Source organism: Nocardia sp. IFM 10818 (assembly GCF_054655275.1).
On the sequence record NZ_BAAHJH010000001.1, the window covers coordinates 3,229,746 to 3,286,396 of the forward strand.

The following is a 56,651-nucleotide window of genomic DNA, read 5'->3' on the forward strand; positions in this document are numbered from 1 at the left end:
CCTGAACCGAGGAAGTAGGGAATGAGCGGCCACTCCAAATGGGCCACCACCAAGCACAAGAAGGCTGCGATCGATGCCAAGCGCGGCAAGCTGTTCGCCAAGCTGATCAAGAACATCGAGGTGGCGGCCCGGACCGGTGGTGGTGACCCGGACGGCAACCCGACCCTGTGGGACGCGATTCAGAAGGCGAAGAAGTCGTCGGTCCCGAACGACAACATCGAGCGCGCCCGCAAGCGCGGCTCCGGTGAAGAGGCCGGCGGCGCCGACTGGCAGACCATCATGTATGAGGGCTACGGCCCCAATGGTGTTGCGGTGCTGATCGAATGCCTTACCGACAACCGCAACCGCGCCGCCGGCGAGGTGCGCGTGGCCATGACCCGCAACGGCGGCAATATGGCCGATCCGGGTTCGGTCGCCTACCTGTTCAGCCGCAAGGGCGTCATCACCCTGGAGAAGAACGGTCTCTCCGAGGACGATGTGCTCATGGCCGTGCTGGACGCCGGCGCCGAAGAGGTCAACGATCTCGGCGAGGAGTGGGAGATCATCTCCGAGCCCGGTGATCTGATCGCCGTCCGCACCGCGCTGCAGGGCGCCGGCATCGACTACGAGTCCGCCGAGTCCGGCTTCCAGCCGTCCATGTCGGTGGCCGTGGACGCCGATACCGCGCGCAAGGTCTTCAAGCTGGTCGACGCCCTCGAAGACAGCGACGACGTGCAGAACGTCTACACCAATGTCGATATCTCCGACGAGGTGCTCGCCGAACTCGACGCCTGATCGAGTTCGCCGACGAGACGAAGGCCGCCTCCGTGCCCGGAGGCGGCCTTCGCCGTACCCGGGGGCGGGTCAGCGCATCGGATTGATGCTGGACCGCTGTTGCAGCCGCGGCAGCACCAGACCCAGCACGACCATGCCCGCGCCGAGCCCGAAATGCAGCCAGTCATCAGCGGTATTGACCGGAACGAAGTTGGCATCGCCGGTCTTGTCGATGACGAGGCCGTAGATCCACAGCAGCAGATACAGCACGCCGCCGCCGAGCAGGAAGTAGGTGGCGTAGCCGATCGTGCGCGCGGCCAGCAGCCCGGCCACGCCGAAAATCAGATGAACGATGTTGTGCAGCACCGAAACCTGGAAAATGCCGAGCAGTTCGGCATGGGATTCGTGCCCCGCCCAGCCCAGGCTGTCGTAGTCGGTGACGATGCCCGGAATGAATCCCAGCACTCCTGCCAGCAGGAAGACCGCGCCGACCACGGCCGCACCCAGTTGCACCGGCGTCCACCGGGTGGTTGTTCGTGAAGTCACCATTGTCCGTTCGCCTTTCTCCATCCGGCGTGGCGATCCCGTAGGACACTGCGGTGATCCACACCGGCTTGTTCCGCCGCATACCCGGCGGGGCAGGGCACAAACGGGTGCGAGAATCCGGATATGGCAGATCTGATCGCGGTCCGCGGGGACATCACCGAACAGCACGTCGACGCCGTGGTGAACGCGGCGAATTCGTCGCTGCTCGGTGGCGGCGGAGTCGACGGGGCCATCCACCGCAGGGGCGGCCCGGAGATACTCGCCGCCTGCCGTGCGCTGCGCGCCTCGCACTACGGGCGTGGGCTACCGACCGGTCGGGCGGTCGCCACGACCGCCGGGAACCTGCCCGCCCGCTGGGTGATCCACACCGTCGGACCGGTGTGGTCGGCGGGGGAGGACCGGTCCGCGCTGCTGGCGTCCTGCTATCGCGAATCCTTGCGGGTGGCAGTGGAATTGGGCGCGGAGACGATGGCGTTCCCGGCCATTTCGACCGGTATCTACGGCTGGCCCATCGAGGACGGCGCCCGCATTGCGGTGGAGACCGTGCGCGGTGCGGATATCTCGGTGCGTGAGGTGCGATTCGTCTTGTTCACCCCGGATGCCTACGCCGCCTTCGACGCGATTCTCGGCGAAAAGGCCTGAGGGTCTGCTCCGGGACCCGAACTTGTCGGCGGCATCTGCCATGGTGGTGCGGTGACGAATGCCCCGCCCCTGACCGCTCCGTGTCGGTGGCCGGGGAGTCCCGCTGCGTCCGTTAGACTCTCGAACAGTTGTTCGTTGGCTGGGAGAGGGGATTTCGTGCGGGTGATGGGTGTCGACCCCGGGCTCACCCGGTGCGGCCTCAGCATGGTGGAGGGCGGGGTGGGCCGGCAGGTCACCGCCCTGGCCGTGGATGTGGTTCGCACACCGCCGGATATGGATCTCGCCGAACGGCTGCTGCGGGTGGCCGATGCCGCCGAACAGTGGATGGACACCCACAAGCCCGAGGCCGTCGCCATCGAGCGGGTGTTCTCCCAGCACAATGTGCGCACCGCCATGGCCACCGCGCAGGCGGGCGGGGTGATCGCGCTGACGGCCGCGCGCCGCGGCATTCCGGTGCACTTCCACACCCCCAGTCAGGTCAAGGCCGCCGTCACCGGAAACGGTTCGGCGGACAAGGCGCAAGTGACCGCCATGGTGACCCGTATCCTCGGGCTGGCGGTCGCGCCCAAACCGGCCGACGCCGCCGATGCGCTGGCGCTGGCCATCTGCCACTGCTGGCGCGCGCCCATGCTCGAGCGCATGGCCAAGGCCGAGGCGCAGGCCGCGCAGCAACGGCGCATGTACGAGGAAAGGCTTGCCCAGCAACGGAAGGCGGTAACGCGGTGATCGCGTCGGTACGCGGCGAGGTGCTCGAGATCGGGCTCGACCATGTGGTCCTGGAGGCCGCCGGCGTCGGGTACCGCTTGAACGCCACCCCCGCCACCCTGGCCGGGCTGACCCGCGGCGAGGAGTCCCGCCTCTACACGACCATGATCGTGCGCGAGGACTCCATGACGCTGTTCGGTTTCGCCGACACCGAGGCGCGCGAACTGTTCGTGCTGCTGCAGACGGTGTCGGGCGTGGGCCCCAAACTCGCCATGGCGGTGCTCGCCGTCCTGGAGCCCGAAGCCCTGCGCAAGGCCCTCGCCGAATCGAATGTGGCCGCCCTGACCCGGGTGCCGGGCGTCGGCAAGCGCGGCGCCGAACGCATGTGCGTGGAACTGCGCGACAAGGTGAATCTCGTTCCCGTGCAATCCGGTCCGCCCGGCGCCGGCCCCGCGCCCATGGTCACCCCCATTCGCGATCAGGTGGTCGACGCGCTCATCGGTCTGGGCTTCCCCATCCGCCATGCCGAACCCGCCGTGGACGCCGTGCTGCTCGATCAACCCGACGCCGACACCTCCAAGGCATTGCGCGCCGCGCTGGGACTGCTGGGCAAGAACCGATAGGCGATCATGACCGACGATTCCGACTTCGCCCCCGCCGACCCGGACGAATCCGCCGTCAGCCCCGGCTATCTGGCCTCCGACGGCGAGATCGAAGCCAGCCTGCGCCCGAAATCCCTGGACGATTTCATCGGCCAGCCGCGCGTGCGCGAACAGCTCGCCCTGGTCCTGCGCGGCGCCAAGCTGCGCGGCGGCACCCCCGACCACGTGCTGCTGTCCGGCCCGCCGGGCCTGGGCAAGACCAGTATGGCCATGATCATCGCCGCCGAACTCGGCACCGCCCTGCGCCTCACCTCCGGTCCGGCCCTCGAGCGCGCCGGCGACCTGGCCGCCATGCTCAGCAATCTGGTCGAGGGCGATGTGCTGTTCATCGACGAAATCCACCGCATGGCAAGGCCCGCCGAGGAAATGCTCTACCTCGCCATGGAGGACTTCCGCGTCGACGTGGTCGTGGGCAAAGGCCCGGGCGCGACGTCGATCCCGCTCGATATCGCCCCCTTCACCCTGGTCGGCGCCACCACCCGCTCCGGCGCACTGACCGGTCCCTTGCGCGACCGTTTCGGCTTCACCGGCCACATGGACTTCTACGAACCCGATGAGCTGCAACTGATCCTGCAGCGCTCGGCCCGAATCCTGGGCGTGCGCTTGGAGGTCGAGGCCGCCGTCGAGATCGCCGGCCGCTCCCGCGGCACCCCCCGCATCGCCAACCGCCTGCTGCGCCGCGTCCGCGACTACGCGGAGGTCAAGGCCGACGGCCTCGTGACGCGTGCGGTCGCGCAGGCGGCCCTGGCCGTCTACGACGTCGACGCCCTCGGCCTGGACCGCCTCGACCGCGCCGTGCTCGGCGCCCTCATCCGCAGCTTCAACGGCGGCCCCGTCGGCGTCTCCACCCTCGCCGTCGCCGTCGGAGAAGAGGCGGCCACGGTCGAGGAGGTCTGCGAACCCTTCCTCGTCCGAGCGGGATTGGTGGCCCGCACCCCCCGCGGCCGTGTCGCCACCGCCGCCGCCTGGGAGCACCTCGGGCTCGTCCCCCCACCGGACCTGGTCTTCGGATCCATCGAAGTGCGTGCCCGCGAATCCCATCCGACACTGGACCTCTTCGAATAGCGGGCACGCGACCGGCTTCGAGGGTCAGGCGGCGGTTCGCACCGCGACGCGACCGAGATTGCGGCGGGTCTCGATCATGTCGATGGCCGCGTCCATGCGATCCCAGGGCAACACCGTGTGCCGGGGACGGAGTTCGCCCGCGGCGCGCAGCCGCCACAATTCGGCGCGGTAGGACTCGATCACATCCGGCCGGGTGCGACCGAGCAGCCCGACCGAGAATCCGCTGACAGTCTTCAGATCCGCCAGCAGTCCCGAAACCTCAACCGCCCCACCGCCCGCACTGAACGCCACCAACCGACCGTGCGGGGCAAGAACATCCACCCCGCGCTGCACGAACGGCCCACCGACACCGTCGAGCACGACATCGACGGATTCACCCCAGGGATCGTCGTAGGTGAACACGGTGTCGGCCCCACATTCCCGGAGAAACTCGGCCTTGTCGGCGGATCCGGCCGCGGCCACCACCCGCGAGGCGCCGAGCACCCGCGCCAGCTGCACCGCGAGATGCCCCACACCACTGGCGGCCCCGATGACCAGAACCGATTCCCCCGCCGTGAAGCTCGATGCCCGCAGGGCGCCCAGTCCGACCAGGCCCCCGCGCACCACGGCGAGCGCATCCGCGTCCGTGATGTCGGCGGGCAATTCAGTGATCAACTGTGGTGCGGCGAGCACATATTCGGCATAGACGCCTTCGAACACCAGCCCGCCCACTCGCTTGCCGACCCACTCGGACGACACCCCGGAACCTGCCGCGACCACGGTGCCGACCATCTCCCCGCCCGGATCGGTCACCGCCCCCTCCCGCAGCAACTGCACCAGCCGCACCCCAACCCCCACCAGTTCGGTGCGCACCAGCAACTGTCCGGGACCGGGCTCGGGCTCGGCCACCGCAATGGTTTCCGGACGACTGGAGAACTGAATCTTGCGCACTGACCACGGCCCTTTCACGGCGGAAACGTCTGACGAGCGCAAGTTATCCCCGTGAGAAATTTATGTCAATCCTAAATTGCGGACCCTATCGGTCAGAGCATCTCCCGTGCTCGCCCCAGCAGCCGCAGTTGCCGCTCGTAACCCCGCCCATCGAGCGCGAATCCAATGTGGTCGGCCCCGGCGTCGGCATACCCGGCGCACCGTTCCGCAGCCGCTTCCGACGTCGAGGTCAAGGAAACCGGCAACCGGCCCGGGCCGGGAAATCAGTCCTCCAGATCGGCTCGCAATTCGGCGACGACCTGCAGCGCATCCGCGAAGGACTCCGACTCCTCCCACAGATCCCGCCACTCCGACTCATCGGCCACGATCCGGTCCAGCGCGGCAATGGCCAGCGCCGCCAAATCGTCGTCGACGTCCACGGTTCCGCCTTCGAGCAGGAAGTCCGGCGCATACGACGAGGTGATCGGCGTCCGGGTGCGCTGTGCGGCAATGATCGCCGCGGCGGCGATCGCGTCATTGGCGAAATCGCTGTCGAGATAGTCGTTGTTGTTCGCGACGACCGTCAGCGCTTCCCGGATCATCAACTGCCGCTTGTCCGGCGCGGCGTCATTGAGGCCGCCGCACCAGTCGGCGGCGGAATCATTGTCGAACGGACCTACGTCCCACGTACCCATGGCGGAATTTCTACCGCCACGGGCCGCGGTCCGCACCTCGGATCAGTCCACGGTGAGCACCAATTTGCCCACGGTGCGGCCGGTGTCGCCGATGGCGTGTGCCTTGGCGGCTTCGGCGAGCGGGAAGACGCCCGCGAGGGCGGGGGAGAGGGCGCCGGATTCGGCCAGCTCGGCCAGGGCGGCCATGCCCGCGTGATCGGCCTCGACGAGCAGCGGCAGCGCGCGCCGGCCGAGGCGTTCGGCGGCGGCGAGCAGGTTGTCGACTCCCATGGGGCGCAAGGTGACCAGCACGCCGCCCGGGCGCAGCGTGGGCAGGGAGCGAATGGCATTCGCCTCGTCGATCGGATCGAGCACGACATCGACATCGCTGACCGCCTCGGCGAAATCGACTGCGCGGTAGTCGATTACCTCGTCGGCGCCGAGGTGGCGCAGGAAATCGTGATTGGCGGCGCTCGCGGTGCCGATGACATGCGCGCCCCGCGCCTTGGCGATCTGGACGGCGAAGTGACCGACGCCGCCGGCCGCGGCGTGGATCAGGACGCGTTGGCCCGCACCGACATCGGCGGCGTCGACCAGCGCCTGCCAGGCGGTGAGGGCCGCCAGCGGAATGGCCGCCGCGTGCGCGTGGTCGAGATCGGCGGGCTTGCGGGCGAAGGCGCGCGCCGGGCCGGTGACGTATTCGGCGGCCGCGCCGTGGCCGTACGGATAGGGCAGCATGCCGAACACCTCGTCGCCCGGCCGGAACAGGGTGACGCCGACACCGGTGGCGACCACCTCGCCGGAGACATCCCAGCCCAGCACGAACGGCGGTTCCGGCAGGAACAAGCCCGGAATCGACCGGTGCTTCCAGTCGGTCGGATTGAGCGCGGTGGCGCGCACCCGGACGAGGATTTCACTCGGGCCCGGCCGCGGAACGGGACGCCGGACCTCGTGCAGGACCTCGGGACCGCCGAGGGTGTCCTGGCTGATGGCGCGCATGGTGTCGGGAAGCTCGATCTCGGTCATGTCCTTCAGCCTGCTCGCGAGCCGCAGCCAAGAAAATGGCAGGATAGCCATTATTCGATAGAATCGTGCCATGCAGTCGAACGGAATTCGGCCACACCGCGTGGTGGTCCTGGCCCTCGACGGCGTATACGTCTTCGAGCTCGGCATCCCCAAGCGGGTCTTCGGCACCGCCGACGGCCGTTACGAGGTGATCACCTGCTCGCTCGACGGCCGGCCGGTGCGCAGCAACTGCGACTTCGACATCGCCGTCGCGCACGACGGCGATGTGCTGGACACCGCGGACACCGTGATCATTCCGCCGAGTGACGTCGAGTCGATCCTCAGTGACGGCCTCCCACAAGCCGTTTCGCACGCACTGGCCCGAATTCCCGCCCACGCCAGACTCGTATCCATCTGCACCGGCGCGATCGTGGTGGCCGCCGCCGGACTCCTGGACGACCGCGCCGCCACCACGCACTGGAAGTTCACCGAGACCTTCCGCCGCGCCTTCCCGCGCGTGCACCTGGATCCCGACGTCCTCTACGTCGACGACGGCGACATCCTCACCTCCGCCGGCGCCACCGCCGGAGTCGACCTGTGCCTGCACCTCATTCGCCGCGACCACGGCAGCGAGGTCGCCAATAGCGTCGCCCGCCGCTGCGTGGTGCCGCCCTGGCGCGACGGCGGACAGGCGCAGTTCATCGAGCAGCCCGTGCCCCCGGCGGCCGCCGTCGGCACCGCCGAAGCCCGCCACTGGGCCCTGGAGAACCTGCATCTCCCGCTCACCATGGCCGACCTGGCCGAACGAGCGCACATGAGCGGGCGCACCTTCGCCCGCCGCTTCCGTGACGAGGTCGGCATGAGCCCCGGTCGCTGGCTGATCCAGCAGCGCGTCTTCCGCGCCCGCGAACTCCTCGAATCGACCGAGTTGCCGGTGGATCGCATTGCGGCCGAGGTCGGCTTCGCCACGGGCACCTCGCTGCGCCAGCATCTGCACGAGTCCATCGGCGTCACCCCGCTGGCCTATCGCCGCACCTTCCGCTCGACCCCCGCGCTCGCCGAATCCTGAGTCGCGGTGGCGACTCCCGGCGCGGGTTCAGTGCTGCGGCAACTTCTCCAGCTGATGCGCGACCAGGTCCAGGAACGCGTCGACCTCGTCGCGGTGATACGCGGGCATGCCCGCGGCGGCAGTGTGAAAAGCGGTCTGCCGCACATCGTCCGCGGTCAGGCCATTGGGACTGTGGTGGGCCAGGGTCGCGGCTAATCGATCCAGGAAGGCCCCGACCTCCTCGGCCGCGTACCCGGACACGCCGTGCGGCGGCGCGGAGAACCGGATGTGCAGCACATCGTCGTGGGTGAGCACATCCGCGAAGCGCCCGGACGGGATCCGCCCCCGCCCGCGGCGCAGGAATTCCAGCTCGGTGCACACCTGGTCGAGGAAGTCGTCGACCTGCTCGATGTCGTAGCCGCGATGCCCGCGCGGGGGCGCGTCGAATTCCACCAGCCGGATATCGGCGGCGGTGAGGTGATCGCGCCCGGACATGGTCTCGGCAATGCGCGCGCAGAAGGCGTCCACCTGGGCCGGGTGATAGCCGTGGTGCCCGAACGGTGCATGGCCGAATCGTTTGCGGCGGACGTCCTCGGGGGTCACCCGCGCCATTGTGCCAATCCCCGCATGTCCGAATCTCCGCCGCCCCGAGCCGAATCCGGTTTGCCGGATCAGTCCTTGCGCACGCCGTCGATGAGCAGCCGGCGAATGGCCTGGCCCAGGCCCTCGACGGCGGTCATATCCGGATCACGCAGGCCGTGGATGATGGCCGCCAGGATCATGCCGGTGACCGCCTTCGCGGTATTGGCGGTATCCAGATCGGCGCGCAGATAGCCCTGCTCCACGCCGTGCTCCAGATAGCCCGCGGTGAGCGCGTCCGCGGAGTCCAGCAGGCCGTACAGGCGCATGGTGAGCTCGGCGTCGATGCCGGTGGCCTGGAACAACAGCAGCTGCGCCACCCGCTGATCCTCCAGGAAGATGCCGATCAGCGCGGTGCCGATGCGCTCGGTCTGGGCCCGGTAGGACTCCAGGGTGTCGGCCGCGTCGGGGGCGTTGTCGGTGCCCAGCGCCTCGATGATGCGGGCGGCCAGATCGTCGATGACGTGATCGATGATGTCGCGCTTATTGGCGAAGTAGCGGTAGAAGGTGCCGTGCCCGATGCCCAGCTCGGCGGCGATATCGGCAATGCCGGTGGCGTGGTAGCCCTTCTCGGCGAAGCACGCGAAGGCGGTGTCGATGATGTCCTGGCGGAGCTCGGCCTTGCGTCGTTCGATTCTCGAGGATGGCTTCGTCACGCTCCCGATGATACGGTGATCACAAACGGAATGAGATGTCATTCCGTGACATGGGCATCATTTCTTTGGAGGTTCGGCGTGGCACCTCAGTACGACGCCATCGTGGTCGGTGCGGGCTTCGGCGGTATGGGCGCGGGCATCGAGTTGGATCGGCTCGGCCTGAGCAATTTCGTGATCCTGGAGCGCGAGGACGATCTCGGCGGCACCTGGCACGTCAATCGCTATCCGGGGCTGGCCGTGGACATCGCCTCGGTGACCTACTCCTACTCCTTCGAGCCCAACCCGTACTGGTCGCGGCTGTTCGCGCCGGGCGCGGAGCTGAAGAAGTACGCCGAGCACGTCGCCGACAAGTACGACCTGCGCCGGCGCATGCGGTTCAACACCGTGGTCGGCGGGGCCCGCTGGGACGAGGAACAGCAGCAGTGGACAGTGGCGCTGGAGAACGGTGAATCCCTCACCGCGCGTTATGTTCTCGCCGCCACCGGATTCCTGTCGCAGCCGTACACGCCGCCGTTCCCGGGCATCGACACCTTCCAGGGCAAGATCATCCACACCACCGCGTGGGAGGACGATTACGACCTGACCGATCGCAGGGCCGCCATCATCGGCACCGGAGCCACCGCCGTGCAGCTGATTCCGGAGATCGCCAAGCAGGCGCGCGAGCTGACGGTCTTCCAGCGCACGCCGATCTGGGTGGTGCCCAAGGTCGACACCGCCATCCCGAAGCCGGTGCAACAGCTGTTCGCGCGAGTTCCGGTGACGCAGAAGGCCGCCCGCCTGGTCAACACCTCGCTGCTGGAAGCGCTCATGGTGGTCGGCGTGCTGCACTTCAAGGAGGCCAAGCCGCTGAACAAGGCGGCCGGCGTGCTGGCCAAGGCGCATCTGCGGGCTTCGGTGCGGGACAAGGAGACCCGCGAGAAGCTCACCCCCGATTACGATTTCGGCTGCAAGCGGCCCACTTTCTCGAACACCTACTTCAAGACGTTCAACGAACCGCACGTGCGGCTGGAGACCAACTCCATCGATCACCTCGAGCCCGACGGCATCGTGACCGCCGACGGCCACAAGACCGAGATCGACACCCTCGTGCTGGCCACCGGGTTCAACCTGTGGGACGTCAACTTCCCGGCCATCGAGATCATCGGCCGCGATGGGGTCAATCTCGGAAAATTCTGGCGCGACAACCGCTTCCAGGCCTACGAGGGCGTGACCATCCCGAAGTTCCCCAACTTCGTCTCGCTCAACAGCCCCTACTCCTACAGCGGCCTGTCCTACTTCACCACCATCGAGGCGCAGATGAAGCACATCGGCCGCCTCTTCGGTGAGATGTTCCGCCGCGGCGAGCAGGTCTTCGAGGTCACCGAATCCGCCAATGCCGAGTTCCTGGACCGCGTCACCGACAAGCTCGGCTCGTCGGTCTTCTACGGCGGCCAGTGCGCCACCGCCCGCAGCTACTACTTCAACCAGCACGGCGAGGCCGCCCTGCTCCGCCCCACCAGCACGCTCAATGCCCACCGCGAGGCGTCCAGCTTCCCGCTCGACGACTACACCTACGGGGTGCAGTCGGCCTGAGCAGGGAGCGCGCGGTCGGCAGAGTCGGCGGCCGACCGCGCGTCCCGGACCCCGCGGCCCGGTCAGGCCGGGAGCACTTGATAACGGGCGCAGGCGAATTCACCGTTCATCGCGACTTCGATGAGTTTCAACTCGCGACGCCGGGGTAGCAGGGGTGCCCCGGCGCCGAGGGTGACCGGTGCGAACCAGACGACGAGCTCGTCGAGCAGGCCGTGATCGGCGAATTGCCCGGCCAGATCGCCGCCGCCCATGACCCAGAGGTTCTTGTCCCCGGCGGCGGCCGCCATCCGCTCGTACACGGTGGGCGCCGGATCGGTGGTGAACCGGATATCGCGACCGGGAGCGGCGGTGAGTTCGCGATGGGTGAACACCCAGACCGGGACGTTGTACGCCCAGGTGTCCGGGTCGTGGTCGATGATCCACTGATAGGTGTTGGCGCCCATAGCGATCGCTCCGATGCCGTCGACGAACGGAGCCAGCCCCATCGGTCCCCGCTCGTCGTTCTCGCGGTGCAGCAGCCACTCCAGGGAGTTGTCGGAGTCGACGAGGAAGCCGTCCAGGCTGGCGGCGGTGTAATAGGTGGCGAAGGTCATCTCATCCTCTCTGGCGGAGCCACATGATCGGGTCTCCGTAACCGAGTTTTTCTGCGATATCCGGTGATTCGGCGCGCAACCAGTGCCGCACCAGCAGCCGCCGGTGCGCGGAGAACGTGAGCACATGCGCGATCACGCTGCCGAGGACGAAGCTCTCCGGCGGTTCGCACAGCGCGTCGATGAGGGTGTCGTTCCACCCGCCCCGCCGATCGATCTCCCGCACTGCCTCCAGCCAGCGTGGCGCGACCGCGTTGAAGCGCAGGATCAGGCTCTCCGGGTCGTCCTCGCCCTCGGGTGGCGTATCCGCCCCTTCGATCGAGGCCAGCCACAACTCCCGCGTCCGCACGTGCCGGTGCAGCACGGCCGCGATGGATTCCTCGGGACCGTCCCACGGCAACACCGTCAACCCCGCCGCCTGCACCCGGCGATACTGCTCCTCATCGAGCCCCGCTGCCGCGGTGAGCAATTCGCGCGTGTCCTCCAATTCGTTGTGCACCATGACCGCCGTGGGATCCATATCCGCCCGTCCTCTCGGCTCGCTCTCCACCCACAACGACATCGGCGGATGGAAATGCACTCCGTTCACAGCGGGCAGCCAGCGCTGCTTCCGCTCGTTCGTGGTCCCGCTGGGCGGATGCCCGTACGCCCGGCTGAACGCCCGGCTGAACCCCTCCACCGAGTCGTACCCGGCGGCGAACGCCACCTCGGTCACGCTCTTGCCGCCGCTCAATTCCCACGCGGCCCGCTCCAGCAGCACCCGCCGCCGTAGCGCCACCGGTGTCTCCCCGGTGCCCCGCGCGAACTGCCGCGAGAAGTGAAACGGCGAGGCGTAGGCATCCGCCGCCATATCGCCGAGCGTGGCGTTGTCCTCGTCGAGCACCGCGTCCAGCAACTCCCGAAGCCGATCCCGTCCTGTCTGCACCACTCGAGTCTTCCCGACCCGCGGCCGTCCCGACATGACCGAAATTGCTCAGTCGGCGACGCCGCCGTTACCGCCCGCGACACCGGGCGCGATATGGAAATGGCATCCGGAACCGGACGCCGCCCGGCCGGCCGCCGGGCTCACCATGGGGGGACCACTATGAAGTCACGCCTGTTTCCATTGCTCGCCGGCGCCGCCATGGCTGCTCTCACCGCCGCCGCGGCGCCCGCCCAGGCCGGCGACACCGGCCAATTCCGCACCCCCAGCGGCAATATCATCTGCGCCACCAGCGACCGAGGCGTGGTCTGCCAAATCCTCGAATACGCCTACGCCACCCCGGACCGCCCCGCGACCTGCTCCGGCGCCTACGGCGACGTCTTCTCCCAATGGGACGGCACCCACGCCGAAATCCGTTGCCACACCGACCGCCCCTTCGACCCCACCCAGGGCCGAATCATCGACTACGGCAAAACCGTCCAAGCCGGCAGCGTCGTCTGCACCGTCCAGCCCGCCTACCTCGAATGCGTGGACCCCTACGCCCGCCACGGCTTCCACCTGTCCCGCGAGTCCTACACGGTCTACTGATTCATATGAAGTGGATATGCCGCCTGGCTGTCGCAGCACTGCTCACGGTTGCGATTTCCGTTGTGGCGCAACCGCCTACCGCCTGTGCTTGCAGCCACTGTCCGAGGCCGTCCGACGCCGAGGCTTTCGCGCAGTCGGACACGGTCCTCATCGGAACCGTGCGGAGCGTCGAGGAGCTCGACGACTACGGCGGCGGGGTCTTCACCGTCGAGGTCGACACCGTGTACAAGGGCTCGGCGGCCCGCTTGCAGGGCGTTGTCACCGCCCAAGCGACCGCCTGCGGCTGGAGCGGCGAGGTCGGCCAGCGCTACGTCATCTTCGGTGAACGCGCCGGCGACCGCATCAGAACCGATTGCGGCGCCGGAAACCGACCGGCTGGATCTGCCCTGACCGTGCCGCCGGGCATGACCGCCATCGCCCCGGAGCCGGGCGAATCCGGCGTCCCGGCATCCAGTGTCTTCGGCATCCCGAGCACGTTCGTCGGCTACGCGGTGCTGATCGCGACCGCCTTCCTTCTAGCGGCGGCCGCCTTGTGCGTCGGTCTCGTCGTCCGGACAGGGCGCGGCAACCGGCAAGCCTGATCGCCGGCGGTCGGGGAACCCAGATTTCGAATCAGGTAGTGCTGCTTGAAGATTGGTATGGTCGAGCCGTGTGTATCGAACATGCGTTCGTGATCGGCGGGTACGTCGCATGGTGACCCGGGACGAGGCGCATCGAGCGGCGCTCGACCACCTGCTCGGTCTCATTGCGGGCTCGCACTGGGGTGGGGATCTGGTGCTGCGGGGCAGCATGGTGCTGCTGGCCTGGCTCGGGGAGCGGGCGCGCCCGCCCGCTGATCTGGACTGGATTCTGACCGACCCGCGCAAGCCGCTGTTCCGCAGTCTGGATCGGTGCGACGAGGTCTATCCTCCCTTCGACGCGTACGTCGATCCGCTCGATCCCTATCCGTACGTCGACGACATCTCCCAGGTGCAGCAGTGGCCGGAGGCGGCGGGCGGGGCCGCCCGGTATCGACTGTGGGCGGAGGAGGAATTCGGCACGTTCGGGACCCGGCCGATCCTGCCGCCCGAAGGGCTGCGGTGGGCGCACGAAGGCGACTTCTGGCCGGGCGAGGAGTTCATGGTCGACACCTCGCTGTACGACGATCTGGTCGCCGCCGTGCGCCGGGATCCGTTCGCCGGTCGCGGAGTGGTGTTGTGCCCCAACGATATCGGCCTGGATCGACAAGGCTGGTCCGGGTATCCGGGCGGTTACGGTGCGCCCGGGGCGCGCTATCTGGTGCCGTGGATCGCGGGTTCGGAAGCGGGTGTGGTCCGCGTCGAGATCGCCGCCGACGAATACCTTCCGAACGAACCCGTCCGGACGCCGATTCCGCGCGCCGACGGTGGCGCGCCCACGGTCGTCACGACCGCGGGCCGCGGCCTGTCCCTGGCGTGGAAACTGTTGTGGCTGCACACCGATGCCACCGAAGGCGAGGGCGCCCGCGGTAAGGACCTCTACGATGCGGTCCTGCTGGCCGAATACCCGAAGACCAGACTGCCGCCCCAGCTGATGACCACGGTATTCGGCGACCCCGCCCGTATCCGACCCGCCGACATCCCCGGCTGGAATGTCAACTGGGAGCAGTTCATTCGGCAGTATCCGGCAGTCGAGGGGGATCTGGCGAACTGGCTGCACCGCCTGGCCCGCGCCTACGCCCAACTTCCGGCGCGGCGCAGAAAGCAGGGCCGGGAAGTGACCACTGTGCGCCCAGCTCGGTGAAACAGCGCGCACTAGAGCCCGCAACAGTGGTCGAATTCCGCCTCAACGTCTGAACGATTTGAAACATCGCCGACCGGGAACTGGTGGCGGACCCTTCTCGCGTTTTGCCGCCACCAGTTCCCGGTCGATGTCATTTCACTTGGCGGTGATGTCGGCGATGGTCAGGCGGCGCAGGACGATTCCGCGCCGCGCCGACACTTCCGCGACCGATGTGCCTATCTCGGCCCACGCGGGCCAGGGGTGGGTCCACTGTGCCTGTCTGACCCTCTGACTGTGACCGGGGCGTAGCGTCGGGGTATGGATCGCGAGGGTGTTGCGCGGTGGGTCGGCGCGTATGAGCGGGCGTGGCGGACGGCCGGGACCGCGGCGGTGGGGGAGCTGTTCGCGGACAAGGCCCGGTATCTGGTTTCGCCCTGGGCGAAGCCGATCGTGGGGATCGAGGCGTTGCGGGGGTTTTGGGAAGCCGGGCGGAAGGGGGCCGACGAGCGGTTCCGGATGATGTCGGAAGTGGTCGCGGTGGACGGGAACACCGCGGTCGTGCGGGTGTTCGTGGAGTACGAGGACGAGGAACCGGGCAGGTGGCGGGACCTTTGGGTGCTGCGGTTCGACGGGGAGGGCAAGTGCGAGTGGTTCGAGGAGTGGCCGTTCGCGCCGGATCAGGAGGATGGCCAGGAAACGGTTGGCGGGGTCGGATAGAGAGTCGGCGCGTCCTGTTCGGGGGAATGCTGGCAGACTGTGGGGGACACGCCACCCATCCGACCATTGACTAGGGGCTGACTTCGACGATGGACCTTCTGCTGCCGCTGCTGCTGGTTGCTCTGCTCATCCCGATGTTCCTCGGTGTCCGCCGCCAGAAGCGCGAGATGGCCAAGGTTACGGAGATGCAGGAAAGCCTGAAGACCGGCGACCGGGTCGTCACCACGTCGGGGCTGTACGGCACCGTGGTGGACGTCGATGACACCACCGTGGACCTCGAGATCGCCGAGGAGGTCGTGACCACCTGGTCGCGCGCCGCGATCCGTGAGGTGCGCACCGACGACATCGAGACCACCACCGAGGACACGACGACCGCCCCCGCTTCCGCGGAGCCCGTCGCCAACGGCACCGCCGACGCCGTCTCGGACGCCGCCGACGACACCACGCGCCTGTCCAAGGACTGACACATCCAGCGCCGTCCGCCGCCGGGCACACCGGCGGCCGACGGCGCTGCGGTGTGCCCGCTCGCTCCCCTCGATTCCGCCTAGGAGATAAGTACTGTGCCACCTTCCCAGGGAAAGGCGCGCCAACTGCGCCTGCTCGGCGTCTACGCCGCACTGGTGGCCGTGATGTTCGGCCTGGTGTTCTTCACCGGTGACAAATCCGCGACCCCCAAGCTCGGCATCGACCTGCAGGGCGGTACCCGCGTCACGCTGACCGCCCGCACCGTCGACGGCGGCAAGCCGAGCCAGGACAGTCTGCGCCAGGCGCAGGACATCATCGAGCGCCGCGTCAACGGCCTCGGCGTCTCCGGGTCCGAGGTCGTCATCGAGGGCGAGAACCTGGTGATCACGGTCCCGGGTGAGGATGGCGGACAGGCCAAGTCGCTGGCCAGCACCGCCAAGCTCTACGTCCGCCCGGTGCTGCAGTCGATCCCGCCGCAGGTGGTCAACGGCCAGCCGGTCAACCAGCAACAGCAGCAGCCGGCCCCGCCGGCCAATGCCACCGTGCCGCCGACGGATGCCACCGCGCCCGGCGCGGAGACTCAGACCCCGCCTGCCACGGGCGAGGCCCCGGCCGTGCAGAACCGCGTGTTCCCGGCCCAGCAGCCGACCGAACCGTCCGAGCCGACCACGGAGCCGGCCCCGACGACCGAACCGGCCCCCGCCACCGAACCGGCCGCGCCGACCACCCCGGCCAACCAGCCGCAGAACCCGCAGCAGCAGCAAGCGCAGGACATCGCGGCCGCGAAGGCCTTGCGGCAGAGCACCGATCCGTCGATCCAGCAGATCGCCATGATGAGCATGGACTGCTCCAAGCCGGATCCGCTCGAGGGCAACGACGACCCGAATCTGCCGCTGGTCACCTGCAATACCGAGGGCACCGAGGTCTACCTGCTCGACGTCTCCAAGCTCGACGGCCAGGAGATCAAGAACGCCACCGGCGATTTCAACTCGCAGGAATCCAAGTGGATGGTCAGCGTCGAGTTCAAGTCCGCCGGCGCCGACACCTGGGGCAAGCTCACCACCGAGTACTACAACCAGCAGCTGGCCTTCGTGCTCGACTCCAAGGTCGTGAGCGCGCCGGTGGTGCAGCAGGCCGGCCAGTACGGCGGCAGCACCGCCATCTCCGGCACCGGCATCAACAAGACCACCGCCAAGGAACTGGCCAATACCCTCAAGTACGGTTCGCTGCCGCTGTCCTTCGCCACCTCCGAGGCCGAGACCGTCTCGGCCACCCTCGGCCTGTCCTCGCTGCGCGCGGGCCTGATCGCGGGTGCCATCGGCCTGGTCGCGGTGCTGCTGTACTGCCTGCTCTACTACCGCATGCTCGGCTTCCTGGCCGGTTTCTCGCTGCTCGCGGCGGGCGCTGCGGTGTACGCGATCATCGTGCTGCTGGGCAGGTGGATCGGATTCACCCTCGATCTGGCCGGTATCGCCGGTCTGATCATCGGTATCGGCATGACGGCCGACTCGTTCGTGGTGTTCTTCGAACGCATCAAGGACGAGATGCGCGAGGGCCGCAGCTTCCGCTCGGCCGTCCCGCGCGGCTGGTCGCGCGCCCAGCGCACCAACCTGTCGGGCAAGACGGTCAGCCTGATCGCCTCCGCGGTGCTGTACCTGCTGGCCGCGGGCCAGGTGAAGGGCTTCGCCTTCACCCTGGGCGTCACCACCGTGCTCGACGTCGTCGTGCTCTACCTGGTCACCGGACCGCTCATGCTGATGGCCTCGCGCTCGCCGTTCTGGGCGAAGCCATCGGTGAACGGCCTGGGCGCCGTTGCTCAGATTGCCCGTGAACGCAAGGCGGCGGCCGGCGTCCTGGTGAAGGAGGCGTGATCATGCGCAAGTCCAGTAGCCCCGCGCTGGATATCGATTCCGAGCTCGATTTCGAATCGGATCGCAGCACGCCGCAGCACAGTGTGTTCGAGCGGCTCTACACCGGCACCGGCGGTTTCGAGATCGTCGGACGCCGGAAGTTCTTCTACGCCTTGAGCGCCCTGTTCGTGGTGATCGCCATCGCGAGCATCGCGATCAAGGGTTTCACCCTGGGCATCGACTTCGCCGGCGGCTCCCGCATCCAGCTGCCCGCCGCGGACAATGTCACCACCTCCAAGGTGGAGGACGTGTACAAGTCCGCGCTCGGCCACGATCCGGTGACCGTGCAGAAGGTGGGTTCCGGTGCGGCGGCGGCCATTCAGATCCGCTCGGAGTCGCTGGACGACCAGCAGTCGACCACGCTGACCAACGCGCTGTACGAGGCGTTCCAGCCGAAGGACAAGAACGGCCAGCCGAATCCGAATGCCATCTCGGTGGCGGAGATCAGTGAGACCTGGGGTGGCCAGATCACCCAGAAGGCATTGATCGCGCTGGCGGTGTTCGTGGCATTGACCATGGTGTACATCGCGATTCGCTTCGAACGCGATATGTCGATCGCGGCCATCGGCTCGCTGTTCTTCAACCTGGTCGTCACCGCGGGCATCTACTCGCTGGTCGGCTTCGAGGTGACGCCGGCGGCGGTCATCGGCCTGCTGACGATTCTGGGCTTCGTGCTCTACGACAATGTGGTCGTCTTCGACAAGGTCGAGGAGAACACCCAGGGCGTGCTGCATCTGCGCAAGCACACCTATGCGGAGAAGGCCAACCTGGCGGCCAATCAGACGCTCATGCGCTCGATCAACACCACCATCATCGGCATTCTGCCGATCATCGGCATGCTGGTGGTCGCGGTGTGGCTGCTGGGTGTGGGCACCCTCAAGGACCTGGCCCTGGTGCAGCTGGTCGGCATGATCGTCGGCGCCTACTCCTCGATCTTCTTCGCGGTGCCGCTGCTGGTGTCGATCAAGGAGCGGTTCGGCCCGGTGGCCGAGCACACCCGCAAGGTGATGGCGCGCCGCTCCGGCGCGGCCAGCGCCCGCGCCGGTGAGGTCGGCGCCCAGCGCGCCGGCGCCGCCAGCCGCCCCTCTTTCGAGAAGAGCGCCTCCTTCGATGGTTTCGCGGCCGGACGGGAGAGCCACGGCCCGCGCACCCGGGACGGCGGCGGTCCCCGACCGGGCGCCCGGCCGAGCGGGAAACGACACAAGAGAAGGCACTGAGCATGCGCAGGGGGTCGACAACGGTGGGACGGCGAGACAGCGAATCGATCGGCCGGACCGCCGGCCCCCGCGCCCTGCTCCGCCGTGGCCTGATCGTGGCCGCGGCGGGGGTGCTGGGCGCCGGCGCGCTGGCCGGTTGCGCGGGCAAGAACCAGGTGCCCTCCATCGGCTACGGCGTGGACACGGCGGTCGCCAGCTACAACGGCGGCAGCACGCTGGGCGCCAATAGCGGTGCGGCGGCGGTGTTCTCGCGCGTGCTGACCGGGTTCTTCTACACCGGCCCGGACGGGCAGCCGGTGGCCGACACCGATACCGGCACCGCCAAGGAGGTGCCGGGGGAGTCGCAGACCATCCAGTACCGGCTGAATCCGGACGGCGTCTACTCCGACGGCACCCCCACCTCGTGCGACGATCTGGTGCTGGCCTGGGCGGCGCGCTCGGGCCGGTTCACCAAAGCCGGTCCGGGCGGCCCGATTCCGATGTTCGATGCCGCCTCCACGCTCGGCTATCGCGATATCGAGCGGGTGGAATGCCAGGCCGGGTCCAAGGACGCGACGGTGACCTTCCGTCCGGGCAAGCATTATTCGGCGTGGAAGACGCTGTTCAATGCCACCGAGATCATGCCCGCGCACGTGGTCGCCACGGCGGCCAAGGTGCCGAATCTGGTGCAGGCCATCACGACCGGTGATCAGGCCGTCATGGAGCGCATCGCCGACTTCTGGAACACCGGCTGGATTCTCACCCCGGGCAAGCTGGATCTGTCGGCGCTGCCGTCCTCGGGTCCGTACCGGGTCGAATCGTTCAGCAAGGACGACGGCCTGGTCCTGGTGAAGAACGACAAGTGGTGGGGCAATGCCGCCAAGACGCCGCGCATCGTGGTGTGGGACAAGAATTCCGACCTGAAGAAGAAGGTCGGCGACGGCGCGATCGGTGTGCTCGACATCGGCGCCGGATCCCTCGGCGAGGTGAGTCTGGACGGGTTCAGCGGGGGCAGTGTGCCCGGCCGCGGCGCCGAAACGCTGACCCTGAGCACCGGCGGCGTCTTCAGCTCCACCGAGGCCCGCCGCGCGCTCGCGCTGTGCACGCCCCGGCAGTCACTGTTCGACAAGCTCGGGCATCCGGGCTTCGACGCCGACTCCGCGCTCGGTGCGGGACCGCTGAATTCCCGCACCCTGCAACAGGACTCGCTGTACTACTCGGCGGTCACCGGTGCAGCCGACCGCTACGAGAACGCCGACGCCGCGGCCGCCGGCCAGGCGCTGAAAGCCTCCGGGGTGCAGAACCCCACCGTGCGCATCGGCTATGTGGCGCCGGACGAGCGGCGGGCGCAGACCGTGTCGATGATCGCGGAGTCGTGCAAGGCGGCCGGTATCAATGTGGTCGACGCGGGCGCGCCCGATTTCGCCGCCGCCCAGCTGGCCGAGGGCAAGGTGGACGCCGTGCTCGGCGGCGCCGCCGCCATGCCCGGCCCGTCGGGTTCGCTCACCGGCACCGACGCGATTGCGGCCTTGCACACAGCGCAAGGTTTGAATTACGGCCGCTTCGGCAATGGTCGCTACGATGCCATCGCGGATCAGCTTGCCGGTGAGCAGGATTCGGCCACCGTGCTGAACCTGCTGACCGAGCAGGAGAATCTGCTGTGGAGTGAGATGCCGTCCATCCCGCTGTTCGCCACCCCGCGCACCATCGCGTTCGGCGACGGCATGGAGAACGGCATCGCCAGCCCGACACGCGCGGGCGCGGGATGGAATATGGATCGCTGGGTACTGAAACGGTGAGGGCCGTGGCGGCGTTGGTGACGAGGAGTAGGTGCAGATGAGCAAGCACGAGATGGCAGAGACCGCCGAGGTCGCCGGGGAGCGCAGTGCGCGCGCCGCGGACGCGGTGCAGCGGCTGACCCGCTGGCACGACGACTTCCCGACCCCGGGCGTGCGATTCGCCGATCTGACGCCGGTCTTCGCGGACGCCGACGGCTTCCGCGCGGTGCTGGACTGCTTCGCCGCCTGCGCGCCGGACGCGGACCTGGTGGCCGGTGTGGACGCGCGCGGCTTCTTGCTGGGCGCGGGCGTGGCCGCGGTACTGGGCACCGGCGTCATCGCGGTGCGCAAGGCCGGCAAGCTGCCGCCGCCGGTCATCTCGCGCGAGTACACCCTCGAATACGGTTCGGCGGCACTGGAGATCCCGGGCGACGGCATCGACCTGGCGGGCCGGCGGGTGCTGCTGCTCGATGACGTGCTCGCCACCGGCGGCACCCTGGCCGCGGCGGCGGAGCTGTTCAAGGCGGCCGGCGCGGAGGTGGTGGCGGCCGCCGTGGTGCTGGAGCTGAGTTTCCTGGGCGGCCGGGACCGGCAGGGCGATTACCCGCTGACATCGATCGTCGAGCTGGACTAGCCGGCGGGTCGCCGGTCAGTCCAGCAATCGGGCGATGAATCCGGCGACCACCAGCCAGAACACCGCGGCCAGGCCGTAATTCACGACAATGTCGAGTTTGTCGTCACCGGTGTGGAACAGTCCGGGGAAGAACAGTGCGAGCGGTTCGGCCAAGGATCTGATGCCTTGGAAGAACCGGTTCGCCTGGTCCGCCTCGAAAACGAGCATGAGAATGTAGATCGCCTCGATGAGGGCGAATAGGGCACCGACGCCCGCAATAATGCGGGCCCCTGCGCCCTCACGGGTTCGGTACATGTAGGGCATATCCGGGTGATGCCCGCTGCGCACCGATCGAAACGGACCGGTCAGCGGCCGGTTCCGATGGCCTGCCCCAGCAATGCCGCCAGCGCGGTCGGCAGGACTTCCGCCGCCGTCTGCCAGAATCGCGGCTCCGCCATGACGAACGTGGGACTGCTGATCGCGCAGCCCGGTGCGGCGGGCACGCCATCGAGCCGGTCCCGCAGGAACTTGACGGCCCCTGGCAACTGCGCGGCGACGCCGGATATGTGCTCGCCCACCAGCTCCCGTTCGTAGGTGACGCTGGGCGCGCCCTCGGCGCAGTACTTGTCGACGAGCCGGTCCACACCCGCATTGGGCAGAATCTCGTCGAACTGCGCGTGATAGATGTACACCGGCATATTCGGCGTCGCCTGCCCGAGCGAGTTCTCCGCCAGGAACCGCTGCACGGCCGGATGCTGGAACGGATCGCCCTGGAACGCGCCGAGATAATCGTAGAACGGCACCAGCGCGGTCCCCATGGGATGGCACAGCAGGTGTTTCGACGCCAGCAGCACCTGGCTCACCGGGTCGACGATGCTGTTGCGCAACATCTCCCGCACCTCGGGGTACTCGTTGGAGATGCCCGCGAACACCCCCATGATCAGGCCGGTGTAGACCCCTCTGTTGTTGTGCCGCAAGGCCGTCGCGAAATCGGCCGCCGCGACCCCGCCCGCGGCGATGCCGACGATGTTCAGTTCCGGCGCGTAGGTCTGGGCGATCTCCGCGGCGAAGGAGGAGGGCACGGTGCCGCCGGAGTACCCCCACAGGGCGGTCGGGGTATCCGGTCCGGACAGTTGTGCGGGCGCGAAGTTCTCGACCGCCCGAATGCCGTCGAGGGTGGTCTGCGCATTCAATTTGGACGTGCCATAGGACGATTTCGGGCCCTCGTAGTCCGGCAGCGCCACCGTCCAGCCCTCACCGACCCCGGCCGCGATGGGAATCAGCACCTCGGCGGCATTGACGTAGTCGAAAGGGATTGCCCCGGACTGGATCACATACGACGGTGCGCAATACTGCGCGGCGCTGTCCTCGGCGATCTGATACGACAGCAGCTTGCGCCCGCCCTCGGGCGGCGGCGCCTTGGGCACCAGCACGGTGGTGACCGTGGCAATGGCCTCGCCGAAACTGTTGCTGGTCCGGTAGAGCAGCTGCCAGGCATCCACATTCAGGTGCACGAACCCGAAGTACGCCGGCATGATCCGCCGCGCCCGCAGGATCTCACCGGGCTGCGCCGCGGCCACCAGCCCGGCCTCGGGCGCGTAGAACTCGTCGAATTCCGGCGGCAGCGTGACCGCCGGCGGCGGCTCGATCGCGACCTCCCGAATCGGCTCGGCCCCGGCGCTCACCGGCGCCGCCGCCAACAGCAGGCCCAGGGCGACACCGGTCGCGAGCAGCCGTCCCCAACTGCGTGATGTCATCGAATCTCTTTCTCGTGCACGGCGATGTGGGCATCAACCGTCTCAGACGAGGGTGGTCGCGGTCTCTGTGCGCGGAATCAGGGTTGCGGCACGGCTTTTGTTCGAATGACAGGATTCCGGTTGGCGAACGGCGGAATCGTCCAGTTCCGTGGCATTGCGCTGCGGACTCGTTGGTTCGGGGCAACAATGTCGAAGGTGAACACCGCATCGGGGGATCCGGCCCTGCCCTTCGCCGACTTCGTCGTCGCCAACCTGCCCGCGGTCGCTCGCGCGGTGATGGCCGAGGTCGTGCGCAGCGTCCCGGACTACGAGCAGCTGCCGCACGAGATCGTCGAACAGGATCTGGTGCACCGCGCCGAGGACAATCTGCGGCTGTTCCTGCGCCTGCTGACCGAGGGCCGCGCACCGCGCGCCGGGGATCTCGACGATATGATCGATGTCGCGGTTCGCCGTGCGCGCGAAGGCATTCCGCTCGATGCCGTGCTGTCGGTGTATCACCGGGGCGCGCTGGCGGCCTGGAACTTCCTGTCCGCCGCCGCGCAGAGCGAGGGGCAGCGGGAGGAACTGCTCGCCGCGGTCCCGCGACTGCTGGAGTATCTGGGCGCGGTCATTCCCGGGGTCGCCGGATCGTATCTGCGCGAACGCCAGGACCTGCACTGGGAACAGCGCGAGGCCAAACGCACGCTCGCGCAGGCGCTGTTGCAGGGCAAACCGGTGGAATTGCTGGCCGAGCGTTTCGGCATCCCGCTCGGCGGCCAGCACGTGCTGGCGCTGCGCACCGCCGACGCCGCAGCCACCGCCGACGGCGTGCGCCCGGCCATGCGGGTCATCCACGGGGAGATCGACGCCCTGTCCCCGCAGGCGCTGACCCTGCTGGACCGCGCCGGCGGCTGGGTGCTGGTGCCGTCGAGTGAATCGCCCGCCCGCCTGGAGGCCGCGGTGGGCCGTATCGCCGCGGCGGCCGGTGTCCGGGTCATCGCCGGAATGGCCACCGCCGCAGCGGCTGCCGAGGTGCCCGTGCGCGCGGAGGAGGCCGGGGAGATCGCCCGCCTGGCGCTGGGCCTGGGCCGCCCGACCGGCGTGTACCGGATGTCCGATCTCGCCCTGCAATATCAGTTCGCCCGCCCCGGCCCGGCGAGCGCCTGGCTGCTGGGCCTGCTCGCCCCGCTGACCGAGCATCCGCATCTGATGGACGCGCTGCGCGCCTTCCTGGCCCACGACCAGAATCGCGTGGCCGCCGCGGAGTCGCTGGTGGTGCACCGGAATACGCTCAACTACCGCCTGAACCGCATCGCCGCCCTCACCGGATACGATCCCGGCCGCTCCGAGCACACGCCCTTGTTCGCCGCGGCTCTCACCGCGTTCGATCTGCGCGCCGCCGACCTGTAGCGGGCACGGTGCTCGCTATCTTGCTATGGCCCGGGCGATAAATCCGCTGACGATCAGCCAGAAGATCGCCGCCAGACCGTAATTGAGGATGATGTCGAGATCCGCGTTGCCGGTCTTGAACAATCCCGGGAAGAACAGCGCGAGCGGCTCGGCGAGCGACTTGATGAACTGGAAGAACCGATTGGTCTGATCGGCATCCAGCACCAGCATCAAGATGTACAGGCCCTCTATCAGGGCGAACACTGCACCGACCATCCCGATGATGCGGGCGGCGGTGGCCTCGTTGCGGGCGACATACGGCATATGCCCAGGATGCCCGTTGAATGTCACCGAATAAACGGTGCGACGGGCGCGTTCGAGCGACACGCGGGGGAGGTGAAAGCGCGTGTCGGGCAACCTCATCCTCGGCGCGAGACATGGCATGATGTCCGGGTGATAACCGCGGCGGCCGTGAGCGTCCGGGCGTGAGGCCCAAGGTCCTCGTCGGCGCGGTATTCGGTACCGCCCTGGCCCTGGTGACCCTGGTGCTGGTCATCATCCTGCCCGCCACCGAAGAGGGCTGCGCGCCCGGCACGCCGCTGATTCCCGCGGCCACCACCGCGCGTACCGAACCCACCTGCCCGGCCACCGGGTCACCGGCCGAGGATGGCCTGCAGGACGGCGCGTTGCGCACCCTGCGCTGTGTGGTCGCCCGCTTCGGAATGATGGATATGCGCGGGGTCATTCCCGATGACGACTACCCGGATCACCGGGCCGGACGCGCCGTGGAGTTCATTGTGGGCGACGATCAGGCCAAGGGCGATCAGATCGTGGCCTTCCTCCAGGAGAACGCCGCCGCCTTCCAGGTCGACTACGTGATCTGGAAGCAGCGCAGCTGGACTCCCGAGGCGGCCGCCGGCATCCAGTGGCGGCCCCTCGAGGATCGCGGCGATGCGGCGCGCAACCACCAGGACCGCGTGCAGGTGACCATCAAGGCGGCCGCCGCCACCTCCACCGTCGCCGCGCCGCCGAGCGTCTCGCTGGCCGCGCAGAATGCCGCGGTGAACGAGGCGGGCCTGCTCAATAGCCTGGGGCGTCGCCAATACCCCATGGCGGAGGGCACTTTCACGATTTCCGATGTGTTCGGCTCGCGCGGCGGCGGACACCTCGGCATCGATATGGCGGCCGCCTCGGGCACCCCGATCTACGCCGCCTCCGACGGTCTGGTGGTCGCCTCCGGCGCGGCGTCGGGCTTCGGCAACTGGGTGGTCATCGACTCGCTCGACGAGAGCGCGCGCCGCTACTCGACGGTCTACGGGCACATGTACGCCTCAGAGATCTTCGTGCGGGTCGGCGATGTGGTCACCATGGGCCAGCACATCGCCAATGTCGGCAATGACGGCGAATCCTCCGGCCCGCACCTGCATTTCGAGGTCGTCCCGGGCGGGCGCCTCACCGGCGGCTCCCAGGTGGATCCCATTGCCTGGCTGGGCGGCTCCAGCCTGCCCGTGCCGAGTACGCCATACTGCGACAACGGATTCGGCACCGCGGGCGGCAATCTCGCCTCCGGCAAGGTGCCGCCCGAACTCGAGGTCTGGTACCGCCGCGCCGGATCGCTGTGCCCGCAGATCTCCTCCTCGCTGCTGGCCGCCCAGGGCCAGGCCGAATCCGGCTTCCGCCGCGGCCTGACCTCTCCGGCGGGCGCCCAGGGCCTGGCCCAGTTCCTGCCCGGCACGGCGGCCTCGCTGGCCCCCGACGGCCAGCCCTATGTCATCGACGCCGACGGCAATGGCGTCGCCAGCGTCTGGGACGACGGGGATGCCATCATCGGGCAGGGCCGGTACATGTGCACCATTGCCGCCACCGTGCAGGGCTGGCTGGAGGAGGGCAAGGTCACCGGCGATCTCACCGAGCTCACCGTGGCCGCATACAACGCCGGCGAAGGCGCGGTGCTGGCCTCGGGCGGCATGCCCAACCAGTACGCCGCCCACTTCAGCGAAACCCGCCCCTATGTCGCGAGAATCCTTGCGGCGGAAGCGGGTTTCCGCAGTATGGGCAGCGGCGGCCGGTTCATTCCCGATGCCGACGAGGACCTCGGACCGCAGGTCGTCGAGGCCGCCAACGACTGGCGCGGCACCCCCTACGTCTTCGGCGGCGGCGGCCCGCAGGGGCCCAGCCATGGCGGCTTCGACGAGGCCGGATTCACCTCCGCCGCGGTCTTCGCCGCCAGCGGCGGCACCATCACCCTCCCCACCACCGCCGAACAGCAGTGGGAGCGCGGCGTGGAGGTTCCGCTGCTCAAAGCCCAGGCCGGTGACCTCGTATTCGGCAATTTCGGTGACCGAGGTCCGGCAACTGTCGGCGTCTACCTGGGCAACGGGCGCATGCTGCACGCCGAACCGAACGGCAAGGTCGCGGAGGTTCCCCTGCTCAATGGCATGAAGGCGCGCCGCATCGGGCAATAGGACCGCCGGTACGCGGGAATCCGCTGGTCACGACCCAGTGGCTGGATGATCAAGAAATCCCCGAAGCGACGCGGGCCCGGCGCCCCGTCTGGTACGCATGACTCAGCTGTCCGGCTGCTGAGGTCGGTATGCGGCAGCCGCTCCTACCAGCACGGAAGAAGGAGCGATGGAAATCAAACGATTTGCAGCAACCGCCGTGCTCGCGGTTGGTGTCACGGCGATCACGGCCGGCATTGCCGGCGCGGACCCGGTCGGAGTGCCCGTCACGGACCCATCCGGGATATCCGTCCAGGATGAGCCCGCTCGCGTCGAGGTCCTCACGCCCGAGGACGACGTGGCCATGCGCCAGTGCAATGCGCTGATCGGCGCGCTGGTCGGCGGCGTCATCGGCGGCACCGGAAGTGCGCTGCCCGGCGCTCTGATCGGTGCGGCGATCGGCGCGGGGATCGGATGGACGCTGAACTATCCGCCGGGCCCCCCGCTGTCGTGTTGGCAGCCATCGCAGGAGGGCAACCCGCCGAGCTGACGCTCGCCGCGCCTGCGCCGCTCGCGTGATCACGGCGACGGTGCGCCATCGGAGCAGGCATCCGATGGCGCATCGGCACGTGCCCGGAGCGGTGTGTGCCGTCACACGAAATATCCCCTTGCGCAGTCTCATTGGGATTGATTAACCTCGTTGTCGTTCTCATACCCTCCTGATCGGAGCCCATGCGTTGATTTCCTGAGGTAACCGCCGAGCGGCCCGCATCGCGCGCCGCATTCTTCGCGCTTACCCCTGGGAGGTCCGCATGTCATTTCCTGTTGTCTCTATTTCCGATCTCACCTTCGCGTGGCCGGATGGCACCCCTGTCTTCGACGGGCTCGACGCCGTTCTGAGGTCGGGTCATCTCGGTCTCGTCGGCAGCAATGGCGCCGGTAAGTCCACTCTTTTCCGGCTGATCATCGGCGAACTGCGCCCGGTGCGCGGATCGGTGACGGTGCCCGGGCGGCTGGGCTATCTGCGCCAGGATCTCGGGCTGTCGGGCGGGCAGCGGGTGGACGAGGTGCTCGGCATCGCCGAGATCCGGAAGGCGTTGCACCGCATCGAATCCGGGGACTGCGCCGAGAGCGACTTCGATATCGTGGGCGCCGCCTGGGATATCGAGGAGCGCGCGGTGGCCCTGCTCGGGCGGCTCGGGTTGCATTACGTCGCAGACGATGTCGGGCAGCTGGATCGCCGGCTGGAGACGCTCTCCGGCGGCGAGACGGTCCTGCTCGGCCTGGTGGCGGAACTGCTGCGCGAGCCGGATGTGCTGCTGCTGGACGAGCCCACCAACAACCTGGATCTGGTTGCGCGGGAACGGCTCTACGAGGTGGTGGGGCAGTTCTCCGGGACGGTGCTCACCATCAGCCACGACCGGGAGCTGCTGGAGCGGGTGGATGCCATCGCCGAATTGCGGCAGGGCGAGATCCGGTTGTTCGGCGGCAATTTCAGCAGATACGAGCAGATCATCGAGGCCGAGCAGGAGGCCGCGCGGGCGGCCGTCCGGGATGCGCGCAGCGACGTCAAGAAGCAGGCGCGCGAACTGGTCGAGGCGCGGATCAAGCTGGACCGGCGGCTGCGGTACGGACAGAAGATGTGGGATCAGAAGCGTGAACCCAAAATCGTGATGGCCGAACGCAAACGGCAGGCCCAGGTGTCGGCGGGCAAGCTGCGCAACAACCACATCGGAAAGCTCGACGATGCCAAGGACGTGCTGACCGAGGCGCAGGAGAAGCTGCGCGACGATCGGGAGATCCGGGTCGATCTGCCCGGCACCCGGCTGTATCCGGGACAGGACGTGATCGATCTGAAGCGGGTGGTGCTGGCCAACGGTCCGGTGGTGAGCCTGAAGGTCAGCGGACCGGAGCGGATCGCCCTCACCGGTCGCAACGGGGCCGGGAAAACCACGCTGCTGCATCGCATCTGCGCCGAATCGCCGAAGGTGCCCTTCCGCATGCTGCCGCAGCGGCTGGACGTCTTCGACGAGGACAAGTCGGTGTTCGAGAATGTGGCGGCCACCGCGCCGCACGCGCTGCCGGAACAGATCCGGGCCCGGCTGGCCCGCTTCCTGTTCCGCGGCGGCGACGCCGATGTGGCGGCCGGTGCGCTCTCGGGCGGGGAACGCCTGCGGGCGGCGCTGGCCATGCTGCTGCTGGCCGATCCCGCGCCGAAGCTGCTGCTGCTCGACGAGCCGACCAACAACCTGGATCTGCCGAGCCTGCGGCATCTCACCGAGGCGCTGGCGAGTTTCCAGGGCGCGCTCATCGTGGTCAGTCACGATCCGCGGTTCCTCGCCGAGATCGGGGTCACCCGCCGGGTCGAGTTGTCCGCCGACGGGCTCACCGACAGCCCGGTCGGGTGAGGTGCGCGGGGTGCGGGGACTCCTATTAATAGGGAGTCCCCGCACCGCTGTGCGAACCGGCCGGTAGGGGTGCGAAGACCGGTTCGGGGGTGCGAACGCGCACCCGGAGCAATCCGGACGCAATGCGGCCTCGAAGAGCCTGCGGTAGCGAGTATCGTTCAATCCCCGACCCGCGCCCGACCGGGGCGGATCCGCGTCCCGTTCTCGAAACGGATCTCGGACTAAAGTGGGTGGTCTGGGAGGTTGAACGGTCCGATAGGGTAACCCGATCGAGGCCGGAGAGGTGGTGGCATGACGCAGAACCTGGAAAAGGCGAATGCCGGGCAATCGGGCAATGGCGAGTCCGCCGCCCCGCAGCCCGGTGGTACGCCGCCGCGTAATGCCCCGACCGCCGTGCCCACGTCCGCCTCGCGCCGGGTGCGCGCGCGGCTGGCGCGGCGGATGACCGGCCAGCGTGGGATCGCGGCCGTGAAGCCGGTGCTGGAGCCCTTGGCCACCGTGCACCGGGAGTTGTATCCGAAGGCGAATCTGGCTCTGCTGCAACGGGCTTTCGATGTCGCCGACGAGAAGCACCAGCATCAGTTCCGGAAGTCCGGCGACCCGTACATCACCCATCCGCTGGCAGTGGCCAATATCCTCGCCGAGCTCGGCATGGACACCACCACGCTGGTGGCGGCGCTGCTGCACGACACCGTCGAGGACACCGGGTACGCGCTCGAGGATCTGACCAATGAGTTCGGGCAGGAGGTCGCGCACCTCGTCGACGGCGTGACCAAGCTGGACAAGGTCAATCTGGGCGCGGCCGCCGAGGCCGAGACCATCCGCAAGATGATCATCGCCATGGCCCGCGACCCGCGCGTGCTGGTGATCAAGGTCGCCGACCGGCTGCACAATATGCGGACCATGCGGTTCCTGCCGCCGGAGAAGCAGGCCAAGAAGGCGCGCGAAACCCTCGAGGTGATCGCGCCGCTGGCGCACCGGCTGGGTATGGCGACGGTCAAATGGGAGCTGGAGGATCTCGCGTTCGCGATCCTGCACCCCAAGAAGTACGACGAGATCGTGCGCCTGGTGGCCGATCGCGCGCCCTCGCGCGACACCTATCTGGCGCGGGTGCGCGCCGAGATCGTCAACACCCTGGAGGCGAGCCGCATCCGGGCGATCGTCGAGGGCCGGCCCAAGCACTACTGGTCGATCTACCAGAAGATGATCGTCAAGGGTAAGGACTTCGACGACATCCACGACCTGGTCGGCATCCGCATCCTCTGCGACGAGGTGCGCGACTGCTATGCCGCTGTCGGCGTGGTGCATTCGCTGTGGCAGCCCATGGCCGGGCGGTTCAAGGACTACATCGCCCAGCCGCGGTACGGCGTGTACCAGTCGCTGCACACCACGGTCGTCGGGCCCGACGGCAAGCCCCTGGAGGTGCAGATCCGCACCCAGGACATGCACCGCACCGCCGAGTTCGGCATCGCCGCGCACTGGCGGTACAAGGAGACCCGCGGCAAGCATTCCAACGACTCCACCGAAGTCGACGATATGGCGTGGATGCGTCAGCTCCTCGACTGGCAGCGCGAGGCGGCGGACCCGGCGGAGTTCCTGGAGTCGCTGCGCTTCGACCTGAAATCGCCCGAGATATTCGTGTTCACCCCCAAGGGCGATGTGATCACGCTGCCGCAGAAGTCCACCCCGGTGGACTTCGCCTATGCCGTGCACACCGAGGTCGGCCACCGCTGCATCGGCGCCCGCGTCAACGGGCGCCTGGTCGCGCTGGAACGGCAGCTGGAGAACGGTGAGGTCGTCGAGATCTTCACCTCCAAGGCCCAGAACGCCGGCCCCAGCCGCGACTGGCAGAACTTCGTGGTGTCGCCGCGCGCCAAGGCCAAGATCCGGCAGTGGTTCGCCAAGGAACGCCGCGAGGAAGCTCTGGAGGCCGGTAAGGAGCAGATCTCCAAGGAGGTCCGGCGCTCGGGTCTGCCGCTGCAGCGGTTGATGAGCGTGGACGCCATGACGGCGTTGGCCCACGAACTGCACTACACCGATATCTCGGCGCTGTACGCCGCCGTCGGTGAGAACCAGGTCTCGGCGCACCATGTGGTGCAGCGGCTCATGGCACAGCTCGGCGGTGTCAGCGATGTCGAGAACGAGCTCGCCGAACGCTCCACCCCGTCCACGGTGCCGTCGCGGCAGCGGCTCACCGGCGATGCGGGCGTGGAGATTCCGGGCGCGCCCGGCACAGTGTCCAAACTGGCCAAGTGCTGCACCCCGGTGCCCGGCGACGAGATCATGGGCTTCGTGACCCGCGGCGGCGCGGTCAGCGTGCACCGCACCGACTGCACCAACGCGGATTCGCTGCGGGCGGAACCGGAACGGATCATCGAGGTCAAATGGGCCCCGTCGCCGTCCTCGGTGTTCCTGGTCGCCATTCAGATCGAGGCGCTCGATCGGACCCGCCTGCTGTCGGATGTCACCAAGGTCCTCGCCGACGAGAAGGTCAATATCCTCTCCGCCGCGGTGACGACTTCCGGTGACCGCGTGGCCATTTCGAAGTTCACGTTCGAGATGGGCGATCCCAAGCACCTGGGTCACCTGCTGAACGTGGTGCGCAATGTGGAGGGCGTCTACGACGTGTACCGGGTGACCTCGGCGGCCTGACCGGCGGGAATCCTCACGGGTACAAGGGAATCGGGCGGCCCGCGACGCAGGGTTGCGGTGCGGGCTCGCCGTAGATTCCGCTCAGGAAGGTCTTGAGCGGCCCGAGCAGCAAGGTGAGCAGGGTCTGCTGGGTGGGAACGGTCACGCAGTAGCTCGGGCCGGACGGGCCCTGCGGGGAGACCTCGACCGCGACGGCTTTGGACATGGCCGGATCGGGGGTGACCACGCGCGCGCAGGCGTCGCCGTCCTTCTCGATATTGCAGTCGAACCAGTCGACGGAATAGTTGATCGAGGTGCGCCAGGATTCCAGGGTGCGGGGGAAGAGCATGCCGACGCCGACGGTGTCGTAGTGGCTGCCGCCCTCCAGGGTCAGGAACTGCAGCGGCGCGGTGCCGGTGCGGTTGCGGCGGATCCAGTCGTACCAGGACTTGCCGCCGAGAGCACCGTCGGTGGGATCGAAACCGATGTGCGCGCCGAAGACGTCGAAGTCGTTGACCGGGAAGATGCCGCCGCTGGTGAGGCCGGGGATGTCGTTGTCGGAGGTCTGGATCTGGGTCGGCACATCCGCGAGCGACGGCTCGAAGCCGGACAGCAGGACCGCCGCCGCAGGTTTGGGTACCGGGCGGCCGTCCATGCCCTGCCCCTGCCCGACCGACCAGAGGTAATGGCTGGTGGCGATGGATCCCATGGAATGGCCCCACACCCCGATCCTGGTGGTATCGACCAGGTCCCGGATGGGGTTGGGTGAATTGTCGCCCGCCGGAGCGTAAGCCGGGTCGTATCGCTGCCCCAGGCGCGGAATGTGCACGGTATTCCAGAAATTCACCAGGCTGGAGGTGTCGCCCAGCAGGGTCTGCGTATCGGGTGCGGGCAGAATGTCCGCGCCGGTCACCCAGCGCATGACATCCTCGATATCGCGGCACGGCCCGGATGCGAAGCAGTGCGGGGTGTTGTACGGAATGACGAGATCCAAGGCGGTGCCGTCGCTGGCGCCCTGTCCCGCTTCGTCATAGGTGAGCGCGATGTACCCGCGCCGCACCGCCTGCATCGACCAGGCGTAATAGGTGGACTGCAAGGCGATCGCCCCATCGCTGAACACCGTCATCGGGAAGGTGCGCCCCGGCTCCGGGTCGAGCGCCTCCTCCGGCAGCATGATGGTCGCCGCCAGCCGCAACCCCCGCGCATTCACGATCTGAACCTTGCGCGCCTCCCCGAACTTGAACTCCGCTCCCGCCGCATCCCCGGAAACGCAAGTGCCGTCCCGTGTTTCGTACAACACCACATCCCCCGGCTCCACACACGGATACCGGAACCGCGCCACCGCCCCCACATTCCCCGCCGAATCCACGTCCAGCGCATCACCATCCAAGGAATTGTCCGCGACCTCCCCGAACACCCCGTTCCCGTTCCAATCCGGCACATACCGCGGATCGCCCGGCGCCAACTGCGCCCCCGCCAGATTCGGCAGGAAATGCACCGTGCTGTCGATCAGCTTCTGCACGGTGTCCCGCAACCGCTGCTGCCCCTCTTCCCCCTGGTACTGCCCCGGATCCAGCATTGCCGCCAGACTCTGCCCGGCTCGCCCCGGCAGACTCCCGAAATGCTGCACCCAGAACTGCACCAGTGCCGGATCGTTCCAATCCCGCCCATACCCTTGCAACAACATGAGCAGGTTCTGCACCACATACACCGGATCCACCTGCGTGCCCACGGTCGGTGTATCCGCTACCAGCGGCTCCTCGGTCACCGGATCCGCCGGTGCCGGCAGTGCCGGGACGAGCGCCAGCGCCGCCGCGACGATCACACCGATTCGCTTGATACGCAATCGATTCGAAACCTTCATCGGCAATCCTCGCGTGCGGCGGCCACCGAACAGACTCCGACTGTACGCCCGGTTTCCACCCGCTGTTCGTGATAGTCGCCGCCAGGTTTATGACCGATCACGCCACTTGATGGCCGCCCGGCGGGACCGTGCCGGGCGGCGCCCCCGCAGCCGCCGAGTACGATCAGCGGGTTCGAGACCGCCCGCCTGGGTCGGTCCACCCCGACCCGAGAGGCTCCCCACCGGCATGAAGTTCGAGAACGTCACCGTCACCAAGAAGGCCAATGTCTACTTCGACGGCAAGTGCGTCAGCCACAATATCGAGCTGGCCGACGGCACCAGCAAGTCCGTGGGCGTCATCCTCCCCGCGACCCTGACGTTCAACACCGGCGCCCCGGAGATCATGGAACTCCTCGAAGGCGAGTGCAAGGTCACCCTCGCCGGTGCGGACGAGACGATCACCTACAAGGGTGGCGAGTCGTTCTCCGTGCCCGGCAACTCCTCGTTCCAGATCGAGGTCCTCGAGCCGGTGCACTACGTCTGCCACTTCGGCTGATCAGTATCGGCTGGTCGAACATGGTGCGTCGAGTCTCGGTGGTGGGGACTTCCGGGTCCGGGAAAAGCTCACTGGCGCGGGAGATTTCGCGGCGGTTGGGGATTCCGTACATCGAGCTCGATGCCATTCACCATCAGCCCGGGTGGACGCCCATGCCCGAGGGGGAATTCCGGGCTGCGGTGGCCGACCGGATCGCGCGGGACGCCTGGGTGGTGGACGGCAACTATCACGGGAAGCTCGGGGATCTGGTGTGGCAGCGTGCCGATACGGTGATCTGGTTGGACCTGCCGCGGCCTCTCGTCATGTGGCAGATCATTACGCGGACCGTCGGGCGTTGGGTCATGCGGCGGGAGTTGTGGAATGGCAATCGGGAGCGACTGCGGGACATGTTCTCGCTCGATCCTGAGCAGTCGGTGATCCTGTGGGCGTGGACTACCCATGCCAGGAATCGTGAGAGGTATCTCCGAGCGGAGCGGGAACCGGCATACCGACATATCGAATTCATCCGGGTGCGCAGTCGGCGTGAAGCTGCGGCCGTGCTGGCCAGGCTCACCCTGCGCCCGGCGGACGCAGGGGGCGAGGGGCAGGAGTCAGCTGGCCAGGGCGGTGCGGGCGGCGGAGCGGATGGCTGAGGTGACGGTGTCCGGGTCTTCCATCATGACCAGGTGACCGCAGTCGGGGAGGCGGATGGCGCGGGTGGGGCAGAGGGTTTCGTTGAGGCGGGCGCCTGCTTTGGCGGACAGGATGCGGTTCTTGGCGCCCCAGATGGTGGTGATGGGCGGGAAGCCGGGGGTGGGGCGGAAGGTGTCGAGGACGGAGAGTTTGGGGAGGTCGCGGGCTATGGCGGCCGGGGGGAGCAGGCGGCGGGGTTCGGACCAGCGGCGGCGGAGGGCGGCGAAGGTGTCCGGGTCCATATTGCGGCCGCGGGGGCCGAGCTGTTCGCGGACGACCCAGCCGGCGGCGAGGCCGGGGACGCTGATGGCGCTGGTCAGGGGGTCCAGAGGGAGGCGGGAGGCGGTGCGGGCGGTCCAACCGGTCGGGGTGGGGCGCAGGGTGGCGGCCGTCAAGGGGCTGCACAGCACGAGGGAGCGCACTCGCCGGGGGGAACGGCGCGCGTAGAGCAGGGACAGGGCGCTGCCGAAGCAGTTGCCGACCAGGGTGACATTGCGCAGGTCCCGGGATTCGATGAAGTCGGAGACCAGGCGAACGTAGTTGTCGACGGTGTAGCCGTCGGCGGGGGTGTCGGATTCGCCGTAGCCGAAGAGGTCCAGGGCGAAGACGCTGTTGGTGGGGGTCAGGGACTGCACCTGGCTGGACCAGATCCGGCGGTCACCGCCGATATTGTGCAGGAACAAGATCGGATCACCCGATCCGGCGTGGTCGTATGCGACGGATACGCCGTGGAAATCGAACACCGGCATCGGGCGCTCTCCTCATTGAGTAGCGGTGCGGCACTGCGCCTCCGCTCATCGCGCTGTCTCGGTAGACATACCCGATGAGCGGTAATGCAGTCCATGCTAGCCGGTACCGTGCGTAACACAAGTTTTGGTCCGGCAGCGCCCGTTCGCTGGTCAGCGTGTTATTTGCGCGTTGGATTCTCCTGTCCGGATCCACGATTGCAATTGAGCCATGCCCGAATCGCGATCTACGACCGGTCGGTATCCGAAATCCCGGGTGGCCGCGCCGGTATCGTAGGTCCCGGTCCGGGTCATGACCGCCACCGAATACCGCGACAGCGGGGGAGTCCAGCGGTTGGCCAGATACGGTATCCGCCTGAGGTTTTCGATCACGCACACCACGGCGTTCACCGCGCGCGGGTCGAGCTTGCGGCGCGGTGGCTGATAGCCGAGTTCGATCGCCACCCGACTCAGGAACGGCCACACATCGGTCTTCTCGGCATCGGCGATGAAATACGCTTTGCCGCCGACATTGTCGCCGGCAGCCGCCTTGACGCAGGCCTCGACAATATTCTCCACGTGACACAGCGAGGCGTATACGTTCTTGCCGCCGGACAGATCCGGCAGCGTGCCCGCCTTGGCGCGATCCAGCAGCCGCACGATGGGTCCGGAGCGATCACCCGCACCCCAGATGGCGCGCGGTCGCAGCGCACAGGTGGTGAACCCCTCGGTATTCGCCTTCAGCACCAGCCGTTCGGCCGCCGCCTTGGTCTCGCAGTAGTAGTTGAGGTACCGCGTCGGATACGGCACCGACTCGTCGATATCGACCTGATCGCCCCCATCGCGATCCATCAGGGCGCTCGGACTGGAGATGAAGACGAATCGCGAGGCCCCCGCCGCCTGCGCCGCCGTCACAAGCCGCGAGGTGGCGGCGACATTCTCGGCCCAGAACACCTCGCGCGTGCCGCGCTCGTCCACCCGCGCGGCGCTGTGGAACACCACATCCACGCCCGCCACGGCCCGCTCCAGGGAATCGGCGTCGGCGAGATCGCCGGTAATGATCTCGATCTTGTCGATCACCGCTTCCAGATCGCGCAGATTACTGGTGGGCCGTGCCAGAATCGCGACCTCGTACTCACCGTCGCGCACCAGCCGCCGCGCCAGCGCGCCGCCCAGGAACCCCGACGCCCCCGTCACCAATGCCTTCACGGCACCTCCTGCAGTCCGCTGGTCATGGTCGGCCCGGCGGTGAGCGCCTTGGCCCGTGCGCCGGCTCCGAGGGCCCGCCGGCTCGCCAGCTCGTCCACGGCCATGACGAGCAGCAGCCGCGCCCCCACGATCAGCCCGGCCGTCACCAGCACCCGATCGAACAGCGAAATCGACCGCGAGATCAGGATTCTCATCACTTCTCCTTCGCATTGAGCTGTCTGGTCGCCCAGACCGTGAGCTTCTCCCGCCCGATCTTGGCGTTGTGCCGGATATCGACGGGGAACTTGGGATGGAAGAGGAATCCGGTCACCGGCGCGGCGATCTCGAACTCCTCGCGCCGCCGCCGCAGCTTCGCCTCGACGGCCTCCTGATCCGCGCCCGCCTCGAGTTCCACGCACAGCACCGGCCGTTGCGCGCCCCGTTTCCCGATGCCGACCAGCGCGGTCCGCGCCACGCCCGGCACGGTATTGAACACCTGCTCCACCTGTACCGTGAACATGGGCCCGTCCGCGGTGTCCAGCCGCTGACTCTTGCGCCCGCAGAAGCGGATTCGACCCTGCTCGTCGAGCCAGGCCAGGTCGCCGGTGCGGTGCCACACCGTCGTCCCGTCGACGATCTTGCCGACCAGGTTCGCCTTCTCCGGCCAGAAGTAGCGGGTGCTCACATTCGGCCCGGCCACCACCAGCTCGCCGATTCCGCGCGATTTCGCCAGATCCGCCGACCGCGCCTCGACATCGGCCCAGGTGGGCAGCGGGTCATCGGTGATGGCAATGATCCGCGCCCGCACGTCGAGGGCGGGCTTGCCCACGCACACGCCCTTGCCGCGCCGCGCCTGCTCGACGAGATCGCCCAGCAGCTCCCGGGATTCGATGGTCGCCATGGGCAGCGCCTCGGTGGCCCCGTATCCGGAGTACACCCGCGCGTCCTCGGGCAGCACCTTGCGCAGTCGCGCGATGACGGTATCGGGCACCGGCGCCCCGCCGGAGTAGATGCTGTCCAGCGTGGCCAGCTTCGCTCCGGTCTCCTCCACATGGGTCAGCAGCGGAATCAGCACCGCCGGCGAGGCGAACATGGTCCGCACCCCGTACCGCTGCACGGCGTCCACCACGTGCACCGGATCGGTGGCGCCCACCTTGGACGGGATCAAAGGCGGTAGCACGCACCGCGATCCGAGCAGCAACTCCAGAATGCCCGCCACCGGCGCGGTGATGAGCGAGGTGCCCGGCGCGATATGATCGCGCGCCGCGTCCACCTGCCCGATCATGGCGCTGAGATTGCCGTGCGTCAGCACCACGGCCTTGGCGGGCCCGGTGCTGCCGGTGGTGTAGGCGATGAGCAGCGGATCATCGTCCGGCGCGGGCTCTCGATCCGGCAGCGGCGCAGCGGGTTTGCGCCCCCAGCTCTCCAGCGTCGGCCCCCGCCAATAGCACCGGCCGACGGTCACGGCCACCTTCACCTTGCGGAAGTAGGCGCGGAACACGATCCGCACCGCCTGCGCCTCCGGCACGCCCACGAACGCCTCGGCCTGCGCGGCCTGCAGGCAGCGCAGCATCTTGAACAACCCCATGCCCGGATCGATCACCACCGGCACCGACCCGATCTTGAACAACCCGTAGAGCACCGCATACAACTCCGGCCCCGGCCGCACCAGCACGATCGTCCGCATACCCCGGGTGACGCCGGCCGCGGTGAAGTTCTCCGCGATGGCGTCCGACCAAGCATCCAGCTCGGCGTAGGTGATCTGCGTGTATTCCGGCAGCCCGGCGCTGGTCCGTCCCTTGGGATAGATCACCGCTTCCCGATCGGGATGTTCGGCGACGATATCGCGGAACCGGTCGAGTGCACGCCAGTAGGTCGTGGTGGTGGTCACTGCATCACCTCGGAGAATTTCGAGCGCACGCGAATTCGAATAGCAATCGCTATCGCGGGTGCGGAAATGATGGATACGGAATGCGACACACTGCCCCCTGAAATGTCGATGAATGCGATGAGCAGTTGGGGTGAGGGTACCGCACGCCATCCGGCTCCGCCACCGCGAGAGAGTTGGGAATGTGTTGTCGCACAATATCGTTGGATTGTGTCAGGATAGCTTTGGTGTGTCTGCGGGTACCGACACGAGTTCTTGCGCAACCCCTACAACACCCCTATACGGATACCCCTGCAAAGATTCCGTAGACCACTGTCCACCTGCGTGTTCGGCTTGGCAAGCACTGAAACTCGGGTGTTCTCAGGGTGATTCACGAGGCTCGGGAGCCGGAGTGTTACCAGTGAGTACCGGTAGCATCCGAATCGGCATCGAGGCCTCTGGATAACGGTGGGATGGGCCTCGGGAATTCCGATTGCCGCTCGCCGCCCCAGAATTCGACGAACGCGAAACAAGCCAGAGAAGAGGGGGCCATGCGTACACGCTTCGAATCGATCGGTGCGTACACACCCAGCACCGTCCGCTCCACCGAGGATGTGATCGCCAGCCTTTCGGTGCCAAGGGCACTGGATCTGGAGCGCATCACCGGAATCAAGAACCGGCACGTTTATAATTCCGATCCGGAAGAATACGAATCCTCGTTCGCACTCGCCCTGCAGGCCATCGGCGATTGCCTCGAGCATTCCGACTACGACGCCGCGGATCTCGACGTGGTCATCTCGGTCTCGATCACCCGTTTCAACGGGCCGGGAACCCACACCTACGCACCGTCTTTCGCCACCATGCTGGCCAACAGGATCGGCGCGACCAAGGCCAAGCACTTCGACCTGTCCAATGCCTGCGCCGGCATGATCACCGGCTGCCTGCTGCTGGACCGCATGATCAAGGCCGGCGTGGTGCGCAATGGCCTGGTGGTCAGCGGCGAGCAGATCACGCCCATCGCCGAGACGGCCACGCGGGAGATCAGCCAGCCCTACGATCCCCAGTTCGCCGCGCTCACCGTGGGCGACGCCGCCGTCGCGGTCGTGATCGACAACCGCGGTGACGACAATGACGAGATCCACTACATCGAGCTCATGACCACCTCCGCCGGCGCGGAACACTGCATCGGCATGCCGAGTGAGAAGACCACCGGCATCGCCATGTACACCGACAACCGGGCGCTGGCCAGTGAATCCCGCTACCTGCAGGGCATCAGCCGCATGGCGGATTTCATGAAGGAACGCGGACTGGCCTGGGAGAGCGAGAAGTTCGACTACTGGATCCATCACCAGTTCAGCGGTCCGGCCATCGACTACATCGCCCAGCTCACGGAACGGCATTTCGACACCCCGATGCCGCAGCTGCTGGACGTCTACGCCGAATTCGGCAACACCGCCTCGACCTCGCACTTCCTGGTACTGCACGAGAGCCTGGCCAAGGATCGAATCCCCAAGGGCTCCAAGGTATTGCTTATTCCCGAGGCGTCCGGTGTCGTCTCGGGTCACCTGGCCGCGACCATCTCCCGACTGGAGGCATGACGTATGGCAACCGAAATCGTCTCCGCGGCGGTCTGCACCGACGCCGATACCGCCAGCTACTTCGAGCTGGCCGCCCGCGCCGGGCGCAAAGCCCTGGAACAGGCCGGAGTGTCGCCCGACAAGGTCGGCCTGGTGGTGAACGCGGGTGTGTTCCGTGACAGCAATATCGCCGAGCCCGCCGTCGCGGCCCTGCTGCAGAAGCGCCTCGAGGTCGGCCTGGAATACGAGTCCGGCGATGTGCCCGCGTTCTCCTTCGATCTGATGAACGGCGCCAACGGCGTCGTGCACGCGCTCATGGCGGTGGACTGCTTCATCGCCGCCGGCGATCTGGAGTACGCGGTGGTGCTGGCGGGCGACACGCATCCGTCGCTGCGGCGTGATGTGCCGGATTTCCCGTACACGCCCAGCGGCGCCGCCCTGGTGCTGCGCACCTCGGCGGAGGCCGGCGGTTTCGGCCGCCTGCACACCAGCGCCGCCCCGGACGCGGTGCCCACCGCGTGGGCGGATCTGGATGCGGCGGGCCTGGAGGGCCGTGCGGCCCTGTCGCTCGGACCCGGCACGGCCGATCCGCTCGAGGCCGCGGCGCAGGTCGTCGCGGACTGCCTCGTCGACGAGGGCCTCGATCGCAACGACTTCGCCACGGGCGCCGCGGTGTTGCTGGCGCCCGCCCCGGTGCCCGGCTTCCGAGAGCGGCTGGCCTACCGACTGGGCGTGCCCTCGGCGGCGGTCGCGGGCGTGGACCCCGCCGCGGGTGATCCCTACAGCGCGGCCCCGGTGCACGCCTATGTCGCCGCGGCCGAACTCGGCCTGCTCGGCAATGCCCAGGTGGTGGTCGTCCTGGCGGTCGACGAGACCGCCGCCGCCTGTATAGCCTACCGTCCGCGGCCCCTGCAGCTCGCTGGGACTGCCGTGGGAGCGGATTCCAAATATACTGGCGCGGAATGAAATTCATTCGGTAGACCGCCGTCAGCGGGCAGTGGGGCGCGCCGGCGGTTTGCCGGAGACGTTGTGTCCCGGCTGAATCGGACGCCCGCGAGCGTCCACCGCTGCAATGATGCCGCTCCAGCGCACCTCAGCTCGCCGTGCCATCCCTCAGTCGGGCTCATCGGTACACGATGAAGGGAATGGAATGCAGCGGTCGGTCAGCAGGGGGGACCGGAAACATATGGCGATCGTCGGTGGTTCGCGCCCACTCCCGGGCGTGCGGCCACGGCGACCGGAAGAGGACGAGGAGACGCTCGCCGGATTGCTCCACGGCGACGATGTGATGCGACTACGCATCGCGCGCGCGGTGGCGGTGCTGGGCCCGGCCGCCACCGCGAGCCTGGTGGCGGCGCTCCTCGGCACGGAGCTCGAGGACGTCGAGCGGGTACTGGGGGAGCTGGCGGAGCTGGGGGTGGTCGCGGGGGAGCGCTGTGCGCATCCCGCGATCGCCACCCGCCTGCTGGCGGATCTGTCCGAGGAACAGGCTCGCGACCTGCACGGCCGGGCCGCGGAACTGTTGCATCGCACCGAGTTTCCCGCCACCGTCGTGGCCCGGCACCTGGTCGCCGCCGGGGACGCCCGCGGCTCGTGGGCGGCGCGGGTGCTGCTCACGGCCGCCGGGGAGGCGACGGGCGTGGACGAACTCGACCGCACCGAGCAGTGCCTGGAACTGGCGTACCGCGCCAGCCGCCGTGCCGACGACCGGGCCGGGATCGCGGTGCGGCTGGTGACGGTGGAGTGGCGCATCAACCCCTCCGATCGCACCCGCAATTTCGGCCGGCTCAAGGCGGCGCTGCGCACCGGCCGGGTGCCCGGTCCGGACCTGCCCGCGACCGTGCTGCACATGCTGTGGCACGGCTACACCCTGCACGCCGATCACGCGCTCAACCTCATCGATCGGGATCGCGGTGAGGGCGACGCCGCCGCTGACGCGCGTCTCGATTTCCTGTGCGCCTGGCTGCGATACACCCATCCGACGCAGGTGCCCGGCCATCCGCGGCTGATGACCGGCCGCCCCCGGATGCGCGGATACGCTCCGGCGCAGAAGAATTCGGCGCATCGCCAGGCCAGCGAGCTGCTCATCGCACTGTGGACCCAGCAGCCGCCCGCCGAGATCGCCGCCGCGGCCCAGCGCATTCTGGCCGGGCACCGCCTGACCCTCGACACCGTCGAGGTCCTGGTCGCCGCCGTGGACTGCCTGATCCACTCCGACCGGCTCGACACCGCCGACGCCTGGTGCGCCGCCCTGCTGGCCGAGGCCGCCGCGCGGTCCGCGCCGACCTGGCAGTCCATCTTCGCCGCCGCCCGCGCGGAGACACTGCTGCGCAAGGGCGATCTCACCGGTGCGGCCGAATACGCCACGCTCGCCCTGAATCTGGTGCCCGCCGAACACCTGGGCGTGTGGGTGGGCCGCCCCATCGCCGTGCTGGTGCGCGCCTGCACCGCCCAGGGCAAGCATGCCGAGGCGGCCGCGCAACTGCGCCGCCCGGTGCCGCGCGCGCTGTTCGAATCCCGTTTCGCGCTGCCGTATCTGAGCGCCTACGGGGAACACTGCCTGGCCACCGGGCATCCGGAGGACGCGCTGCGGCACATTCGCCGCTGCGGCAACCTCATGCACGAGTGGAATCTGGATTTCGCCTGGCTGGTGCCCTGGCGCACCCAGATGGCCGCCGCCTGGCTGGCGCTGGGTCAGCAGTGGCAGGCCCAGACCTTCGTCACCGCGCACCTGGATCTGATCGGCGGCGCGGAGGCCCATCACACCGGCGGCACCGCGCTGCGGCTGCTGGCCGCCACCAGCGACGCGCATCGGCGGGTGGTGCTGCTGCGGCGGGCCGTCGCGCTGCTGCGCGCCGGGGCCGACGAGGTGGAATTGGCGACGGCGCTGACCGATCTCGGCGACGCCTACCGCGCCATCGGCGATGTGGACCGGGCCCGGCCGCTGCTGCGGGAGGCCGCCCGCCTGGCCGAGGGGGCGGGCGCGCAGGTGCTGCGCGGCCGCCTGCGCGGGGTGCGGCCGCTGCCCGAACCGGCCGCGGCTCCGGTGCCCGCGTCCGCCCGGCTGGACGCGCTCAGCCCCGCCGAGCGCCGGGTCGCCGAGCTGGCCGCGCACGGCCGCCGCAATCGCGAGATCGCCGCCGAGCTCGACATCACCACCAGCACGGTGGAACAGCACCTGACCCGGGTGTATCGCAAACTGTCCGTCGCGCGTCGCAGCGAGCTGCGATTCGCCCTGGTGGCGGGGGAGGGCGCGGACGACACCCGGACAGCCGTCGGATGAAACCGCAGTTCGAAAGGGGTAGAACATGGGTGCGAATCCGGCCGGTGCGATCGCGCCGGTCACCGCGGAGGTCGCCGGTCCGCGCCGGCTCGAGCCGGCCGAACCGCCACTGCCGGAGGACGATCCGTTCTACCGCTCGCCGCGGGCGCTGACCCGGTTGAAACCCGGCCGGATACTGCGCACGCGGCCCGTGGAACTCGCCCTGCTGGGCCGGATACCGCAGCGAATCTCGGCCTGGCAGCTGCTGTTCCGCAGCACAGATCTGAACGGGAAGCCGGAGGCGGCGGTCACCACGGTGCTGCTGCCGTGGGGCGCGGATCCGCGGCGGCCCCGCCCGGTGGTGTCGTATCAGTGCGCCATCGACGCGGTCGCCTCGAAGTGCCTGCCGTCGTACGCGTTTCGCCGCGGCGCGCAGGCTCTGGGCGCGCTGCCGCAACTCGAACTGCTGCTCATCACGCACGCGCTGACCCGGGGCTGGGCCGTCTCGGTGCCCGATCACGTCGGCACCGCAGGCCATTTCGGCGCACCCCGGGAGCCCGGATATCGCGTACTCGACGGATTGCGCGCCACCCTCGCCTTTCTCGGCCGCCCGCCCGATACTCGCGTGGCCCTGCAGGGCTATTCGGGCGGCGGCCTGGCCACCGTGTGGGCGGCGGAGGAGGCCGCCGCCTACGCTCCCGAGCTGAATATCATCGCCGCCGCCATCGGGTCCCCGGTGGGGGATCTGGAATCGACCTTCTTCCGGCTCAACGGTTCCCTGTTCGGCGGCCTGTCCACACTGTGCCTGGCGGGCCTGCGCCGCGCCTATCCCGACCTCGCCCGCGGTCTGCGCGAGCATCTCGACGGCCCGTCGCAGGCCCTGCTCGACCGCGCCGAGACCAGCGCCACCATCCCGATCATGCTGCGCGGCACCGGGACCCGGGTGGAGGACCTCGACGGCGGGGCCCTCGCCGCCCTGCGCACACTGCCGCACATCCGCACCGTGCTCACCGATCTGCAACCCGGCGATCACCCGCCGCGCTTCCCGGTGCTCGCGGTGCAGGGCGTACACGACCTCATCATCTCGGTCGGCAATGTGGACCGCCTGGTGGACCGCTATCGCGCCGAAGGCACCGCGGTGCACTACGTCCGCGACCTCACCGGCGGGCACATCGGCCTCGGCCTGCTCGCCGCCCCGTTACTGGAGAACTGGGTGGCCGACCGCTTCGCCGGCCGCCCGCTGACCGCGCCGTACACGAAAACCGTGCTCTCCCTCGCCCTGTCGGCCGCCGCCCTGCGGGGGTACGCCGGCCTGGCGAAGGTCCTGCTCCGAGGTGCGATTGGCAGGCCGATTCGAACTCACTGACGGCCCCGCACGCGACTGTCGGTCCGGCCGTTGTCGGCGCGGGGATGAGCCCGGCGGTGCGTGCGACAGGCCGGGCGCGATCGTGTGGTCCCCGCGAGCGCGGGGGACGACGCCGAGAATCGGGGAACGGCCGAGGTTTCGACCTTCGGCCGGTTCCCCGAAACGCTGCTAGCGCGGGGCCATGCGGATCGCGCCGTCGAGGCGGATCGTTTCGCCGTTCAGCATCGGGTTCTCCACGATGTGGCGGACCAGTGCCGCGTACTCGCTCGGATCACCGAGGCGAGCGGGGTGGGGTACCTGTGCGCCCAGGGCCGCGATCGCTGAATCGGGCAGCGTCGCGAAAAGGGGCGTATGGAAGAGGCCGGGCGCGATGGTCATGACGCGGATCTTGTACGAGGCCAGGTCGCGGGCCACCGGCAGGGTCAGGCCCACGATGCCGCCCTTGGAGGCGGAGTAGGCGGCCTGGCCGATCTGGCCGTCGTAGGCGGCCACCGAGGCGGTGTTGACGATGACGCCGCGCTCGCCGTCGACCTCCTCGGCCGCCGCGATGCGCTCTGCGGCGAGGCGGATGACGTTGAAAGTTCCGATCAGGTTAACGTTGATGATCTTGGTGAAGGCCTCCAGCGGGAACGCGCCCTGCTTGCCTACCGTCTTGATGGCATTGCCGATTCCCGCGCAGTTCACCGCGATTCGCAGCGTGCCGAGTCCGGCGGCGGCGTCCAGGGCGGCCGTCACGTCCGCCTCGCTGGTGACGTCACCCGGCAAGAACACCACGCGCTCACCGAGTTCCTCGGCCACGGCCTTGCCGTCGGACGACGGAAGATCCAGGACAACGACCTTCGCGCCCGCCGCGTGCAGTTCGCGCACCGTGGCCAGGCCGAGTCCCGAGGCGCCGCCGGTCACTACCGCGACGATGTCAGCTGTCTTCACACAAACCTCCATAGAACGTGTTCTAGTTAATGTAGATTCTCATACCGTCCGACGGAAGAGGGACACATCGGCGTGGTGCGCACGAGCGGTCGGTTCTCCTGCTATCGCACGCGCGCGCGGATTCTTAGGCCAGCCTTCCGGCGCGTCGAGTCGTTGGAATCCTGCACATGCGAGAGAATTTCCGATCGGGAACGTCCCATGGCAGACGACAACCGACAACGACCGACCGCCGAGAGGGTCCACCATGCAGCACGACGTGCCTGGCGCCGCGGGGACCGGGGGAATGTTGAAGTCGTACAAAAAAGTCTCGCGCTGGTATCCCGCGCTGGAGCCCGCGGCGCAGGACGCCGCGCCCGCGCCGGTGGACGCCGAGGACGTCCTGGGCGACACCGACGGTCCCGCCCGCTATCCGCACTACATCCACGACGATCCCGAGCCCGAGCTGGATATTCCGCCGGTGCCGGATTCGGTGCTGCGCCGCGGTCATTTCAGCGGGGCCTGGTCGGATTGGATGGCCGATCGCGAGTCCGCCTCCGGCGCACCGCGACTGCGCTACCGCGGCGCCGCGGTGGTGGAGTTCCCCTGGGAGAGCGAGGAAGACGAGCGGCGGCCCGTCGACCGCGCCTCGGCGCTGCTGGACGCGGTGGGCGACGCGCCCTCCGCCCCGCGTGAGCGGTCCATCGGCCGCCGCGCTCTCGCCCTTGCCTTCCTGATTGTTGCCATCCTGTTGCTAGCTGTCGTCGGCGGAGTTGCTCTGTATGCGCTCAATTCGCACAGTGACACTTCGCAATCCATCGGCACACTCAATGGGGAGGTCCGTTCCGGTCCGAGCGACCGCCCGGCGGCGTACAACGAGATGACGGCCACCGTGGTGATCGGCGACCATACTCCCGCGGGCATCCCGGCAGGATAAGAGGAGAGCTGAGACGATGGATCAGGACTGGAGCCGCTGGCTCGACGAGGTGCCCGAGGAGGGCGAACCGTCGGGCCGGGCCGCGCGTTCCAAGGCTCCGGTGGTGCGACTGCGCAAGCGACGTGGGGATTCCGATGAGAGCGAGCCCGCGCAGCGGCCGATTCTGGTGGTCGGCGGCTGCGGCGGCGCGGGCACCACGACCACCGCGCTGGGCATCGCGGGGGAGATCGCGGCGGCCGGGGCGCAGACCGTGGCCGTGGACGCCACCTTCGCCGGCAGCGATCTCGCGCTGCGCGGGGCCGATGAGCACCTGAGCCCGATCAGCCTGCAATCGTGGCTCTACGGTCGCGGGGACGACGAGCCCGCGCCGCTCAAGGAATGCCTGTCCCGGGCGACCTCCGGCATCGGGCTGCTGTGGCGCGACCCGGCCCCGCTGCGGCGGCGCGCGACGTACTTGACGGTGGCGCGCGGTATCGACGACGCCGGCTACACGCCCGTCTACGACGGCGGAAACCCCATTGCCGGAAGGCATCTGCGGCCGCTGCTGGAGGATGCGGACATCGCGCTGGTGCTGGCCATCCCGGCGCGCGCCGACGCCGCCAACCGGTTGCGGGTGACCCTGGAGTGGCTCGACGATCAGTTCGGCGGCCAAGGCGAGGGCCAGGGCGGCGGAATCGTCGGCGATACCACGATTGTGGTGTCACATCAGTTGCCGGGCAGCGATTCTCGGATCGCTGATCATTTGCGGGAGCATTTGGACGGCTGGGTGCGCGATATTCGCGAGATACCCTATGACCCACACCTCGCCCGCGGAGAGCTGGTGCGGCACAGCAACCTCGCTGCCGAGACACGCCGGGCATATCGCCGCCTGCTTGCTGGAGTGGCATCATGACCGCAGCCATGAAGGAACGCCGATCCTCCTCCGAAAACGCCATGGCGGCCGGTGTGGTGCCGCCGCCGGAGACCCGCCGGGCACCCATCTGGGACCGCCCCGTACCCGGCGGCGGCCGCGCACCCCTGGTGTGGCTGCTCGGGGTGCACGGCGGCGCGGGCGCCAGCACCCTCGCGCATGTGCTTGCGCCGGCGGCGGATTCGTATCGCCGCTGGCCCGGCGGCTTCGAACGCGAGTCGCCCTTCGTCGTGCTGATCGCCCGCGAGACCATCGCCGGTCTCACCCGCGCCCACGACCTGCTGCGCCAGCACCACGCCGGCCTGGCCGGGCCGAGTGAGGTCCTCGGCCTGGTGACCGTCGCCGCCCGCCCCGGCCGCATTCCCGCCGAAATCCGCCGCTACCGCGACGTTGTCGGCTCCCTCGCCGGTCAGGTGTGGCAGGTGCCGTGGCACGAGGAGTGGACCCTGGTCGAACCCGATCAGCTGCCGATCTGGTCGCCCGGCGATCCCGTGCCACCCCAGCGAAAGCGCAAAACCGACCCGTTGGAAGAGGTTACGGTTGATATCCGGGAACTGGGCGCCGGCATCGTGGCCGCCGCCCAGGACGCCTTGGACGCGCCGTCCGCGGACCTACCGGACGCGGACCAGTGAGCCCCCGCGGCGCGGATGACCTCCGTGTGATAGAGATTCTCCGCGACCGCGGGTTGTCGGGTGCCGTATCGCACAGTGCCCCTTGGTATTTGGAGAAGCCGGCCAACTATCTTCGGTCCGGACGGACCGCATTGAGCGACTTAGTGATTGACGGTTTGCTAGTGGACAGGGAAAGACAATGAGCATGCTCCTCGCCGTACACGACGCGTACGGCTCGATCCTCGCCCAGGTCGGCAACCCGACCCCCGAGGCGCCGCCCGCGTCGGACAAATTGATGAGACTGGTTCGTTATTTCACTTGGTTCGTGCTGCTGTCGGGAGTCATGGGCATCACCTACGCGGGCGGCAAGTTCGCCTGGGAGAAGTGGACGGGAGGCGGTTTGGAGTCGCCGAAGATGGTGGCGGGAGCCATGATCGGCGGGATCATCGCGACCAGTGCCGGCACGATCATGAATGCCGTGATCACCTAATGTCCGCCACCCTGGCCGTGCTGGCCTACAAGCAGATGCCGGCCGACGTGCTGCGGCCCATCATGCAGCTCATCGACTGGCTGCTGTGGTGCGTGCTGCTGTTCTGCCTGGCCTGGATGATCCTCGCGGCGGGCAAGCTCTGGTACGCCTTCCGCGACGACATGGCCGCCAACGATGCGACGCACGGGGTGGTGATGAGCCTGCTGGGCGCCATCATGGCGAGTTCGGCCAGCGGGATCGCACTCGCCTTCCTGCCGACGTAGGGCTCGGGATAGCTGAATTGTCCAATGGCACAGACACTGTGGAGGCGCCGAAATGAGCGAGAAGGAGTCGCCCGAGCGCGACCGCGTCTCGTTCGGCGTCATCGCCTCGGCGGCCGTGGTGGCGCTGATCATCATCGCGGGCGTGGTGGTGTACATCACCCGCGACGATGCGCCGTCGAGCGCGACGACCGAAGGGACGCCGTCCACTTCGGTGACGACCGGGCAGACCGGGTTCGCGGCCGCGGAGATCGACCTGTTCGGTCGCCGCGTCGACATTCCGAACAATCCTGCCGGGCAGCCCTTGCCGCAGGATCCCAGCAAACAGCGCAAGCCCGCCGACACCGATTGGCTGACCGCCGTCCCGGCCGGGCTCACCGAACCGCACGGCTGGCAGCGGGTGTACGGCGCCTCGGTGCCGTTCTCCACCTCCGACGGTCCGACGCGCTTGGAAAACGGTCTGGCCGTGGGGTATTCGCACACCCCGCAGGGCGCCGCCCTGGCGGCGGCCCAGATCACCTATCGGCTCAACGCCCGGCCCGCCGACCGGGAACTGTACGTACGGCAGGTGCGGGTCTCGGCGCAGCAGGTGGCCGATTACGACCAGGCGCTGGCCGAGGAGCGGCTGCCGAAACAGCAGCCGGAGAAGGTCACCCGCTATCTGGTGGCGCCCGATGCCTTCCAGGTGGAGAACTACGCCGACGACATGGCCATTGTGCGACTGGCCGTGCGCGGCCCGGTGCGCGACGGCCGGGTGCAGTGGGCGGCGGTGCGGTTGATCATGGTGTGGGACGCCGGGGATTGGCGGCTGAAGCCGTCGACGTCCAGGTCTTCGCAGACGGAGTACGTGGATTCGCTTGCGGGGTGGACGAAATGGTGACCGGTGACAGTTCGACGACAGTGGCCCTGCGACCCTTCGAGGGGTGGACCATATGGTGAGGCGCCTTCTCACGATCCTCGCGGTCGTGTTCACCGTCATGATCGCATCGCCGACGGTGGCGTACGCGCAGTACGGCTTCGACGAGGCGTGCAACGAATTACACGACTCGCTCGACGGACTCGGCATTCCGGGCATCTCCCTGGGTGACGCGGCCTCGGCCGCGTGCAAGGCGGGCAATGTCGCCACCCATCCGGCCGAGGCCGCGGACGCCGTGCGCGACAAGGCGTGGGACTCCACCTTCGGCAAGGTGGTGGACTCGTTGATGAGCGGCCTGGGCGAGGCGCTGATCCTGGCGCTGACCTTCTGGATGAAGGTGCCCAACGAGAGAGTCAGCGACTCCGGCGCACTATTCACCAAGATCAACGACTACACCTATCAAGCGCAGATATTGCTCTTGATGGTGTCGGTGATCCTGTCCGGCGCCAAACTGGCCGAGGCCAGGCGAGGGGCCGCGGTCAGCGAGGCGGCCGAATCCTTCCGCATGTTCGCCCGGGTCATCTTCAGCTCCTGGATGCTCGGCGCGGTGATCGTCGCGGCCACCCAGGCCTCGGACAAGTTCTCCGAGTGGGTGATCACCGACTCCACCGACGGCGAGGCCAAGAACATCGCCGAGCTGATGGTGAAAACCTCCAGCCTGCAAGCCTTCTCGCCGGGCCTGGTGCTGATCATCGCCATCGTGGGCCTGCTCGGCGCGCTCGCGCAGATCGTGCTGGCCATCGTGCGGCAGGGCCTGCTGGTCATCGCGGCGGGCGTATTGCCGCTGGCGGCAGCCGCTTCCGGCACGGGAACCGGAAAACAGTCCTATCCCAAGCTGGTCGGCTGGATCATTGCCTTCATGCTCTGGAAACCCGTGGCCGCCATCGTGTACATGATCGCGTTCACCACCGCCGGGCATGTGGACGAGCTGACCGCCACCGGATCGCTGCCCGACGCCGATCAGGCCCAGCGCATGCTGGTCGCCATCGTGCTGCTGTGCAGCGTGGCCTTCGTGCTGCCCGCGCTCATGCGCCTGGTCACCCCGGCGGTGGCCATTGTCGGCAGCGGCGGTTCGGGTTTGACCGCCACCACCGGCGCCCTCGTCGGCGTGGCCGCGGTCGGCGCGGTCGGCTCCCGGGCCATCGCGCCGCGCGCGGCGGCCGCACCGGGCGCGGCCGGCTATGTCGGACCGGGCCGCGGTCCGCGCCCACCGGGCGGTGCGGGCGGACGCGGCGGCGGCGGTGGGGGCGGCCCGCGGCCGGTACCGCCACGCGGCGGTGGCGGCGGTGGCGGAGCGGCCGCCGCGAGTCCTGCCGGTCCGGGCGGCTCGGGCGCAGTACCGTCAGGCGCGTCCGGCGCGGCGCGCGCCGCCAACCGGGTCGCCCAGGTGCGGGCCGCGGCCTCCGGATTGAACCGGGCCGACGCCGCCATGGGCGATGTCGCCGGTGATCGCTGGGCCAACCGTTCACCCGACCTCGGCAGGAGCACCATTCCGCGATGACGATGACCGACACCTACGAGCGCCGCTCGTACGGCCTGTGGCAGAAGCCCCGCAGCGCAGGACTTTTCGGCCTGCGCTGGGGCGAGACTGTCGTCGGTTTCGCGGTCGTGATCACCGGTCTGCTGACGGCACTGGTGGCGGGTCCGAAACCGGCGTTCATCGTCGCCGGGATCGGCCTGATCGTGATGGTTCCACTGGTGTGGCGGACGGGGGGCCGCTCCGGCTACGAGAACGGATTGATGATGTTCCATTGGTTGCGCGGCCGCAGCAAGGGCGAGCACGTGTACCGCGGCGGCCGGTTCTCCCGGATCCCGGGCGGCGTCACCCGGCTGCCCGGAATCATGGCCCCGTCGCGGCTCTACGAGGGCATCGACGCCGGCGGCTACAGCTTCGGCATGATCCACCTACCCCAATTCGGGCAGTACACGGTGGTGCTGCGCGCCTGGCCGCAGGGTCACGAGGCCGTCGACCAGCCGGTCATCGACCGCTGGGTCGCCGCCTGGGGCAACTTCCTGGCCTCGCTGGGCCAGACCTCCGACATCGTGGCGGTGGTGCCGGTGATCGACACCGTGCCCGAGACCGGAAACCGTTTGCTCACCGAGGTTTCCGCCATCACCCGCCCCGAGGCGCCGGATCTGGCCCAGCAGGTGATGTACGAGCTGGCCACCGAACTGCCGCAGGAGCGCGTACAGCTGCTGCCGCGCGTGGCCATCACCTTCAAGGCCACCACCGCCGAACGCCGCAAGAATCCCGCGGAGGAAGCGGTGGAGATCGGCCGCCGCCTGCCCGGCATCTGCGCCGCCCTCGCCGAGGCCGGCGTGCGCTGCCAGCCCATGTCCGCCGACGACGTCATCTCCTTCATCCGCCGCAGCTACGACCCGGCCTCCCAGGCCGACCTCGAGGTCGCGGCCGGCGAACCCGGCGGCCACGGTCTGGACTGGGCCGACGCCGGCCCCGTCTCGCACGAGGAGCGCTGGGACCACTTCATTCACGACGGCGGCCGCTCGGTCACCTGGGAAATGGACACCGCCCCCGAGGGCGCCGTCGACGAGCGCGTCCTGCAGCGTCTGCTCGCCCCGAATCCCGAAGTGCCCCGCAAGCGCATCGCCATCGTCTACCGTCCGCACTCCGCCGGCGATGCGGCCCAAATCGTCGACGACGACTTCAAGAACGCCCTGGTGGCCCAGCAGAGCGAACGCGGCGTCGTCTCCGCCGCCGCCACGCTGCGCGTGGGCGCCACCCAGCAAGCACGCGAAGAACAAGCCCGGGGTCACGGTGTGACCCGCTTCGGCGCGCTGGTGACCATCACCGAACCTCTCCGCGGCGACCTCCCGCGCATCGAAGCCATCACCCGCGACCTGTCCACCCAGGCGCGCCTCAAGATCCGGCGCTGCTACCGCTACCAAGCAGCCGCCTTCGCCGCCTCCCTCGGCTGCGGGGTGATCCTGCCGGAACACGCCACGATCCCGAAAGCCCTCGCGGGGTGATCACCCATGGCACGTGACCTCGAACCCCCAGTCCGCGAACGCGACCCGGCCGCCCCCACCCGCCGCAGCCGCCGCGACGACACACCGGTCGACCCCACCCCGGTCGCACCGGAGGAGCGGCCCGCCTCCCGCGTGGTCCGCGATGAGCACCGGCCCCGCCGCGGCACCCTGCCGGACCGCCGGATGCTGCGTCGTGACCCGCTGCCCGAGACCGCCGAGCCCGAGGCCGCCGAGGCGGTGACGGGCCCTGCCCCGGAACGGGACTCGACGCCGGTGCGGCGGGAAGCCCCGGCGGCCGCGGAGCTTCCGGCGAGTGACGCGCCCCCGGCCGCTACCGGCGAACGCCTGATCGGCTCGGCACCCGGACAGCCCGAACTCGAGGGACCTCCGGTCCGCAAACGCGCCGAGACCGACGCCCGCGCCACCGAATCCGGAACCCGTGCGGCCGAACCCGGAACCCGTGACGCCGAGCCCGGGGCCCGGCAGCGTCCGCGCGGTCCCAAGGATTCGGCGCAGCCGGCTCGTGAGGCGCGACCGGATCGTGAGGCGCGACCGCGCCGGGAGCGTCCGCGTGCGGGCGATGCGGCACCGGGGGAGCGGCCGCGCGGTGCCGAGGCGAACGGGCGCGAGCGCCGCAAGCCCCCGACCGGAGAGCGAGAAGAGCAGCGTCCGAAGGGGAGCGAGCCGCGGCCGCGGCCGACCGACCCGGATCGCGTGCATCTGGGCGGGCGGACCGCCAACCCGGAGCGGGCTCGGCGTCCGCGACCGGAGGGGGATATGGGGGAGCGACCGGTGCGCAAGAATCGGCCTGCTCGGTCGGGGCGCCCCGAGCGGCCCGTGGCCGAGGACCAGCGGGGCGCCGGGCGCAAGGACAAGGCCGCCAAGGCCGAGGCGCGGAAGCGGGCGGCCAAGAATCAGGCAGCCCGCAAGCAGGCTGCCAGGAAGAAGCAGTCCGGGCCGAAGCTGCTCGATGACGCGACGCGGGCCAAGTACGAGGTCATCACCCGTGAGCAGAATGGGCTGCGGGCCATGTGGGCGACCTTCCGGTTGCACACCGATGATCTGCGACGGCGGAACTTCGCGGCGCGGGCCGAGCGCATGGAGTACGGCAGCGTCGACGAATTCGACCGCACCACACAGCAGCTCACCGATCGCGGATACATCGGGGCGGGCGGCGGGCGGATGAACGTGGTGGGGCGGCCGGTCGAGTACCGGGCCACCACCGCGCAGGTCGCCGGGCTGTGGCCGTGGTCGGTGGGCGCGGGCGCGCCGCTGATCGGGACGCCGCTGGGATCGCATCTGCACACGGGCTCGCCGGTGTGCTTCGACCCGATGAACTGGTTCATGCGCGGTAGCTTCATCACCGCGCCCAGCCTTTTCGTGCTGGGGCTCAATGGTTTCGGCAAGTCGTCGCTGGTGCGGCGGATTGTGCTGGGCGGTGTGGCGCAGGGCATCACGCCGCTCATCCTGGCCGACGTCAAGCCGGATTACCGGAAGCTGGTGGAGCTGGTCGGCGGGCAGGTCATCGACTTGGGTTACGGCCACGGGCAATTGAATCCGCTGGCCGCCGGCGTGCTCGGGTCGATCGTGCCGCGACTGGACGATTTGCCCGTGCTGCAGACGCAGGTGATGCAGGAGCTGCGGGCGCGGCAGGTCACCCTGGTCGCGGGTCTGGTGGAGCTGGTTCGCGGTGCGCGCGTGCGCGACTACGAGGAGACGCTGATCTCCACGGGGCTGCGCATCCTGTACCGCGAGGGCAGTGAGTTCACCCCGGACCGGCCGCCGATCCTCGAGGATCTGCTGACCGTCATCGTCGCCGGCGGCGATGAACTGCAACTCGACGCGGGCGCGGACAATCCCGACGAATACCAGAACGCCATCAAGGGCCTGCGCCGCTCGCTGCGCGCGCTCACCCAGGGCCCCTTCGGCGCGGTCTTCAACGGCCACACCACCACGCCCATCGACACCGCCGCCACCGCGGTCTGCATCGACGTCTCGCACATTCCCAATGGCGACAAGAAGCTCAAGGCCGCGGTCATGCTGGCCTGCTGGGCCGACGGTTTCGCCTCGGTGGAGGCCGCGCACGTGCTCGCGGACGCCGACCTGGGCCCGCAGCGCTACTTCCAGGTGGTCATGGACGAGCTGTGGCAGGTGCTCGGCCTGGGCGACTTCATGGTCGACCGCGTCGACGAGCTCACCCGTCTGCAGCGCAGCATCGCGACCTCGCTCATCATGATCAGCCACACCATCAAGGATCTGCAGGCGCTCGGTTCGGAGGCCGCCATCGCCAAGGCGCTCGGCTTCCTGGAACGCGCCCGCGCCAAGATCTTCGGTGCGCTGCCGCCGGAGGAGATCTCCCGTCTGGATTCCACGGTGCCCTTCACCGCCGCCGAGGAGGAAATGGTGACCAGTTGGTCCGCGCCGCAGGCGCTCACCGGTGAGGCCCTCAAACCGGGCCAGCAGCGCCCCTCGGCGCCCGGCACCGGCAAATTCCTGCTCAAGATCGGCGAGGACCGCCGCCCCGGTATCCCGTTCCACATGGAATTCACGCATTCCGAGAAGGAGAGCGGAATCCACGACACCAACCAGCGTTTCAGCGAGTTCACCGAGTCCACCGCGCGCGGCGGCAGCGACGAAGGGAGTGCCGCATGATGCCGCACCGCTCCTACCGCAGAGTATCTCCGGAGGTCAGACAGGCGGCGGTCGAGCAGGTGATCTCCTTGACCGCCAAAATGCGCTCGGAATCGGAAGCCTGCCGGGTGGTCGCCGAACAGATCGGCGTGCACACCAATTCGGTGCGCAACTGGGTCCGCGCCGCCGAGAGCCCCGGCCTGGAACGCATGGACGCCATCGCCCTGCGCCGGAAAGTTGCTCTGCTGCAACAGCAGCTCGCCGCCGCCGCGGAAATGAACCGTACCCTGGTGGAGACGCTCAGCGAATCCAAGCGGGGCACATGACCGCATTCCGGGGAGTATTTCGCCGATTCGGACACGCCGACTCGGGAAAATGGCTGGTATGGCCCGTGCGTCACCCCGGCCGACTAGCCTGGACATCGGTGACGTCCGCCCGCCGGACCCGCGGCGGGTCTCCGCCTCCGACGCCATGGGTCGTTCCCCGCGCGCGCGGGGGTGAGCCACAGGTGGTGATGCTGTTGGTAAGCGTCGCACTGCTGGTCACCGCATGCGGCAGTGACAGCGGTGATTCCGGCTCGGGCACCGGCCCGGGCGGCGCCGCCACGTCCACCACCCGCTTGCTGGAAAGTGCCCCGGCGCCCGATCCCACCAGCGCCGAAGGCGTCGCCGTGGCGGCCCTGCGGGAGATCTACACCTGGAATCCGGCCACCGAGACCCCGGGCGCGGCCCTGGCGCGGGCGCGGAAATGGCTGGGTCCCACCCTGATCCGTACACTGGATACACCACCCACCGGCGTCGAAACGCCGAAGCCGTCGCTGCAGTGGGCCGATTGGGGGAAGGCCGGCGCGCACGTCGAGGCATTCGCGTTCGCGTCCGGGGAGAAAGCGCCCAACGGCACGGATCCGAACCGGCAGCAGTACAAGATCGGTATCGAGCAGACGGTC

General features: G+C 68.6%; 55 protein-coding genes (1 of these 55 only partly in view). 38 read left to right on the plus strand and 17 right to left on the minus strand.

Going from position 1 to position 56,651, the window contains the following annotated elements; genetic code table 11:
• The first annotated feature begins 21 nt into the window (after positions 1–21).
• Positions 22–774, plus strand: coding sequence for a YebC/PmpR family DNA-binding transcriptional regulator (locus ACYQ5L_RS14960; RefSeq protein ID WP_459957947.1), 753 nt, complete (start codon positions 22–24; stop codon positions 772–774).
• A 69-nt stretch (positions 775–843) separates the two neighbouring features.
• On the opposite strand, the gene ACYQ5L_RS14965 is transcribed toward ACYQ5L_RS14960, so the two are convergent.
• On the minus strand, positions 844–1,302 hold the full coding sequence (locus tag ACYQ5L_RS14965; RefSeq protein WP_459957949.1) for a DUF4383 domain-containing protein: 459 nt from the start codon (positions 1,300–1,302) through the stop codon (positions 844–846).
• 120 nt (positions 1,303–1,422) lie between these two features.
• Here ACYQ5L_RS14965 and ACYQ5L_RS14970 point away from each other — a divergent pair, with 120 nt between their 5' ends.
• From ACYQ5L_RS14970 to ruvB, 4 genes are all read left to right on the plus strand, one after another.
• The gene (locus tag ACYQ5L_RS14970; RefSeq protein WP_459957951.1) at positions 1,423–1,941 is read left to right on the plus strand and encodes an O-acetyl-ADP-ribose deacetylase; all 519 of its coding nucleotides are present in this window, start codon (positions 1,423–1,425) and stop codon (positions 1,939–1,941) included.
• A gap of 156 nt (positions 1,942–2,097) precedes the next feature.
• Positions 2,098–2,667: a crossover junction endodeoxyribonuclease RuvC gene (gene ruvC / locus ACYQ5L_RS14975; RefSeq protein ID WP_459957952.1), complete on the plus strand. Its 570-nt coding sequence runs from the start codon at positions 2,098–2,100 to the stop codon at positions 2,665–2,667.
• Positions 2,664–3,269 carry a Holliday junction branch migration protein RuvA gene (gene ruvA, locus ACYQ5L_RS14980; RefSeq protein ID WP_459957954.1) on the plus strand — a complete coding sequence of 202 codons (606 nt, stop codon included), beginning with the start codon at positions 2,664–2,666 and terminating at the stop codon, positions 3,267–3,269. The genes ruvC and ruvA overlap by 4 nt, the downstream gene beginning before the upstream one ends.
• 6 nt (positions 3,270–3,275) lie before the next feature.
• Entirely contained in the window at positions 3,276–4,373 is a 1,098-nt protein-coding gene (gene ruvB / locus ACYQ5L_RS14985; protein ID WP_459957956.1) for a Holliday junction branch migration DNA helicase RuvB, read from the plus strand.
• A 24-nt stretch (positions 4,374–4,397) separates the two neighbouring features.
• Here the strand turns inward: ruvB and ACYQ5L_RS14990 are convergent, their stop codons facing one another.
• The 3 genes from ACYQ5L_RS14990 to ACYQ5L_RS15000 all read right to left on the minus strand — a co-directional run bounded on the left by ACYQ5L_RS14990 (position 4,398) and on the right by ACYQ5L_RS15000 (position 6,982).
• On the minus strand, positions 4,398–5,303 hold the full coding sequence (locus ACYQ5L_RS14990) for a quinone oxidoreductase family protein (RefSeq protein ID WP_459957958.1): 906 nt from the start codon (positions 5,301–5,303) through the stop codon (positions 4,398–4,400).
• A gap of 263 nt (positions 5,304–5,566) precedes the next feature.
• On the minus strand, positions 5,567–5,977 hold the full coding sequence (locus ACYQ5L_RS14995) for a DUF4259 domain-containing protein (protein WP_459957960.1): 411 nt from the start codon (positions 5,975–5,977) through the stop codon (positions 5,567–5,569).
• Between the two features lie 42 nt (positions 5,978–6,019).
• Positions 6,020–6,982 (minus strand): NADP-dependent oxidoreductase, encoded by a 963-nt coding sequence (locus ACYQ5L_RS15000; protein WP_459957962.1) that lies wholly within the window; start codon positions 6,980–6,982, stop codon positions 6,020–6,022.
• 70 nt (positions 6,983–7,052) lie between these two features.
• Between ACYQ5L_RS15000 and ACYQ5L_RS15005 the strand changes: the two genes are divergently transcribed.
• Complete coding sequence (locus ACYQ5L_RS15005; protein ID WP_459957964.1) at positions 7,053–8,030, plus strand: GlxA family transcriptional regulator; 978 nt, start codon at positions 7,053–7,055, stop codon at positions 8,028–8,030.
• Between the two features lie 27 nt (positions 8,031–8,057).
• Here the strand turns inward: ACYQ5L_RS15005 and ACYQ5L_RS15010 are convergent, their stop codons facing one another.
• Both ACYQ5L_RS15010 and ACYQ5L_RS15015 read right to left on the minus strand, forming a co-directional pair.
• Positions 8,058–8,621 carry a DivIVA domain-containing protein gene (locus ACYQ5L_RS15010; protein WP_459957966.1) on the minus strand — a complete coding sequence of 188 codons (564 nt, stop codon included), beginning with the start codon at positions 8,619–8,621 and terminating at the stop codon, positions 8,058–8,060.
• 59 nt (positions 8,622–8,680) lie between these two features.
• Positions 8,681–9,346: a TetR/AcrR family transcriptional regulator gene (locus ACYQ5L_RS15015; RefSeq protein ID WP_459957967.1), complete on the minus strand. Its 666-nt coding sequence runs from the start codon at positions 9,344–9,346 to the stop codon at positions 8,681–8,683.
• Between the two features lie 36 nt (positions 9,347–9,382).
• On the opposite strand from ACYQ5L_RS15015, the gene ACYQ5L_RS15020 reads away from it, so the two are divergent.
• Complete coding sequence (locus ACYQ5L_RS15020; protein ID WP_459957970.1) at positions 9,383–10,876, plus strand: flavin-containing monooxygenase; 1,494 nt, start codon at positions 9,383–9,385, stop codon at positions 10,874–10,876.
• Positions 10,877–10,938: 62 nt separating this feature from the next.
• On the opposite strand, the gene ACYQ5L_RS15025 is transcribed toward ACYQ5L_RS15020, so the two are convergent.
• Together ACYQ5L_RS15025 and ACYQ5L_RS15030 are read right to left on the minus strand one after the other, a co-directional pair.
• On the minus strand, positions 10,939–11,469 hold the full coding sequence (locus ACYQ5L_RS15025; RefSeq protein ID WP_459957972.1) for a dihydrofolate reductase family protein: 531 nt from the start codon (positions 11,467–11,469) through the stop codon (positions 10,939–10,941).
• A gap of 1 nt (position 11,470) precedes the next feature.
• Positions 11,471–12,391, minus strand: a complete 921-nt coding sequence (locus tag ACYQ5L_RS15030; RefSeq protein WP_459957973.1) for a helix-turn-helix domain-containing protein — start codon at positions 12,389–12,391, stop codon at positions 11,471–11,473.
• 159 nt (positions 12,392–12,550) lie between these two features.
• On the opposite strand from ACYQ5L_RS15030, the gene ACYQ5L_RS15035 reads away from it, so the two are divergent.
• The 9 genes from ACYQ5L_RS15035 (at position 12,551) to ACYQ5L_RS15075 (ending at position 21,416) form a co-directional block, all read left to right on the plus strand.
• Positions 12,551–12,976 (plus strand): DUF6636 domain-containing protein, encoded by a 426-nt coding sequence (locus ACYQ5L_RS15035; protein ID WP_459957974.1) that lies wholly within the window; start codon positions 12,551–12,553, stop codon positions 12,974–12,976.
• A 158-nt stretch (positions 12,977–13,134) separates the two neighbouring features.
• A complete protein-coding gene (locus ACYQ5L_RS15040) occupies positions 13,135–13,557 on the plus strand; it encodes a hypothetical protein (protein ID WP_459957975.1) in 423 nt (140 codons plus the stop codon).
• Positions 13,558–13,666: 109 nt separating this feature from the next.
• Entirely contained in the window at positions 13,667–14,737 is a 1,071-nt protein-coding gene (locus ACYQ5L_RS15045; RefSeq protein ID WP_459957976.1) for a nucleotidyl transferase AbiEii/AbiGii toxin family protein, read from the plus strand.
• Positions 14,738–15,034: 297 nt separating this feature from the next.
• Positions 15,035–15,433, plus strand: a complete 399-nt coding sequence (locus ACYQ5L_RS15050) for a nuclear transport factor 2 family protein (protein WP_459957977.1) — start codon at positions 15,035–15,037, stop codon at positions 15,431–15,433.
• Between the two features lie 89 nt (positions 15,434–15,522).
• Positions 15,523–15,897: a preprotein translocase subunit YajC gene (gene yajC / locus ACYQ5L_RS15055; RefSeq protein ID WP_459957978.1), complete on the plus strand. Its 375-nt coding sequence runs from the start codon at positions 15,523–15,525 to the stop codon at positions 15,895–15,897.
• Between the two features lie 96 nt (positions 15,898–15,993).
• On the plus strand, positions 15,994–17,769 hold the full coding sequence (secD, locus tag ACYQ5L_RS15060) for a protein translocase subunit SecD (protein WP_459957980.1): 1,776 nt from the start codon (positions 15,994–15,996) through the stop codon (positions 17,767–17,769).
• A 2-nt stretch (positions 17,770–17,771) separates the two neighbouring features.
• Entirely contained in the window at positions 17,772–19,025 is a 1,254-nt protein-coding gene (gene secF / locus ACYQ5L_RS15065; protein ID WP_459957981.1) for a protein translocase subunit SecF, read from the plus strand.
• 2 nt (positions 19,026–19,027) lie between these two features.
• Positions 19,028–20,803, plus strand: a complete 1,776-nt coding sequence (locus ACYQ5L_RS15070; protein ID WP_459957982.1) for an ABC transporter substrate-binding protein — start codon at positions 19,028–19,030, stop codon at positions 20,801–20,803.
• A gap of 37 nt (positions 20,804–20,840) precedes the next feature.
• On the plus strand, positions 20,841–21,416 hold the full coding sequence (locus ACYQ5L_RS15075; RefSeq protein WP_459957984.1) for an adenine phosphoribosyltransferase: 576 nt from the start codon (positions 20,841–20,843) through the stop codon (positions 21,414–21,416).
• Between the two features lie 15 nt (positions 21,417–21,431).
• Here ACYQ5L_RS15075 and ACYQ5L_RS15080 read toward each other — a convergent pair whose 3' ends face one another.
• Positions 21,432–21,710: a hypothetical protein gene (locus ACYQ5L_RS15080; protein WP_379195160.1), complete on the minus strand. Its 279-nt coding sequence runs from the start codon at positions 21,708–21,710 to the stop codon at positions 21,432–21,434.
• Between the two features lie 50 nt (positions 21,711–21,760).
• Positions 21,761–23,152, minus strand: coding sequence for a lipase family protein (locus ACYQ5L_RS15085; RefSeq protein WP_459957987.1), 1,392 nt, complete (start codon positions 23,150–23,152; stop codon positions 21,761–21,763).
• Between the two features lie 195 nt (positions 23,153–23,347).
• Between ACYQ5L_RS15085 and ACYQ5L_RS15090 the strand changes: the two genes are divergently transcribed.
• Entirely contained in the window at positions 23,348–24,541 is a 1,194-nt protein-coding gene (locus tag ACYQ5L_RS15090; protein WP_459957989.1) for a PucR family transcriptional regulator, read from the plus strand.
• A gap of 15 nt (positions 24,542–24,556) precedes the next feature.
• Here ACYQ5L_RS15090 and ACYQ5L_RS15095 read toward each other — a convergent pair whose 3' ends face one another.
• The gene (locus tag ACYQ5L_RS15095) at positions 24,557–24,937 is read right to left on the minus strand and encodes a hypothetical protein (RefSeq protein ID WP_459957992.1); all 381 of its coding nucleotides are present in this window, start codon (positions 24,935–24,937) and stop codon (positions 24,557–24,559) included.
• 68 nt (positions 24,938–25,005) lie between these two features.
• Here ACYQ5L_RS15095 and ACYQ5L_RS15100 point away from each other — a divergent pair, with 68 nt between their 5' ends.
• The 4 genes from ACYQ5L_RS15100 (at position 25,006) to ACYQ5L_RS15115 (ending at position 32,021) form a co-directional block, all read left to right on the plus strand.
• Positions 25,006–26,985, plus strand: a complete 1,980-nt coding sequence (locus tag ACYQ5L_RS15100; RefSeq protein WP_459957994.1) for a peptidoglycan DD-metalloendopeptidase family protein — start codon at positions 25,006–25,008, stop codon at positions 26,983–26,985.
• A 166-nt stretch (positions 26,986–27,151) separates the two neighbouring features.
• Entirely contained in the window at positions 27,152–27,511 is a 360-nt protein-coding gene (locus ACYQ5L_RS15105) for a hypothetical protein (protein WP_459957998.1), read from the plus strand.
• 262 nt (positions 27,512–27,773) lie between these two features.
• A complete protein-coding gene (locus ACYQ5L_RS15110; RefSeq protein WP_459958001.1) occupies positions 27,774–29,369 on the plus strand; it encodes an ABC-F family ATP-binding cassette domain-containing protein in 1,596 nt (531 codons plus the stop codon).
• 291 nt (positions 29,370–29,660) lie between these two features.
• A complete protein-coding gene (locus ACYQ5L_RS15115; protein ID WP_459958004.1) occupies positions 29,661–32,021 on the plus strand; it encodes a RelA/SpoT family protein in 2,361 nt (786 codons plus the stop codon).
• Positions 32,022–32,034: 13 nt separating this feature from the next.
• Here ACYQ5L_RS15115 and ACYQ5L_RS15120 read toward each other — a convergent pair whose 3' ends face one another.
• Positions 32,035–33,864 carry an alpha/beta hydrolase family protein gene (locus ACYQ5L_RS15120; protein WP_459958006.1) on the minus strand — a complete coding sequence of 610 codons (1,830 nt, stop codon included), beginning with the start codon at positions 33,862–33,864 and terminating at the stop codon, positions 32,035–32,037.
• Between the two features lie 226 nt (positions 33,865–34,090).
• On the opposite strand from ACYQ5L_RS15120, the gene ppnP reads away from it, so the two are divergent.
• Positions 34,091–34,399, plus strand: a complete 309-nt coding sequence (gene ppnP, locus ACYQ5L_RS15125) for a pyrimidine/purine nucleoside phosphorylase (RefSeq protein WP_459958007.1) — start codon at positions 34,091–34,093, stop codon at positions 34,397–34,399.
• 20 nt (positions 34,400–34,419) lie between these two features.
• Positions 34,420–35,031 carry a P-loop NTPase family protein gene (locus ACYQ5L_RS15130; protein ID WP_459958008.1) on the plus strand — a complete coding sequence of 204 codons (612 nt, stop codon included), beginning with the start codon at positions 34,420–34,422 and terminating at the stop codon, positions 35,029–35,031.
• Here the strand turns inward: ACYQ5L_RS15130 and ACYQ5L_RS15135 are convergent.
• The 4 genes from ACYQ5L_RS15135 to ACYQ5L_RS15150 all read right to left on the minus strand — a co-directional run bounded on the left by ACYQ5L_RS15135 (position 34,990) and on the right by ACYQ5L_RS15150 (position 38,875).
• Positions 34,990–35,820: an alpha/beta fold hydrolase gene (locus tag ACYQ5L_RS15135; protein WP_459958009.1), complete on the minus strand. Its 831-nt coding sequence runs from the start codon at positions 35,818–35,820 to the stop codon at positions 34,990–34,992. The two genes, ACYQ5L_RS15130 and ACYQ5L_RS15135, sit on opposite strands and share 42 nt — an antisense overlap.
• Positions 35,821–35,970: 150 nt before the next feature.
• Entirely contained in the window at positions 35,971–37,005 is a 1,035-nt protein-coding gene (locus ACYQ5L_RS15140) for an NAD-dependent epimerase/dehydratase family protein (RefSeq protein WP_459958011.1), read from the minus strand.
• Positions 37,002–37,199, minus strand: coding sequence for a hypothetical protein (locus ACYQ5L_RS15145; protein ID WP_459958012.1), 198 nt, complete (start codon positions 37,197–37,199; stop codon positions 37,002–37,004). Before ACYQ5L_RS15145 ends, ACYQ5L_RS15140 begins: the two co-directional genes overlap by 4 nt.
• Positions 37,199–38,875: a fatty acid CoA ligase family protein gene (locus ACYQ5L_RS15150; RefSeq protein ID WP_459958013.1), complete on the minus strand. Its 1,677-nt coding sequence runs from the start codon at positions 38,873–38,875 to the stop codon at positions 37,199–37,201. Before ACYQ5L_RS15150 ends, ACYQ5L_RS15145 begins: the two co-directional genes overlap by 1 nt.
• A gap of 527 nt (positions 38,876–39,402) precedes the next feature.
• Here ACYQ5L_RS15150 and ACYQ5L_RS15155 point away from each other — a divergent pair.
• The 4 genes from ACYQ5L_RS15155 (at position 39,403) to ACYQ5L_RS15170 (ending at position 45,056) form a co-directional block, all read left to right on the plus strand.
• On the plus strand, positions 39,403–40,449 hold the full coding sequence (locus tag ACYQ5L_RS15155) for a 3-oxoacyl-ACP synthase III family protein (RefSeq protein WP_459958015.1): 1,047 nt from the start codon (positions 39,403–39,405) through the stop codon (positions 40,447–40,449).
• Between the two features lie 3 nt (positions 40,450–40,452).
• The gene (locus ACYQ5L_RS15160; RefSeq protein WP_459958016.1) at positions 40,453–41,394 is read left to right on the plus strand and encodes a beta-ketoacyl-[acyl-carrier-protein] synthase family protein; all 942 of its coding nucleotides are present in this window, start codon (positions 40,453–40,455) and stop codon (positions 41,392–41,394) included.
• Positions 41,395–41,650: 256 nt separating this feature from the next.
• Positions 41,651–43,711, plus strand: a complete 2,061-nt coding sequence (locus ACYQ5L_RS15165; protein ID WP_459958017.1) for a LuxR C-terminal-related transcriptional regulator — start codon at positions 41,651–41,653, stop codon at positions 43,709–43,711.
• Positions 43,712–43,736: 25 nt separating this feature from the next.
• Positions 43,737–45,056: a lipase family protein gene (locus tag ACYQ5L_RS15170; RefSeq protein WP_459958018.1), complete on the plus strand. Its 1,320-nt coding sequence runs from the start codon at positions 43,737–43,739 to the stop codon at positions 45,054–45,056.
• Positions 45,057–45,224: 168 nt separating this feature from the next.
• Here ACYQ5L_RS15170 and ACYQ5L_RS15175 read toward each other — a convergent pair whose 3' ends face one another.
• On the minus strand, positions 45,225–45,986 hold the full coding sequence (locus ACYQ5L_RS15175) for a 3-hydroxyacyl-CoA dehydrogenase (protein ID WP_459958019.1): 762 nt from the start codon (positions 45,984–45,986) through the stop codon (positions 45,225–45,227).
• A gap of 283 nt (positions 45,987–46,269) precedes the next feature.
• Between ACYQ5L_RS15175 and ACYQ5L_RS15180 the strand changes: the two genes are divergently transcribed.
• The 11 genes from ACYQ5L_RS15180 to ACYQ5L_RS15230 all read left to right on the plus strand — a co-directional run.
• Positions 46,270–46,899: a hypothetical protein gene (locus ACYQ5L_RS15180; RefSeq protein WP_459958020.1), complete on the plus strand. Its 630-nt coding sequence runs from the start codon at positions 46,270–46,272 to the stop codon at positions 46,897–46,899.
• Between the two features lie 16 nt (positions 46,900–46,915).
• The gene (locus ACYQ5L_RS15185; RefSeq protein WP_459958022.1) at positions 46,916–47,791 is read left to right on the plus strand and encodes a MinD/ParA family ATP-binding protein; all 876 of its coding nucleotides are present in this window, start codon (positions 46,916–46,918) and stop codon (positions 47,789–47,791) included.
• Positions 47,788–48,441 (plus strand): hypothetical protein, encoded by a 654-nt coding sequence (locus tag ACYQ5L_RS15190; RefSeq protein ID WP_459958024.1) that lies wholly within the window; start codon positions 47,788–47,790, stop codon positions 48,439–48,441. The genes ACYQ5L_RS15185 and ACYQ5L_RS15190 overlap by 4 nt, the downstream gene beginning before the upstream one ends.
• 178 nt (positions 48,442–48,619) lie before the next feature.
• Entirely contained in the window at positions 48,620–48,910 is a 291-nt protein-coding gene (locus ACYQ5L_RS15195; RefSeq protein WP_379195208.1) for a hypothetical protein, read from the plus strand.
• Entirely contained in the window at positions 48,910–49,173 is a 264-nt protein-coding gene (locus ACYQ5L_RS15200; protein ID WP_379195210.1) for a hypothetical protein, read from the plus strand. The genes ACYQ5L_RS15195 and ACYQ5L_RS15200 overlap by 1 nt, the downstream gene beginning before the upstream one ends.
• Positions 49,174–49,225: 52 nt before the next feature.
• On the plus strand, positions 49,226–50,050 hold the full coding sequence (locus ACYQ5L_RS15205; protein ID WP_459958029.1) for a DUF8175 domain-containg protein: 825 nt from the start codon (positions 49,226–49,228) through the stop codon (positions 50,048–50,050).
• A 52-nt stretch (positions 50,051–50,102) separates the two neighbouring features.
• A complete protein-coding gene (locus ACYQ5L_RS15210) occupies positions 50,103–51,587 on the plus strand; it encodes a hypothetical protein (protein WP_459958031.1) in 1,485 nt (494 codons plus the stop codon).
• Positions 51,584–53,074, plus strand: a complete 1,491-nt coding sequence (locus ACYQ5L_RS15215) for an SCO6880 family protein (RefSeq protein WP_459958033.1) — start codon at positions 51,584–51,586, stop codon at positions 53,072–53,074. The genes ACYQ5L_RS15210 and ACYQ5L_RS15215 overlap by 4 nt, the downstream gene beginning before the upstream one ends.
• Positions 53,075–53,080: 6 nt before the next feature.
• Positions 53,081–55,726, plus strand: coding sequence for a hypothetical protein (locus ACYQ5L_RS15220; RefSeq protein WP_459958035.1), 2,646 nt, complete (start codon positions 53,081–53,083; stop codon positions 55,724–55,726).
• A gap of 68 nt (positions 55,727–55,794) precedes the next feature.
• Entirely contained in the window at positions 55,795–56,031 is a 237-nt protein-coding gene (locus tag ACYQ5L_RS15225) for a transposase (RefSeq protein ID WP_459958038.1), read from the plus strand.
• Positions 56,032–56,219: 188 nt separating this feature from the next.
• A protein-coding gene (locus ACYQ5L_RS15230; RefSeq protein ID WP_459958040.1) for a hypothetical protein crosses the window boundary here: on the plus strand, positions 56,220–56,651 show its 5' portion. 105 nt of this gene lie beyond the right edge of the window; the window shows 432 of its 537 coding nt (coding positions 1–432); it begins with the start codon at positions 56,220–56,222; its stop codon lies beyond the right edge, outside the window.

Bases quoted from the DNA above. Each gene is read 5' to 3' on its own strand.
- ACYQ5L_RS15215 (WP_459958033.1), top strand. From the start codon at position 51,584: ATGACGATGACCGACACCTACGAGCGCCGCTCGTACGGCCTGTGGCAG.
- ACYQ5L_RS15025 (WP_459957972.1), bottom strand. From the start codon at position 11,469: ATGACCTTCGCCACCTATTACACCGCCGCCAGCCTGGACGGCTTCCTC.
- ACYQ5L_RS15045 (WP_459957976.1), top strand. From the start codon at position 13,667: ATGGTGACCCGGGACGAGGCGCATCGAGCGGCGCTCGACCACCTGCTC.
- ACYQ5L_RS15180 (WP_459958020.1), top strand. From the start codon at position 46,270: ATGTTGAAGTCGTACAAAAAAGTCTCGCGCTGGTATCCCGCGCTGGAG.
- ACYQ5L_RS15205 (WP_459958029.1), top strand. From the start codon at position 49,226: ATGAGCGAGAAGGAGTCGCCCGAGCGCGACCGCGTCTCGTTCGGCGTC.
- ACYQ5L_RS15130 (WP_459958008.1), top strand. From the start codon at position 34,420: ATGGTGCGTCGAGTCTCGGTGGTGGGGACTTCCGGGTCCGGGAAAAGC.
- ACYQ5L_RS15190 (WP_459958024.1), top strand. From the start codon at position 47,788: ATGACCGCAGCCATGAAGGAACGCCGATCCTCCTCCGAAAACGCCATG.
- ACYQ5L_RS14960 (WP_459957947.1), top strand. From the start codon at position 22: ATGAGCGGCCACTCCAAATGGGCCACCACCAAGCACAAGAAGGCTGCG.
- ACYQ5L_RS15195 (WP_379195208.1), top strand. From the start codon at position 48,620: ATGAGCATGCTCCTCGCCGTACACGACGCGTACGGCTCGATCCTCGCC.
- ACYQ5L_RS15000 (WP_459957962.1), bottom strand. From the start codon at position 6,982: ATGACCGAGATCGAGCTTCCCGACACCATGCGCGCCATCAGCCAGGAC.
- ruvB (WP_459957956.1), top strand. From the start codon at position 3,276: ATGACCGACGATTCCGACTTCGCCCCCGCCGACCCGGACGAATCCGCC.
- ACYQ5L_RS15185 (WP_459958022.1), top strand. From the start codon at position 46,916: ATGGATCAGGACTGGAGCCGCTGGCTCGACGAGGTGCCCGAGGAGGGC.
- ACYQ5L_RS15050 (WP_459957977.1), top strand. From the start codon at position 15,035: ATGGATCGCGAGGGTGTTGCGCGGTGGGTCGGCGCGTATGAGCGGGCG.
- ACYQ5L_RS15210 (WP_459958031.1), top strand. From the start codon at position 50,103: ATGGTGAGGCGCCTTCTCACGATCCTCGCGGTCGTGTTCACCGTCATG.
- ACYQ5L_RS15145 (WP_459958012.1), bottom strand. From the start codon at position 37,199: ATGAGAATCCTGATCTCGCGGTCGATTTCGCTGTTCGATCGGGTGCTG.
- ACYQ5L_RS15070 (WP_459957982.1), top strand. From the start codon at position 19,028: ATGCGCAGGGGGTCGACAACGGTGGGACGGCGAGACAGCGAATCGATC.
- ACYQ5L_RS15135 (WP_459958009.1), bottom strand. From the start codon at position 35,820: ATGCCGGTGTTCGATTTCCACGGCGTATCCGTCGCATACGACCACGCC.
- ACYQ5L_RS14995 (WP_459957960.1), bottom strand. From the start codon at position 5,977: ATGGGTACGTGGGACGTAGGTCCGTTCGACAATGATTCCGCCGCCGAC.
- ACYQ5L_RS15015 (WP_459957967.1), bottom strand. From the start codon at position 9,346: ATGACATCTCATTCCGTTTGTGATCACCGTATCATCGGGAGCGTGACG.
- ACYQ5L_RS15010 (WP_459957966.1), bottom strand. From the start codon at position 8,621: ATGGCGCGGGTGACCCCCGAGGACGTCCGCCGCAAACGATTCGGCCAT.
- ACYQ5L_RS15085 (WP_459957987.1), bottom strand. From the start codon at position 23,152: ATGACATCACGCAGTTGGGGACGGCTGCTCGCGACCGGTGTCGCCCTG.
- ACYQ5L_RS15220 (WP_459958035.1), top strand. From the start codon at position 53,081: ATGGCACGTGACCTCGAACCCCCAGTCCGCGAACGCGACCCGGCCGCC.
- ACYQ5L_RS14965 (WP_459957949.1), bottom strand. From the start codon at position 1,302: ATGGTGACTTCACGAACAACCACCCGGTGGACGCCGGTGCAACTGGGT.
- ACYQ5L_RS15155 (WP_459958015.1), top strand. From the start codon at position 39,403: ATGCGTACACGCTTCGAATCGATCGGTGCGTACACACCCAGCACCGTC.
- ACYQ5L_RS15105 (WP_459957998.1), top strand. From the start codon at position 27,152: ATGGAAATCAAACGATTTGCAGCAACCGCCGTGCTCGCGGTTGGTGTC.
- ACYQ5L_RS15075 (WP_459957984.1), top strand. From the start codon at position 20,841: ATGAGCAAGCACGAGATGGCAGAGACCGCCGAGGTCGCCGGGGAGCGC.
- ACYQ5L_RS15120 (WP_459958006.1), bottom strand. From the start codon at position 33,864: ATGAAGGTTTCGAATCGATTGCGTATCAAGCGAATCGGTGTGATCGTC.
- ACYQ5L_RS15110 (WP_459958001.1), top strand. From the start codon at position 27,774: ATGTCATTTCCTGTTGTCTCTATTTCCGATCTCACCTTCGCGTGGCCG.
- ACYQ5L_RS14970 (WP_459957951.1), top strand. From the start codon at position 1,423: ATGGCAGATCTGATCGCGGTCCGCGGGGACATCACCGAACAGCACGTC.
- ACYQ5L_RS15115 (WP_459958004.1), top strand. From the start codon at position 29,661: ATGACGCAGAACCTGGAAAAGGCGAATGCCGGGCAATCGGGCAATGGC.
- ACYQ5L_RS15170 (WP_459958018.1), top strand. From the start codon at position 43,737: ATGGGTGCGAATCCGGCCGGTGCGATCGCGCCGGTCACCGCGGAGGTC.
- ACYQ5L_RS15005 (WP_459957964.1), top strand. From the start codon at position 7,053: ATGCAGTCGAACGGAATTCGGCCACACCGCGTGGTGGTCCTGGCCCTC.
- ACYQ5L_RS15160 (WP_459958016.1), top strand. From the start codon at position 40,453: ATGGCAACCGAAATCGTCTCCGCGGCGGTCTGCACCGACGCCGATACC.
- yajC (WP_459957978.1), top strand. From the start codon at position 15,523: ATGGACCTTCTGCTGCCGCTGCTGCTGGTTGCTCTGCTCATCCCGATG.
- ACYQ5L_RS15080 (WP_379195160.1), bottom strand. From the start codon at position 21,710: ATGTACCGAACCCGTGAGGGCGCAGGGGCCCGCATTATTGCGGGCGTC.
- ACYQ5L_RS15200 (WP_379195210.1), top strand. From the start codon at position 48,910: ATGTCCGCCACCCTGGCCGTGCTGGCCTACAAGCAGATGCCGGCCGAC.
- ppnP (WP_459958007.1), top strand. From the start codon at position 34,091: ATGAAGTTCGAGAACGTCACCGTCACCAAGAAGGCCAATGTCTACTTC.
- secF (WP_459957981.1), top strand. From the start codon at position 17,772: ATGCGCAAGTCCAGTAGCCCCGCGCTGGATATCGATTCCGAGCTCGAT.
- ACYQ5L_RS15035 (WP_459957974.1), top strand. From the start codon at position 12,551: ATGAAGTCACGCCTGTTTCCATTGCTCGCCGGCGCCGCCATGGCTGCT.